This is a genomic window from Veillonella sp. (genome assembly GCF_019414865.1).
In the GTDB taxonomy this organism is placed as follows: domain Bacteria; phylum Bacillota; class Negativicutes; order Veillonellales; family Veillonellaceae; genus Veillonella.
This window is the reverse complement of sequence record NZ_DXLG01000001.1, coordinates 1-48,456: the sequence shown is the minus strand read 5'-3', so window position 1 is coordinate 48,456 and position 48,456 is coordinate 1. Positions and strand designations below refer to the sequence as shown.

42 protein-coding genes and 1 pseudogene are annotated in these 48,456 nt (G+C 40.2%); 10 read left to right on the top strand and 33 right to left on the bottom strand.

What is annotated here, in order from left to right; all coding sequences use genetic code 11:
* Positions 1-35 precede the first annotated feature (35 nt).
* The 4 genes from QZ334_RS00215 to QZ334_RS00200 form a co-directional block, all read right to left on the bottom strand.
* Positions 36-1,547, bottom strand: coding sequence for a type I restriction-modification system subunit M (locus QZ334_RS00215; RefSeq protein WP_295230877.1), 1,512 nt, complete (start codon positions 1,545-1,547; stop codon positions 36-38).
* 324 nt (positions 1,548-1,871) lie between these two features.
* A complete protein-coding gene (guaA, locus tag QZ334_RS00210) occupies positions 1,872-3,407 on the bottom strand; it encodes a glutamine-hydrolyzing GMP synthase (RefSeq protein ID WP_295200089.1) in 1,536 nt (511 codons plus the stop codon).
* A gap of 274 nt (positions 3,408-3,681) precedes the next feature.
* Entirely contained in the window at positions 3,682-3,879 is a 198-nt protein-coding gene (locus tag QZ334_RS00205) for a 4Fe-4S dicluster domain-containing protein (protein WP_295230874.1), read from the bottom strand.
* Between the two features lie 181 nt (positions 3,880-4,060).
* Positions 4,061-5,200 (bottom strand): Cof-type HAD-IIB family hydrolase, encoded by a 1,140-nt coding sequence (locus QZ334_RS00200; protein WP_295230870.1) that lies wholly within the window; start codon positions 5,198-5,200, stop codon positions 4,061-4,063.
* Between the two features lie 205 nt (positions 5,201-5,405).
* On the opposite strand from QZ334_RS00200, the gene QZ334_RS00195 reads away from it, so the two are divergent.
* Entirely contained in the window at positions 5,406-5,732 is a 327-nt protein-coding gene (locus QZ334_RS00195; RefSeq protein ID WP_295230867.1) for a hypothetical protein, read from the top strand.
* Here QZ334_RS00195 and QZ334_RS00190 read toward each other — a convergent pair.
* Positions 5,725-6,906 carry an amidohydrolase gene (locus QZ334_RS00190; protein ID WP_295230865.1) on the bottom strand — a complete coding sequence of 394 codons (1,182 nt, stop codon included), beginning with the start codon at positions 6,904-6,906 and terminating at the stop codon, positions 5,725-5,727. The two genes, QZ334_RS00195 and QZ334_RS00190, sit on opposite strands and share 8 nt — an antisense overlap.
* Positions 6,907-7,156: 250 nt before the next feature.
* Here QZ334_RS00190 and QZ334_RS00185 point away from each other — a divergent pair, with 250 nt between their 5' ends.
* Together QZ334_RS00185 and QZ334_RS00180 are read left to right on the top strand one after the other, a co-directional pair.
* A complete protein-coding gene (locus tag QZ334_RS00185) occupies positions 7,157-7,939 on the top strand; it encodes a basic amino acid ABC transporter substrate-binding protein (protein WP_105086406.1) in 783 nt (260 codons plus the stop codon).
* Between the two features lie 138 nt (positions 7,940-8,077).
* Positions 8,078-10,447 (top strand): sel1 repeat family protein, encoded by a 2,370-nt coding sequence (locus QZ334_RS00180; RefSeq protein WP_295230862.1) that lies wholly within the window; start codon positions 8,078-8,080, stop codon positions 10,445-10,447.
* 114 nt (positions 10,448-10,561) lie between these two features.
* On the opposite strand, the gene QZ334_RS00175 is transcribed toward QZ334_RS00180, so the two are convergent.
* The 9 genes and pseudogenes from QZ334_RS00175 to QZ334_RS00135 all read right to left on the bottom strand — a co-directional run bounded on the left by QZ334_RS00175 (position 10,562) and on the right by QZ334_RS00135 (position 21,365).
* The gene (locus QZ334_RS00175; RefSeq protein WP_060925054.1) at positions 10,562-11,815 is read right to left on the bottom strand and encodes an inverse autotransporter beta domain-containing protein; all 1,254 of its coding nucleotides are present in this window, start codon (positions 11,813-11,815) and stop codon (positions 10,562-10,564) included.
* A gap of 310 nt (positions 11,816-12,125) precedes the next feature.
* A pseudogene (gene tnpA, locus QZ334_RS00170) lies at positions 12,126-12,538 on the bottom strand (IS200/IS605 family transposase).
* Between the two features lie 613 nt (positions 12,539-13,151).
* Positions 13,152-15,986: an isoleucine--tRNA ligase gene (ileS, locus tag QZ334_RS00165; RefSeq protein WP_295230858.1), complete on the bottom strand. Its 2,835-nt coding sequence runs from the start codon at positions 15,984-15,986 to the stop codon at positions 13,152-13,154.
* Positions 15,987-16,364: 378 nt separating this feature from the next.
* A complete protein-coding gene (locus tag QZ334_RS00160) occupies positions 16,365-17,291 on the bottom strand; it encodes a DUF3829 domain-containing protein (RefSeq protein WP_060925052.1) in 927 nt (308 codons plus the stop codon).
* Between the two features lie 264 nt (positions 17,292-17,555).
* Positions 17,556-18,221, bottom strand: a complete 666-nt coding sequence (locus QZ334_RS00155) for a hypothetical protein (protein WP_295230853.1) — start codon at positions 18,219-18,221, stop codon at positions 17,556-17,558.
* 168 nt (positions 18,222-18,389) lie between these two features.
* Positions 18,390-18,920: a DUF805 domain-containing protein gene (locus QZ334_RS00150; protein WP_295230850.1), complete on the bottom strand. Its 531-nt coding sequence runs from the start codon at positions 18,918-18,920 to the stop codon at positions 18,390-18,392.
* A gap of 95 nt (positions 18,921-19,015) precedes the next feature.
* Complete coding sequence (locus QZ334_RS00145) at positions 19,016-19,714, bottom strand: DUF805 domain-containing protein (RefSeq protein WP_295230847.1); 699 nt, start codon at positions 19,712-19,714, stop codon at positions 19,016-19,018.
* A 154-nt stretch (positions 19,715-19,868) separates the two neighbouring features.
* On the bottom strand, positions 19,869-20,438 hold the full coding sequence (locus QZ334_RS00140) for a DUF805 domain-containing protein (protein WP_295230844.1): 570 nt from the start codon (positions 20,436-20,438) through the stop codon (positions 19,869-19,871).
* 3 nt (positions 20,439-20,441) lie between these two features.
* Positions 20,442-21,365, bottom strand: coding sequence for a DUF805 domain-containing protein (locus QZ334_RS00135; protein WP_295230840.1), 924 nt, complete (start codon positions 21,363-21,365; stop codon positions 20,442-20,444).
* 169 nt (positions 21,366-21,534) lie between these two features.
* Here QZ334_RS00135 and QZ334_RS00130 point away from each other — a divergent pair, with 169 nt between their 5' ends.
* Positions 21,535-21,702, top strand: coding sequence for a hypothetical protein (locus QZ334_RS00130; RefSeq protein WP_295230838.1), 168 nt, complete (start codon positions 21,535-21,537; stop codon positions 21,700-21,702).
* A 121-nt stretch (positions 21,703-21,823) separates the two neighbouring features.
* Here the strand turns inward: QZ334_RS00130 and trpA are convergent, their stop codons facing one another.
* The 6 genes from trpA to QZ334_RS00100 form a co-directional block, all read right to left on the bottom strand.
* Positions 21,824-22,615, bottom strand: coding sequence for a tryptophan synthase subunit alpha (gene trpA / locus QZ334_RS00125; protein WP_295230835.1), 792 nt, complete (start codon positions 22,613-22,615; stop codon positions 21,824-21,826).
* Positions 22,608-23,801, bottom strand: coding sequence for a tryptophan synthase subunit beta (trpB, locus tag QZ334_RS00120; protein WP_295230833.1), 1,194 nt, complete (start codon positions 23,799-23,801; stop codon positions 22,608-22,610). The genes trpA and trpB overlap by 8 nt, the downstream gene beginning before the upstream one ends.
* 172 nt (positions 23,802-23,973) lie before the next feature.
* Positions 23,974-25,473, bottom strand: coding sequence for a bifunctional indole-3-glycerol-phosphate synthase TrpC/phosphoribosylanthranilate isomerase TrpF (gene trpCF, locus QZ334_RS00115; protein WP_295230830.1), 1,500 nt, complete (start codon positions 25,471-25,473; stop codon positions 23,974-23,976).
* A gap of 3 nt (positions 25,474-25,476) precedes the next feature.
* Positions 25,477-26,487 carry an anthranilate phosphoribosyltransferase gene (gene trpD, locus QZ334_RS00110; RefSeq protein ID WP_156717889.1) on the bottom strand — a complete coding sequence of 337 codons (1,011 nt, stop codon included), beginning with the start codon at positions 26,485-26,487 and terminating at the stop codon, positions 25,477-25,479.
* A gap of 518 nt (positions 26,488-27,005) precedes the next feature.
* Positions 27,006-27,572, bottom strand: coding sequence for an anthranilate synthase component II (locus QZ334_RS00105; RefSeq protein WP_156717890.1), 567 nt, complete (start codon positions 27,570-27,572; stop codon positions 27,006-27,008).
* On the bottom strand, positions 27,572-29,041 hold the full coding sequence (locus QZ334_RS00100) for an anthranilate synthase component I family protein (protein ID WP_295230826.1): 1,470 nt from the start codon (positions 29,039-29,041) through the stop codon (positions 27,572-27,574). The genes QZ334_RS00105 and QZ334_RS00100 overlap by 1 nt, the downstream gene beginning before the upstream one ends.
* A 577-nt stretch (positions 29,042-29,618) precedes the next feature.
* On the opposite strand from QZ334_RS00100, the gene QZ334_RS00095 reads away from it, so the two are divergent.
* From QZ334_RS00095 to QZ334_RS00075, 5 genes are all read left to right on the top strand, one after another.
* Positions 29,619-29,774, top strand: a complete 156-nt coding sequence (locus QZ334_RS00095; protein ID WP_295230823.1) for a hypothetical protein — start codon at positions 29,619-29,621, stop codon at positions 29,772-29,774.
* A 6-nt stretch (positions 29,775-29,780) separates the two neighbouring features.
* Positions 29,781-30,092: a hypothetical protein gene (locus QZ334_RS00090; RefSeq protein ID WP_295230821.1), complete on the top strand. Its 312-nt coding sequence runs from the start codon at positions 29,781-29,783 to the stop codon at positions 30,090-30,092.
* A complete protein-coding gene (locus QZ334_RS00085; RefSeq protein WP_295230819.1) occupies positions 30,037-30,621 on the top strand; it encodes a hypothetical protein in 585 nt (194 codons plus the stop codon). The genes QZ334_RS00090 and QZ334_RS00085 overlap by 56 nt, the downstream gene beginning before the upstream one ends.
* A gap of 336 nt (positions 30,622-30,957) precedes the next feature.
* A complete protein-coding gene (locus tag QZ334_RS00080) occupies positions 30,958-31,833 on the top strand; it encodes a hypothetical protein (RefSeq protein WP_295230816.1) in 876 nt (291 codons plus the stop codon).
* Between the two features lie 49 nt (positions 31,834-31,882).
* Positions 31,883-33,061 (top strand): MFS transporter, encoded by a 1,179-nt coding sequence (locus QZ334_RS00075; RefSeq protein WP_295230814.1) that lies wholly within the window; start codon positions 31,883-31,885, stop codon positions 33,059-33,061.
* Positions 33,062-33,225: 164 nt separating this feature from the next.
* On the opposite strand, the gene dcuC is transcribed toward QZ334_RS00075, so the two are convergent.
* The 3 genes from dcuC to QZ334_RS00060 form a co-directional block, all read right to left on the bottom strand.
* Positions 33,226-34,479: a C4-dicarboxylate transporter DcuC gene (gene dcuC / locus QZ334_RS00070; protein WP_295230811.1), complete on the bottom strand. Its 1,254-nt coding sequence runs from the start codon at positions 34,477-34,479 to the stop codon at positions 33,226-33,228.
* Between the two features lie 108 nt (positions 34,480-34,587).
* A complete protein-coding gene (locus QZ334_RS00065; RefSeq protein WP_295230807.1) occupies positions 34,588-35,832 on the bottom strand; it encodes a M20 family metallo-hydrolase in 1,245 nt (414 codons plus the stop codon).
* Between the two features lie 132 nt (positions 35,833-35,964).
* Positions 35,965-37,260 carry an amidohydrolase gene (locus tag QZ334_RS00060; RefSeq protein WP_295230804.1) on the bottom strand — a complete coding sequence of 432 codons (1,296 nt, stop codon included), beginning with the start codon at positions 37,258-37,260 and terminating at the stop codon, positions 35,965-35,967.
* Between the two features lie 135 nt (positions 37,261-37,395).
* Between QZ334_RS00060 and QZ334_RS00055 the strand changes: the two genes are divergently transcribed.
* The gene (locus QZ334_RS00055; RefSeq protein WP_005387539.1) at positions 37,396-37,584 is read left to right on the top strand and encodes a hypothetical protein; all 189 of its coding nucleotides are present in this window, start codon (positions 37,396-37,398) and stop codon (positions 37,582-37,584) included.
* Positions 37,585-37,781: 197 nt separating this feature from the next.
* Here QZ334_RS00055 and QZ334_RS00050 read toward each other — a convergent pair whose 3' ends face one another.
* The 10 genes from QZ334_RS00050 to QZ334_RS00005 all read right to left on the bottom strand — a co-directional run bounded on the left by QZ334_RS00050 (position 37,782) and on the right by QZ334_RS00005 (position 48,241).
* Positions 37,782-38,723 (bottom strand): DMT family transporter, encoded by a 942-nt coding sequence (locus QZ334_RS00050; protein WP_295230800.1) that lies wholly within the window; start codon positions 38,721-38,723, stop codon positions 37,782-37,784.
* 150 nt (positions 38,724-38,873) lie between these two features.
* On the bottom strand, positions 38,874-39,767 hold the full coding sequence (locus QZ334_RS00045) for a DMT family transporter (protein WP_295230797.1): 894 nt from the start codon (positions 39,765-39,767) through the stop codon (positions 38,874-38,876).
* Positions 39,768-39,771: 4 nt separating this feature from the next.
* The gene (locus QZ334_RS00040) at positions 39,772-40,248 is read right to left on the bottom strand and encodes a YhcH/YjgK/YiaL family protein (RefSeq protein ID WP_295230794.1); all 477 of its coding nucleotides are present in this window, start codon (positions 40,246-40,248) and stop codon (positions 39,772-39,774) included.
* Between the two features lie 306 nt (positions 40,249-40,554).
* Entirely contained in the window at positions 40,555-42,621 is a 2,067-nt protein-coding gene (fusA, locus tag QZ334_RS00035; RefSeq protein WP_295230791.1) for an elongation factor G, read from the bottom strand.
* 134 nt (positions 42,622-42,755) lie between these two features.
* Positions 42,756-43,421 (bottom strand): hypothetical protein, encoded by a 666-nt coding sequence (locus tag QZ334_RS00030; RefSeq protein WP_295230787.1) that lies wholly within the window; start codon positions 43,419-43,421, stop codon positions 42,756-42,758.
* Between the two features lie 38 nt (positions 43,422-43,459).
* Positions 43,460-44,596, bottom strand: a complete 1,137-nt coding sequence (hydE, locus tag QZ334_RS00025) for a [FeFe] hydrogenase H-cluster radical SAM maturase HydE (RefSeq protein WP_024066001.1) — start codon at positions 44,594-44,596, stop codon at positions 43,460-43,462.
* Entirely contained in the window at positions 44,583-45,329 is a 747-nt protein-coding gene (locus tag QZ334_RS00020; RefSeq protein ID WP_295230783.1) for a YaaA family protein, read from the bottom strand. The genes hydE and QZ334_RS00020 overlap by 14 nt, the downstream gene beginning before the upstream one ends.
* Positions 45,307-45,909 (bottom strand): hypothetical protein, encoded by a 603-nt coding sequence (locus QZ334_RS00015; protein WP_213467535.1) that lies wholly within the window; start codon positions 45,907-45,909, stop codon positions 45,307-45,309. Before QZ334_RS00015 ends, QZ334_RS00020 begins: the two co-directional genes overlap by 23 nt.
* Positions 45,910-46,206: 297 nt before the next feature.
* The gene (locus tag QZ334_RS00010) at positions 46,207-47,469 is read right to left on the bottom strand and encodes an Nramp family divalent metal transporter (protein WP_227720648.1); all 1,263 of its coding nucleotides are present in this window, start codon (positions 47,467-47,469) and stop codon (positions 46,207-46,209) included.
* A gap of 19 nt (positions 47,470-47,488) precedes the next feature.
* Entirely contained in the window at positions 47,489-48,241 is a 753-nt protein-coding gene (locus tag QZ334_RS00005) for a hypothetical protein (protein ID WP_227283435.1), read from the bottom strand.
* Positions 48,242-48,456 lie beyond the last annotated feature (215 nt).

Sequence of the window (48,456 nt, the reverse complement as noted above, 5' to 3'; positions counted from 1 at the left end):
CATTTGTATCAAAAATTAAATAATATTTAACGTCATCATTTAATGTCATATCCAATCGCCCCTAGTTTTTCACGAATTTCCGTTTCTAATTCACGGGATTTTATAAACATTTCTGATAATTCAGAGGTAAGCCGACTCATTTTTTCTTCAAATGGCTCCTCATCTTCCTCAACAACTTCAAGACCAACATATCGACCTGGAGTAAGAATATAATCTTGTTCTTCAATCTTCTTAGTATTAACAACAGCACAAAAGCCTTTTACATCCTCTAAAGTACCCTCTTGAAATGACGAGAATGTATCAGCTAATCGTTGAATATCATCATCAGTAAAATCTCTATGTTTACGATTAACCATATAGCCCATATTACGTGCATCAACAAATAGAGTTTTTCCTTTTTGTTTTTTATTCATTGAAATAAACCATAAGGTAACCGGTATAGTAACACTATAAAATAGCTGAGTAGGTAAAGCTACAATACCTTCCACGAGATCCGCTTCAATAATATTTTTTCTGATATCGCCCTCACCGCTAGTTTGTGACGATAGTGCACCATTTGCTAAAACAAGGCCGATTTTCCCATTTGGACCAAGATGGTGAATCATATGTTGAATCCATGCATAGTTTGCATTACCTGCAGGTGGTATTCCATACTTCCAACGAACATCATCTTTTAACTTCTCCTGCCCCCAATTAGAAAGGTTAAAAGGAGGATTAGCCATAATAAAATCAGCCTTTAAGGTTTTATGTAAATCATTAAAGAATGTATCTGCCTGATATGGACCAAAGTTTGCATCGATACCACGAATTGCCATATTCATTTTTGCCATCTTCCACGTGTCAGCATTAGATTCTTGACCATAAACAGAGATAGTTCCTCTATTACCACTATGAGCTTGTACAAATTTCTCACTTTGCACAAACATGCCACCACTACCACAACAAGGATCATATACGCGACAATTATTAAATGGTTTTAAAATAGAGACAATAGTTTTAACGATACTTGACGGTGTATAAAACTCACCACCCTTAGTGCCTTCATAAGAAGCAAATTGAGCAATACAATATTCATATGTTCTTCCCAACAAATCCTTACTTGCCTCGGTACCGTCCATTTTGACTTCATTAGTAAAAAGATCAACAACTTCTCCGAGTACCCTTTTATCTAAATCAGGACTAGCATAATTCTTAGGTAATACATTTTTAAGTGTTGTATTCTCTTTTTCAATAGCTCTCATTGCATTATCAATAACAAGTCCAATTTCAGGTGTATGTGCAGCAGATGCAATTGTACTCCACCGAGCTTCTTCTGGAACAAAGAAAATATTTTCTTCTGCATATGCATCTCTATCATTTTCAAATCCGTCGCCTTCTTTTATAAGCTCTTCATAGCGTTTCTCAAAAGCACTTGATATATAACGAAGAAATATTAACCCTACAATTACTTTCCGATATTCTGCAGCAGGAATATGTCCCCAAAGAACACAAGCCGCATCCCATATTTGTTTTTCAAACCCAATATCTGTATTATTTTTTGCTGCCATAACCTATATACCATCCTCATTAAAACTTACAAATCAAGATTATTGTCATGAAATCCGTATAATCGAGTAAATATACTATAAATCCTAATATTTTTTATTATAACATCTTAGATAATTAGAACACATCATTAATTCATTTATTTTTCATGGTAATAACAAATAAATTTATTGCTTTTACCATTTTAATCACTAATACAAAATTTCTATTACCATCTAAAACATATATTTTGAAGACCTATAAAAAAAGTCATCCAAAGACAAATTCTTTGGATGACTAAATTATATTATGTATTTTTATATGTTAGCTATATTAAGTAAACCATCTTATTCCCACTCAATTGTTGCAGGTGGTTTAGATGTAATATCGTACACAATACGGTTGATGTGTTGTACTTCGTTTACGATACGACGGGAGATTGTGTCTAATACGTCGTAAGGGATGCGTGCCCAGTCAGCAGTCATGAAGTCTGTTGTTGTTACGCCACGCAATGCCAATGTGTAGTCGTATGTACGGAAGTCGCCCATAACGCCTACAGTACGTGTAGATGTTAATACTGCAAAGTATTGGTTGATGCTGCGATCAAGGCCAGCTTTTGCAATTTCGTCACGGAAGATGTAGTCCGCATCACGCAAGATATCGAGTTTTTCTTTAGTGATTTCACCCATTACGCGAATAGCAAGACCAGGACCTGGGAATGGTTGACGCCATACGAGGTAATCAGCCAAACCTAATTCAGAACCAAGTTCACGCACTTCGTCTTTGAAGAGGTTACGCAATGGTTCAATAAGGCCTTTAAAGTCTACAACTGCAGGCAAGCCACCTACGTTGTGGTGAGATTTAATAACTTCAGCTTCGCCAGTACCGGACTCGATAACGTCAGGGTAGATTGTACCTTGTGCCAAGAAGTCAACGGAACCGATTTTACGGCCTTCGTCTTCGAATACGCGAATGAATTCTTCACCGATAGCTTTACGTTTCGCTTCTGGATCTTCAAGACCAGCCAATTTATCTAAGAAACGTTTTTCTGCATCCACACGGATGAAATGCATGCCGGAATCTTTGAAAGCTGCTTCAACTTCGTCGCCTTCGTTTTTACGCATTAAACCATGGTCAACGAAGATACAAGTCAATTGGTCACCTACAGCTTTGGAGATAAGAGCTGCTGCAACGGAGCTATCTACACCGCCAGACAACGCCAACAATACTTTACCATCGCCTACAGTGTTACGGATCTCTTCAATAGCAGTTTTTGCATAGTTTGCCATTGTCCATGTGCCTGTGAAACCACATACTTCGTACAAGAAGTTGTGAAGCATTTCTTTACCATGTTCAGTATGCAATACTTCTGCATGGTATTGCATAGCGTATAATTTACGCTCTTTGTTTTGCATGGATGCAACAGGGCAGTCTTTTGTATGAGCAACGATTTCGAAACCTTCAGGTACTTTTGCTACATAGTCAACGTGGGACATCCAAACAACTTGGTCTTCGTCCAAGCCTTTGAACAATGGAGATGTAGTATCCACTTTAGTAGGTGTTTTACCAAATTCACGGTTGTCCGCAGATTTAACTTCACCACCCAATGTATGCGCCATAAATTGCATACCATAGCACATGCCAAGGATAGGAATACCAAGTTCAAAAATCTCTTTTTCGATTTTTGGAGAGTTTTCTTCATACACGCTGTTAGGGCCGCCTGTGAAGATGATACCTTGCGGTTTTAATTCTTTAATTTTGTCCAGCGCTTTGTTGTATGGATATACTTCGCAGTATACGTGATTTTCACGAACACGGCGCGCGATCAATTGATTATATTGACCACCAAAGTCAACAACAATAACAAATTCCTTGTTTTCCATGCCTTCCTCCATATGCATCTATTTGTGAAAGTATATTCACTATTTTTTAATGCCCATACATTTCTGTACTGGGGGTGCGTTTTTTTCGAAGCAAACGCTAATTTTCATTACATTTCATTATACCATACGAAGAATATGGACTCCATATATTCCGTATGAAATTTATAGAAAAGATTTTAATGTTCGGATTTTAATATATTTCCCTGAAATGAACCTAACCTATTCCAACAACTACCAACTATACCCTACTCTGGCCAGCTCTTTATGTTAAATCCTACTCTTTATGATCCTCGCGTTTAGACATTTTAACGGCCCCTACAGGACAAATTGAATAACAATCGCCACAGCCGATACAGCCTTTGCCAATGTTAAACTGAGTCTCCCCTTTGGTGATGCATTGAACGGGACAATCTACAGCACACGCACCACACTTAACACAAGTGTCATCGATATGAAATTTTAGATTTCCCATTTACATCACCTCCGATTTTTGATTATCCATCAACTACTACCAACGCTAGGGATCATAAATTCTATTACAATGCCGCCGCTGATACTATTAAACTTTTACAATTAAATAATATATATTTTTCCGATACTACCAGTTAAAAGTATTTATTTTTAACTGGTAGTATCTCTAATTTGAGATATGATTACTGATTCTTAAGTAGTTCATTATTGTACGCAATAGCTGAATAGATAGCCTTTGCCACGCCTTGGTGGTTATTATCTGTAGTCACGTAGCGTGCTGCTTCTTTAATATTCGGTTTACCATTTCCCATAGCAACGCCAGCGCCTGCAAAGCGCAGCATAGATAGGTCGTTTTCACTGTCACCGAGTGTCATTACTTCGTCCGGACTAAAGCCCCAGTGATTTGCTAAAGCTTCTACGGCTGTACCTTTTGTGGTATGTGGTAATACGAATTCTAAGTTACCTTCACTAGAAAGTAGTACATCATAAAAACGTTCACGGCCTGTACCATCGTGAGACATACCTTGGTATTCATCGCGTAAGTCTTGTAAGATGCGTTGACGCATAGGCTCGTCACCATAGAAGATTTGCATCTTTTCAGGGCCTTCGTCTAAGGCTTCCATATGAGCTAATAAATCAGGAACCATCGTACGTGTTGCCAAGATAAATGGGCGAATATTAGGTCTAAAGAAGAAATTAGACTGTTCCACTTCACACTCAGACATATTTATATTCGCTGCTTCATCACCTTCGGCTAAGGCATAGTGATCATGCGTTTCACCTGGCAGATGACCTTCTGTATCAGCAGAAATATGATTATTCATTACGCTATGAGAACTCTTTGTATTACTGTCATCGCCCTCATTACGTTCATCTGCACAAGCACATAAACGTTCCGGTGTAATGCATCGAGACGGCGGATACATGCCAAAGATTTTGTCTTTCACATAGGCCTCTACATAAACGCCATAGGTTAAAAGTTTACGCAATAAATAAATGGCTTGTTCTTTATCAAATGTTACATGGAACAGCGAACGTTTTTCTTCCTTATCCATTACATAAGCACCATTGGTACACATGAAATAGCGTAAGCATGGCAGTTTCTCGATGACATCGTTCATCTCATTCCAAGCACGACCAGAAGCGATGGCTACACGAATGCCGCTTTCACGAGCAGCACGAATCGCCTCGATAGCCTCATTAGGAATTGCTTTCGCATCATTAACCAAGGTGCCATCTACATCGGATGCAATGAATAGAATGGGTTTATCACCGGTGAGACCTATATAATTTTTAATTTGTAATGTTTCAGTTGAGAACATGAAGTCTCCTTTAATATGGTATATAAATGGATAGATATTATTTTCAATCAGTAGTACAGTAATACTTAGATGTATATATAAGCAAAAATATAACGATTGAAATTTAGGGATTGAAATATAGCATTAAAATGTAAAGTAATCCCGACCTAAATATCTCTATAAAAATACGTAAACAATAATCGACATAGATAGGAAGTGAAATCATATGCGTATCATAATTGATCGAGATGCAGTTTGTGCCGGTGATGATATGAATCATCATCGTGAAGAATTTACCGTACCAGATGATATTACCATAGCCGGTTTATTTGAATTTCTTGAGTTTAAGTATATCCCAGTCATCGCTGGAAATAACGTGGTCTGGGCGCTCTATTATCATGAACATGAATTAGGAGCCTATTTCACCAAGATTCAGAGTTTCATAAACGGAAACATCTCATTATCATCCATTATTAATAGATCTGAAAAAGACCACGAATTCTACCTACACTATTACAGCCATCCTGATAGATATAGAAAACGCTTTATTTAGATGCATTAAATTCAGCAACGATTTCTTCTAATACAGCTGGATTTTCTACCAATCTTAACAAGGTGCGGCCTATGATATTGGCTCCGTCCACAATTGTTTGTTCAATGGTGGATTCTAACATAGCCGCAGCGAATTCTTTAGAGTGGCACACTTTATCTTCCCCAGCGAGTCGCAATTTAGGATGGAATGCTGCACATTGGTAGCTAACATTACCGATGTCTGAGCTGCCCCCAATATCTGCTGGGCCGGGCTTGAAATCAATGCCCATATCAGACATTACGTCTTCGATTAGAACGGTGCCTCTATGGTTTTGGTTCATATCATCATAAGGATTACCGTAGAACTCTACATCTACAGTAGTGCCTGTACAGAGGGCGGCACCTTCAAAGATGTTCTTAATCTGTTCAGATAAGCCATTCAAATATTCACGTTCAGTATGACGCACCGTCACTTCTAATTCACCGAATTCAGGAATAACATTGGATGCAGTACCACCAGCAATGATCCACGTACCAATACGACTTTCAGGACGTACTTGTTGACGCATCATATCCATTGCATGAATAGCAAGTTGTACGCCGTTTACCGCATTGATACCATTCCAAGGCTCACCAGCCGCATGGGCTGGTTTACCGTGATAACGAGCGCGGAAGCAGTCCAGCGCCAAAAACTGTGAATTAGGTCGAGTTTCTTCCCCATCAAGATGAACCATGATAGCAAAATCATAGTCTTTAAACACCCCTGCGTTACACATATCCACCTTACAACCTGTGGCTTCTTCATCAGGTGTACCGATGATATCGATGTCCATATTGAAAGCAACGCCGTCTTGTTGCATTTTATGTAGTGTTAATGCTGCCAGAACACTCATAGAGCCACTAGCAGAGTGACCACATGCATGGCCTACTTCAGGGAGTGCATCATATTCACATAAAATTGCCAAACGACCTTTTGGATTATCTACTTTCACAGCAGAAGCCTTGAACGCTGTTGGCAAATTACAGAATTCATAGGTTACATCCATGCCATGTTTTTCAAGAACAGCGCCAATCGTTTTGACGGATTCAAATTCATGACTGGACAGTTCAGGGTTCTTAGCTAATGTATAATTGATGGCAAACGCATCAGGTGCGAAGCTTTTACAAAGATCAGAAAAGGTATTCGTAAGGGACATAGTGCCTCCATGTATATACGCCAATGATTGTAAAGAATGAAGATGCTCTACAACCTAAAATAGAAAATCTTATATTACTGTAAAGTATGGCCTAAGAGTGAGCCAGCTTGAATAAAAATTTTAAATATAATGATAAATATAAAACTCTTTTACTCTTAATTATACAATGTTATTGCCTATTATTGTAAAATTCCGTACAATATAAACAGAATTTGATAAACCATGTATATGGATGTTTGAGGAGGTTTCTATGTTTAAGTTCAAAAAATTGACAGCCATCGCCCTCGTAGCGGTAGCAGCAATGGGTTTATTGGCTGGTTGTGGCAATGACAAACCAAAAATGACACAACAAGAAGGTGTATTGCGTGTAGGTTCTGAAACTACATTCCCACCATTCGAATTCACTGAAGGCGACAAATACGTTGGTTTCGACGTTGATTTGTCCGAAGCAATTGCGAAAAAATTAGGTTTAAAAATGGAATTCAAGTCCATGGGCTTCGATGCTTTGATTCCAGCAGTTCAATCTGGCGATATCGACATGATCGCAGCAGGTATCAACGCTACACCTGAACGTGAAAAAGTATTGGACTTCTCCGATGTATACTTCGACCAAGGTGGTTTCATCACAGTTGTTCGTAAAGACAACACAACAATCCATAACATGGATGAATTAGCAGGTCATACTGTAGGTGCTCAAATCGGTACTATCCCTGTTGAAATGGCTCAAAAAATCCCTAATACAACAGTAAAACAAATTGATTCCAATGCTAATATCTTCATGGAATTGAAAGCTGGTACAATCGACGGTGCTATCATCGATAACGCAGTGGCTATGTACTACCTTAAACAAGGTGCTGACAAAGACCTTAAACTCGTAGGCGAACCTACTAAAGCTGAAGGTACAGTTCTTGGCATGAAAAAAGGCAACAAAGCTTTACAAGAAGCTGTTAACAAAGCTCTTAAAGAACTTAAAGAAGACGGCACTTACCAAAAAATCTACGACAAATGGTTCGGCGATTACAACAAAAAATAATATCTATCCCTATGAACTAGGATAAATATAACCCCTCTGAAAGACTACAGAGGGGTTTTTCCTCTTTTACGGTCCCTCGCGTTCGTTATATAATAAATACGTATTCTATAGTAAATGTAACTAATTAAAGGAGGCCTTATGGCACAGTACTTTACGGAACGCCTACAAAAGGTCTTCCACATGATTTTTAAATCATACAATCAAGGAATGGCCCAAGAAGGTTTACGCCAATTAGAGCTGATTGTAAATAATCAACATAGTCCTGAACAGCCGAATCATCGAGCCTTAAGAAACGATATGACTACCTCGCTGGAAAACGAAATCGACACCAAAGAGGACGCGTTAAAAATAGCCAATGATCCAGAGGCTCGCGAGATAGCTGATGCGTATGCTTTGTTGGCTCGTATCTATGCAGGGCCACGCTTTACATGGGAGGAGTCAAACTTTCCAGAAAATAACATGCGTACCTATCAATGCTTGCACGATAGCATTCGCCGTTGTAGTCCTATCGGTACCTTACAAGCATTACGTATCAATGGAACGATTACACCTACGGTTGAAAAGGATATGTTAATATCTTTTGACGATGCGTTTCGTATTGTTTACGACTACGCGGAGCAAGGTGATGCCTTCTGCCAATACATTATAGGCAATGTCTTTTTCTGGCGCGATGACGACCGTATTAGCCTTGCGAAGGATATGATTACACCACCTCGCCTAAGTTTGGCGAAACGTATCCAACAGAGCTTCCAAAAAGGTTCTATACAGGAACGCCTTATAGCCTTACAAGGTACGATTTCCAACGAAACATTACAGGAAAATGCCACTAAACTCGCCAAGGAAGGGTTTAACAAAGCCCTCGATAACGGGCTCGCTATGTTCCAAGGCAATTTACGCAACATTTATATCGACGAAGGCGATTTTAATAATGCACGCCGCGTAGCTTTAACCGCTGCTGAGCTTGGTAACCCTACCATGATGCTCTACACCGGTCTAGACTGTCACGAACATGGAAAATTCGAGGATGCTTTCACATGGTTTACGAAAGGTGCCGCCTTAGGTCAAGCTGAAAGTACCGCTGAATTAGCAGATTACTACTATCATTTCTATGATACTAAAGAGCTACGCAGAGTCATTCCTTATGATCCTGTAAAAGCAATTGGACTCTACCGCCGTGCAGCTACTAAGTATTTTAGTGATGCCGGCTATGCTGCATTACAAGCTGCCTTTGGCTATATCTTCCACATTGGTCACCTACCGCTAGACTGGGGCCTCATTGCAGACTTAACCCACATGGCAGCCACAAAAGAGCGCTTTATGTTCTCCTTGCCATATATTGGTTATATGCGCATTCACGGTTTCGGTGTAACCAAGAATATACGCTTTGGTGTTCAATCCTTAACACGTGTACTAGAGGAAGAAAAGCGCGCATTAGAAGAGGAAGATCGCGTTCTCTTCTATGATATTACACGAGCTTTAACGCGCGTTGCCTTAGGCTATGCCTATGAAAAAGGCTATGTTTCAGGCAAACCTGATTTAGATACTGCTGTAGCCTATTACGAAGAATCCCATCAATACATTCTGTCTCACAAAGCTAATCTAGATGAAGAGTTAAAGGGTATTCCTATCGATGATGAAGCAGAAGAACGATTAGCGGCCTTCGAAGAGGTCGATGGTCATTGGCGTTACAAGGAAGGTATTACAGAGTCTACTACAACAGTACGTCCTGGTCATTCGGAATGGCCTCAAAATGCAGCACGTTTATCTGTAAACATGGATGACTTCTTATGGGACACTACCTTATATGATTGGCAAACCATCGAGCACGCCTTAGCATCACAAGACGAAATGAAACTTAGCTTTTACAATCATTTCCTATCCGTTCCAGACAAGCTACGCAACATTTTTAAGCTAGATGTAAAGCGTATGCTACGTGATACGTACCAAGTCAGAATACATGGTTATGACCCTACAGAAGGTCAAGAGACCATTTACCGAGCACTGATCAAAAAAGAGAATACCATTCAGCTATTAAAAGACCTCTACGATACGCACCAATTACCTGCATTAGGAGATAACTGGTCCATCGAAACGAACGAGGAAAAACCAACTTGGCATTATGTACTCGATGTAGATCAACAAGCATTTCTACTTGAAGAATACGATGATGCTAATGCGATGATACAAACTGCATTACAAGGCTTAAAAGATAAAAAGTACGAACAAATTAATGTCCGTACCCATGACTTTATTGGCCCATCCTATTTCATTTTCAGAGGCAATCACGCAAATCCATTTAGAGTGCAACTCTATTTGAAAGAATCCATGCGCCACTCTATCGATAAGGATGGAAAACCTCAAGATACTCCAGGTAATACCTATTTATTTGAACAACATTTAGGTAACGAAGTATCATTAAACTACTGGATTCAAAAAACTATTAATACCTTGGAAATCCCTGAACTAGACAACTGGAAAAAACTCAGTGTACCTAAGGCATTACAATAAAAATAACCGATAACATAAAAAGAGCTAGTACCTAATGTACTAGCTCCTTTTTTATAACCTATGAACAAGCTAAACTATTATAAATGATCATGACGGTAATGTACGCAAAAGCCCCTATAAACCAACATCGACAACACCATGATCATAAGTTTCTTCTACAGTTTCTTGTACAACCATATCACTGCGATGTACCTTATCAAGCATCTTAGAGCGAGCTGTTGTAATCGCACTTTCACTATGTTTACCACCACGCCAAGCAAACTTAGATGTACCGATTGTATATTTCAAAGTTGCATAAGGACCACTCAAATGATGAGACGCTGTTTTATAACCCGCATCAAGAGTAAGATGTGGTGTAATATGGAATTCTGCCCCCACTTTAAAGCCTTTAATAGCATCGCGTTTAGGTAATTTATAATACCCTACTTTTACAGCCTCTCTACCACGCCAGTTATAATAGTCTGCATAGACACGAGCCCATCTAGCATTTTTAAATGTTCGTGCATAGCCAATATCATAACCTCTAGCTACAGTATTTTCACTTAGAGCCCAGTGATTTTCATAAGAAACCACACCATAGTTATAAAGACTTTTATCGGGATCCATACCATATGGATACAATCCTGCAGGATCACCCAATACAGTACTTCGCCCATGGAGTCCTATATATTTTCTTTCATCAGTCCCCAGATTTCGGTACAGATTAGCATGGATTTCATTAAGACCTGCCACATATTCTACACCACCACTAACACGCTTATAACCACCTTTAAACACATGGTCATAGAACGCATTAACACCAACATAAGCATGTTCACCCTTGCTAAGACGACGATAGCCAATACCAATATTAGCATTCATCCCTAAGGATTCCTTCTTATCTGTTTGTTTATCGTGTCTTATAAACGTCCCTGCAGGTCTGGCTGGCTCCCAATAACTATCTAATTTATAAGATGAAATCTTTTCTCCACTGCGCCCAATACGACCTTGTACAAAGACAACGCTTTTAGCATTTTCATCATAATGGGTTATAGGTTGCAAGGTCTCAATATACAATTTATTGATTTCAGTAGATTTTAAACTTTTCGAAGTTACAGTATGTAGTTCATGTCTACTCGATGATGCACCAATAGCATGGTTCTGTGTATGCGTCTCTTTCGAATCTTTCATACCAACGCCGACTACCACATCTGTACGGTCCATCCAGCTAGAACGAACTGCTTCATGCTTAGCCCCATTCACTTCTGTAGTAGAGTCTGCAATACCTTGGCCATGTCCATTTTGTACATCTGCTGCAAAACCTGTAGCACTAAATGCACATGCTATGGCCCCCAAGACCATAGATTTTAATATTAAATAATCTTTCATTCTATCTTCTCCCTCTTATATCTCCACACAGAGAATGTTTCATTCTTATTTCACTTTAATTATATGAATGATTTTCGATAAGGTCAACACGAATACTTGTATATAAACGAGATTTAAAAAACATCTAAATCATCATAACTCACTTTAAATTACCAATAAAATACAATCATAACCATCCGTAGAACAGGTAGTTTACTCTGACCCTATAAGGGGCTTTCTCTAGTGGTATCCCTCTAAAGAACGCATTGAATAATCTGATTTCCCCCCTATTACCACTGGTCGCCTCCCTACTCGAGGGCTTTTCTTTTGCCTATTTTACTGGCTCACTCGTAAACGGATTGGTATATTCTTTAAAGTTTAATGTATCTTGTGCTATATCTTCTTGTAGTTGATTCCGAATATACTCTTTTATCGCTCCTTCGTATCGTCCTACCGCATCCACATAATATCCTCTACACCAGAAATGTCTATTTCTATACTAATATTTTATATTTACATATTTATCGAATATCATGAGGCTACTTTTGCTTTTTAAATATCCCATAAAATTCGATACACTTAAATGCGCTAGAATAGTTACTAGCATATCAATATAATCCAGACAGCATTCCGTCTCGATAATCTCTATATTTTTTCTCTTACATAAATCTCTTAGAATCTAATCTACATCAGCTTTTATCCAACCATAAATTATTTGTCTTCTATACTTTGGAGCAAAACAATATGATATTTACATCTTCATTCACTATGTGATAAGCTTTTTACGTAATTCATTGACAGGGAACCTCCTATGTTGAAATATTATGGTTGCCAGACCAACTTCATTTTATCACTAGGAAGTTCTTTCATTCTCTCTAAGAGATTTTACTAACCCCCAATTTAACTGGGGTTAGTCATGCCTATTCGGCGTACAATATAAGAAAAAGACCACCCGCAAGCTGGGTGGTCTTTTTTCTGGGGAATGAAATTGTTATTTGAATAAAGGCAATAAAGCGTTAGCTAAACCAGTAAGCGCTGCCAAGATTGCTTTAACGATTGCTGCAACCATTTCTCTTCCTCCTTCTCATATAAGAACAAGAACTAAACTAACTATAAATATCTTAAACTAGGAAATTAGTTTTTACATGAAATGCGTAAAAATTTACACATAAAATTTTCATGAACAAAATAACAAGGTCTTAATTGATATGAACAGTTAGGTGAGAAAGATAGCATACAATGATTTCATAAATTTCTATAAATTTTTAATATTATCTAAAGAAAAACCCTTCTCTAGTGCACATTAGTTTAAAACAAACTAAGTCTATTAGAGAAGGGTTTTCTATTGCATCTATAATTATAAAGTTTTTACAACGTCTGCGCAGCGATCGCAAAGTGTAGGGTGTTCGCTATCTTGACCTACTGTATCGCGGTGGATCCAGCAGCGTTCACATTTTTCAAGTTCAGATGGAGCAACTACTGTCGCAACGCCTGTTTCTTCGTCTTTTACAGCTTCTGCTGGTGCAGCGCCATTTACAATATGAGCTTCGGATACGATAACGAGTTTAGCCAAGCCTTCTTCACCAAGAGCGTTCAATGCGTCGAATACAGCGCCTTCAGCGTATACTGTAACGGATGCATCCAATGGGTGACCGATTGTTTTGTTTTGACGCGCAAGTTCCAATGCTTTTTGTACGGATGTACGCAAGTCTAACAATTGGTTCCATTTATCAGCCAATTCTTGGTTGAAGTGTTCAGGATGACCTTGTGGCCAATCTTGAAGCATAACGGATTCAGGCATGCCTTCTTCTTTAGGCATGTACTTCCAAACTTCTTCTGCTGTGAAGGAAAGTACAGGAGATACCATGGCTACCAATGTTTTCAAGATTTCATACATTGCTGTTTGAGCAGAACGACGAGCTACGTTGTTTTTGCTTTCAGCATACATAGTATCTTTCATTACATCAAGATAGATGGAGCTCAAGTCTACTGTACAGAAGTTATGAATTGCATGGTACAACATGTGGAATTCATAGTTTTCGTACGCTTCAGTAACCTTTTGACGTACTTCTTCTAAGCGCAACAATGCCCATTTATCGAATTCGGACATATCTGCGTAAGCCACTTTGTCAGTGTTTGGATTGAAGTCATCCAAGTTACCAAGCAAGAAGCGGAATGTATTACGGATCTTACGGTATACTTCGGACAATTGTTTTACGATGTCTTTGGACAAACGTACGTCTGCTTGGTAATCCGCGGAGGATACCCACAAACGCATAACGTCAGCGCCGTATACGTCGATGATATCGCTAGGAGCTACTGTATTACCTACAGATTTAGACATTTTGCGACCTTCGCCGTCCACAACGAAACCGTGAGTTAATACGGAGTTGTATGGTGCTTTACCTGTTGTTGCTACTGCAGTTAACAAGGAAGAATTGAACCAACCGCGATGTTGGTCGGAACCTTCAAGGTACATAGCACATGGTACATCTAAGCCGTTAACTTCAAGTACGCCAGACCAAGAGGAGCCAGAGTCGAACCATACGTCCATGATATCTGTTTCTTTTTTGAACTCATCATGACCGCAATGAGGACATTTGAAGCCTTCTGGTAACAATTCTTTTGCACTGTGAGCCCACCAAGCATCAGAGCCTTCTACAGCTACTTTTTCTTGTAATGCTTTGATAGTATCATCGTTGATGATGTGCTCGCCGCAGCTTTCACAATAGTAAATAGGAATTGGCACGCCCCAAATACGTTGACGGGAAATTACCCAGTCACCACGGTCGCGAACCATGTTGAAGATACGGTCATGGCCCCATTTAGGAATCCATTGTACTTGGTTGTCGATCGCATCAAGCGCTTGTTGACGGTAACCATCTACAGAGGAGAACCATTGTTCTGTAGCACGGTAGATGACAGGGTTTTTACAACGCCAGCAGTGAGCGTATTGGTGACGCAAGCTAGATTTGTGAAGTAATGCATTGTTGTGCGCCAAGATTTTGATTACAGGCACTTCTGCATCGTGGATTTCTACGCCAGCCAATGGGAATTCAGTATCGCCATAACGGTTGTCGTCTACTTGTTTAGTGTAGTTACCAGTTTCGTTAACAAGGGATACGATAGGAAGTTCAGTTTTGCCTTCCTTGTTATAACGCATAACGATGTTAAAGTCGTCTTCACCGTGTGCAGGAGCTGTATGTACGCAACCAGTACCTGCTTCAAGTGTTACATGGTCGCCACACAATACTGTGGAATTACGTTCTACGAATGGATGTTTGAATTCAGCCAATTCTAAGTCTGCGCCGGAGAAACGATTTACGATTTCGTAGTCTTCGATACCGATATCTTTCATAGCCGCATCAACAAGTTCAGTAGCCATCAAGTAGTATTCATCGCCTACTTTTACCCAGCCATATTCAAGCTCAGGGTTAACGGAAATAGCTACGTTGGCAGGCATTGTCCAAGGAGTAGTTGTCCAAATAACAGCATATGCTTGTTTTGGATCTACGCCAGCTGGCAATGTAACCTTTTTCTCGGATACGTAAGGGAATTTTACGTAGATGGAGAAGGATTTTTTCTCAGCATATTCGATTTCTGCTTCTGCCAATGCAGTTTCGCAGTGAGTACACCAGTATACAGTTTTAAGACCTTTATAGATATGGCCACGTTCTGCCATTTCGCCGAAGATGCCAAGTTGTTTTACTTCGAACTCAGGGCGCAATGTCAAATAAGGGCGTTCCCACTCGCCTAATACACCAAAGCGAATGAAATCTTGTTTTTGGTTTTCTACGCATTCTAATGCATATTCCTTACATTTGTTGCGCAAGTCCAATGGAGCCATTTCATGACGGTTAAGACCAGTATTTTTAATAACCGCATGCTCGATTGGCAAACCGTGTGTATCCCAACCAGGGATATAACGTGTATAATGACCAGTCATAGTTTTGTATTTCATGATGATGTCCTTCAACGTTTTGTTGAGGGCATGACCGATGTGCAATTTACCGTTCGCATATGGAGGGCCATCATGCAAAATGAAAGGTTTTGCGTCTTTACGCAATTCCAAACGTTTTTGATAAATTTTGTTGTCTTCCCAGAACTTTAAGATTTCTGGTTCGCGCTTAGGCAAATTGCCGCGCATTGGGAATTCTGTTTCAGGCAAATGTAACGTCTTACCGTAATCCATGATGTGCTCCTTTTACATAAAAAAATCGCCCGCCCCCGAAGGGACGGACGTAATATCCGTGGTACCACCCTACTGACCTTCTGTGAAAGCTAGCATATTCCGAGCATACGAAATAACTAGGCTTCATTTTGTGAAAGCCACTTAGACATATAACGGTGTTCACCGGCAGGGTTCCTGCTTGCTCCAAAGTGATCCGCAAATCTCTAGATTTCCAAACCTTTCAGCCCATGAGTTTGGTCTCTACTAAATCCGTCTGAGACGTGCCGTCTTTTTCAACGCAATCTTCATATAATAGATAATTATAGGTCGCATTAGGGTAGCTTGTCAAATATATTCTACCCTAAATGTTATATCGTATTTAACATATAATATTTCACATTATAATTCTTGTGGCACATACGGCTTCTGTACAGAATCTAATAATTTAAAATTCATCGGACTTCGTACCATTTCATTATACTGCTCAACAACGGCCTCCTCCGTTTCACTAGAAGGATTAGCCATAAAATCCTCAATAGCGTTATCAAGATGTCTCTTTTGCTCTAACCGATTCTGAGCCTCGGCGGCAGTAATCTTAGCACCAATTCCATCGGCTGCTTCCTTCTGTGCTTTCACCCATTGGAAATCACTATCGGATTTATGCTCCACAATATGATCTACTATACCGCTATAAATAAGCATCATTTCCGCCATATTAGCGCCATTCGTCTGCCCATTGTTGCGCATCAACTTAACAAGACGTTCTCCCTCCTGCTTGTGATAGGTTTTAACAATGGTATCTAACGCATTATATTTTGGTCCAAATGCTTCAATTAATGATGAAAGCTTCTCCAACTGCGTATGAGCAAATGCATAATTATCTGATTCATAGCGTTTTTCTTTATAATACGTATCTAGCTCTTTCACGACTACCACAACGTCGTGTAATACCGGTAATAAAGCATCTGTAGCTGCTTCCAAGTCACTATGTGTGTGCCCCGCTTCTCGCGCCGCAATGAGTTCTTGCTCAAGACGTTCATAATCCCGCACCTTAAACTCAGCTAGCGGTACATTTTGTTGTGCTTGCTGCACCGTTTCCATATGTTGATGACTATATTTTACACTAGTGAAATTAAACTCATTTGTGGCAGCCAAATAAAATCTAAAAACGCGCCAGATTTCCTTCTCACTATCGCTTTGCGTAGCTTTCACCTGACTGTTTGTCTTTAAATTATCCATATTAAACTCACAACCACTTACAACGCCTACACTCGCCACGATACACACAACTAAACCTATCCGGTGCCACCAATTCTGACCACTCATCTATCTCTCCTAAATGCTCTACATTCCCATAAATTAATATTACAGATATTGTATAAAATTAATACATCCAATTCAAGATGAGGAAATAACAAGACATAAGAAAACCCCATACAAAGTATGGGGTATAAAATATTATATTTGGGATAATAACTGTGGGGCGAACATTTCGCTCTATCAAGGCCCCCCTTAGTGTTATTCTATACGATTAGTATAACAATTAAATTTTACTGATGTCAATCAAGCAACTTAAGAAATGGCTGCTAATTAAATTCTATCAAATCCATCATATGGTAAGTCATACGTCTTATAGTCATAGCCAGTAATACGCCACATCTTATTATCCATTTGAGTCATTTCTATAGGTAATACTTTGATTTCATTAGTCTTCGTATCCAATGCGCGAATTTCTATATTAACAACTCCATCTTTCTTACTTTTTTCCTCTATGGAAATTAATTCATATCGTCCTACTTCTTTTAACGTCTGCAAATTATCTTTAAATGGATCTTTAGGGTCAGGTCTATGTGGTATATGACTTCTTAAATCTTGGTTAAGTAATACCTCTTTTACATCTAAATAATAATTATCTATTGCTGTAAATAGCAATGCTTCTCCAAGATTCAAAATCTTAGTTTCTCCTTTTGAATTAGTTTGAGATATATTCCGCCCATCAGATTCTTTAAGTAGTTTTTCGATATATGGATCATAAATACGGTGTAAAATACCTTCGCCATCTACGTATTTAAAAAATGTATCTGGATCACCATTTTGAATTGATTCATATATAATCTTTAAAGAGTATTCAGGTGACTGCTGATACTGCTTATTCAGATGATCTATATATATTTTGTAGCCTATACCAGCCACTGCCATGATACCTATCAATGCAAAAACTAAAAACTTAGTTATACTTACCTTTATAAATTTCATTACTATTATCCCTCTCTCATCAGATAATTTATTGCGACACATAATTAACTTACAATATATCATAGCCATAAGTTTATAGATAGTTTAAATTTATAGATATAACACATAAAAATGCCACCTTTATCATGTTCCAATAAAGGTGGCATATTCATATAAATAGACTTTACATTATAGTGCTAAAAAGGACATCCAAATATTAAAAACTGTAAGGCAAATACATGCTAGCATTGCTTCTTGGTCCATGCTTTCAGATGGTGTTTCTTTTAGACCTGTACGAGCAGCTTCTTCAGCAGTAATTACTTCATAGCTTGTTGGAGAACCATATTGGTTATCACCTACATCACCTGGTTTAGCCAATAAATAAATGACATATACAAGACCGATGATTGGAACAAATATAATTAGCCAAAACCATCCAGATTTATTTATATCATGTAAACGACGAACTGCAATACCAAGAGACGGTAAAAACATAACACAAGTATAGGCAAAAGATAATAAATTAATAAGTGATCCCAAGAATGAATGGCCAAAAATAAATCTTAATAGAGTAAATACAAAACCTATGACAACTGTAACCGCTGTAAAGCGCCAATATTCACTGCGACTAGCTCTAGTACGGAAGTTTACAAAATTACCAACTACAGAATGCTTGAAATTATCAATATACGAAAGGTTTTTAATGTTTAAATCAGTCATAATTCTCTCCTATTAAATGACAAATTGAAATTAATTTATTATACAACAAAACAGCCTCCTGCACCATGCGAGAGGCTGTTATTTGTATATATAGTTTACATCGCACTAGTCATTAGTAATCGATCTACTAGGAACCATAGCACAAAGATGGCACATAGTAATCCTGCTGTAAGGCCTGTGGTAGGTGTAGCATCAATCAAACCAATTTCATGAGCCATTTGTTTTGTAAGAATAACATGCCCTGTTGGTAATCCAAAACGGTTTGTATGGCTTTCACCAGGAAGAGCCATTAACACTAACAATATAATTGTACCAATAACAGGAACGAGGCCCACAAAGACAAGTCCGCCAGAACGGCCTTGATCGTGCAATCGTCGTACTGCAACAGCTACGCTAGGGATGACCATAACAACGGACATAAGTACAAGAATAACTAGCCCGAAGCCTACACCAACGGCACTAGAGAGCGGACTAATATAGCTCAAGAACGCACAGGTAAATAGAATGGCTACAAAGAGCAATTGGTACATCAAAAAGAAATTCCAATATTCGCTACGGCTAGCACGGCCTTCAAAGTCAGCGTATTTATAAACAAAGCATTGTTTAAAGTTTTCAATCATTCCTAGACTATATTTATCTAGCGAAATGGGTGCTTTGCGGATACGTCCACAGTTTGGACAGTATCGTTCACTTTTTAACACCTCATGTCCACAATATGGACAAGGTCTCATAATAAACTCCTTCCATCCACAGCAGGAAACAGTGAAGCTCATAAAGTCCTGTTGCTTTAACACATATAGTAACTTAGATATGTTTTGAAGTAATCATATCTATATTTTTGAATTCATCTTGATTTCATTTTACTACAAAGTGTTATATTGTCTATAAAGGAGTTGTTAAACTTTTATAAAATAAAATAATAATTATGCTATTAAACGTAGATTAATACTATATATAGCCATTAGCGTTAATACCATACCATAATATATCACCGATGGTATCTCCAAATACGATGGATTGAAGAATAAATATGGTAATGCCCATAATCCAGTCTTGTTTTCGGGACGGCGTTTCTTCGAGCCCCGTAGATTGGCTTATAGTAGCCGTAATAGGAGTATAGGCAGTTCTTTCACCGTAGCTATTCTCACAGGTATCGCCCCGTTTCAATTCGTAGGTTAAGAATATAAAGAACCCAATAATTGGAATAAAGGATATCAGCTGAGTCCAGCCGCTGCGGCCAATATCATGCATGCGTCGCGTTGTAATGGCAATATTAGGAAGCACGAAAAATAGCGTTACTAATAACGTGATCGTATCAATAATGGACTCAAAATTATAGAGTCCAACACCTTTACAAAGAATAGCTACGACTTCCAAGGTACCTTGAATCATCATCATTCCAGCCATAAATCGCCAATACTCACTACGGCTCGCACGACCTTTAAAATTAGCGTAGTTTTTGATGCCTAGCACAAAGGCATCGGTATAGTTCAAATCATATACATTTACAGATGCCATAGCCTAGTCCTCCTCAAACTCTTCAAAACCAATGATTTTCCAACCATTGCCAGTGTTGTATAAACGAACTAACATGGATGGTCTTTTATCTACAAAGTCCACCCTATATCCTATATAGTCCACAACAGCATCATCATCAACATCTTGGGTGACATAGTCTAAGTGTATAGACTCAACTTCAGCACGCGATTCTTTTGTCTTAGCTTGTTGCCAAAGATCAAAGGTACCGTATCGTTCCATTTCACGACCGCTCAAATTGCGATACGCACTATGATAGTCTCCATTCGCCAGTTCTTTGTAATACTCTTTCACCACAAGATAGCCTTCTGTTGTGGCAGAATCACTATGTAATAAACGATTTGCTTTTTTGGTGAAAGCCCCCTGCCCCAAGTTCCCAAAGGCAGTTTCTTCTACCATATAGTTATGCCCCATCATAGAGGAACCTATACTATTTGCAACCCAGCCTAAAACAAGAAGAACCACGATGAAGGCACCCGAAACAGATTGCTTTTCATGTATACTAGGTTCTACAGATATCTGTTCATTAGTTATGCTTACTTCTTGTGTGGGAGCCGATCTTTTACATAACAAATAGAGCAACGCAATCCATCCTAAAATAGGAATAAAGCTGAGAAGCATCAAGGTTGGGTCATTATTAGAGTCGCGTAACCGTCTCGCTACCATCATAATGGTGGGCAACACTAACACTACTGTTAATGCCATCAATACGCCGCCCCCTAAGGATATGGCATATAAAAATCCATAGGGTATGAATGTGGCAAGACCTGTTATAAAAGTAACTAGACCATATACAAAGGTCATAGCGCTTATGGTAAGCCAAAAGTCGGCTGTCGTTGTTCGTCCCTTATGATTCGCATAGTTTTCAACTAGCTCACGATAGAGGATTTCAAATACTCTCTGCTTCATAAATCTCCTACTATATTTAGATATGATACAAACTTAGATAATCCTATTATACTATGCTTTACCAACGCTATCACTTCATTTTTTCTTCATCAAATTTATCTATACTAATAATATATTTTTCACAACTAAAATTCGTGCAATTAAATTTAAAATCTGTGAAAACCATCGCATGGTAAAGAACGATGATGGTACAGTAGACAGCAGTGCTCATCCATGGTTCAAATCAGATCAAAAGAAATATAGAAAACACAGAATTTCTGAACGTGAAAAACATGATAAAAATGCCACTGCCAAACGCAGTGAACAACATCAACGTTCCGAATCTACAAACGGCTAATCATTCCCCTTTCATAACTGGTTATCCAGTCATATAACACATAACTAAACTAACTAACCTAAAAAGGACGTTATACACATGTATAACGTCCTTTTTAGTATGTATTGTATTATCTATTTTATTATGCGTTAGCTTTTTGTACAGCTTGTTTCATAGATTGCACGTAGTCAAATAATGCTTGGTCTGCATGTTCACCGTGTTCTGCCACGATTTTAACGATAGCAGAGCCTACGATAGCACCGTCAGATACGCGAGCCATTGCTTCCGCTTGTTCTGGCTTAGAAATACCGAAACCAACGGCTACAGGAATATCTGTATATTTGCGAATCGTCTCAACGATGGATTTAATATCTGTCTTGATTTCGCTACGCATGCCTGTAACACCGAGGGAAGACACGCAGTACACAAAACCTTCTGCGTCTTTTGCGATCATTTCGATGCGGTTTTCGGATGTTGGCGCGATCAAGGATACCACTTCAACGCCATGTTTATTAGCTACACTCGCCAGTTCCCCTTTTTCTTCAAACGGCATATCTGGCACGATAACACCAGAGATACCAACCTCTTCGCAGAGGGTAAAGAATTTTTCACGGCCAAATACATAGATAGGGTTCAAGTAGGTCATGAACACGAGTGGTACTGTCACTGCTTCATCACCACTGCGCAAACGACGCACCATATCAAAGATATCGTGAATTTTTACGCCTGTAGATAATGCGCGTGTGCTCGCTTCCTGGATAACTGGGCCTTCCGCTGTTGGATCAGAGAAAGGAATACCAATTTCTACCATGTCGGCGCCGGCTTTCACCATAACGCGAATATAACGTTCTGTATTCTCGATGCCATGATCACCAGCGCTGATGAATGGGATGAATGCCTTACCCTTTGTGAAAGCGTCTTTAATTTTACTCATGAAGATCCACCCCTCTATATTTCGCCATAGCCGCTACGTCTTTGTCACCGCGACCAGATAAACAAATAATAATGATATCATCCTTGCTCATGGTTGGAGCAATTTTACGAGCATGTGCCACTGCATGAGCACTTTCAATAGCTGGAATAATACCTTCTAAACGAGACAAGTATTCGAATGCATCCACTGCTTCATCATCCGTTACAGGCACGTATTCAGCACGACCGCTATCGTGCAAGTACGCATGTTCAGGTCCGATGCCAGGGTAATCAAGGCCTGCAGAGATAGAGTATACTGGAGCAATTTGGCCGTCTTCGTCTTGGCAGAAGTAAGATTTCATGCCATGGAAGATACCCACGGAACCTTTTGCGATTGTTGCTGCATGTTCCTCTGTATCAACACCACGACCAGCGGCTTCACAACCGATGAGGCGAACCTCTTCATCAGGAATGAAGTGATAGAACATGCCCATCGCATTGGATCCCCCGCCTACGCAAGCCATAACAGCTGTTGGCAATTTGCCTTCTGCTTCAAGGATTTGCTCACGTGCTTCACGGCTGATGATAGATTGGAAGTCACGAACGATCATAGGGAATGGATGCGCACCCATAACAGAGCCCAATACATAGTGCGTATCGGACATGCGGTTTGTCCATTCGCGCAATGCTTCAGAAACAGCATCTTTTAACGTACTAGTACCACTTGTTACAGGATGCACTTTAGTACCTAATAACTCCATACGGTATACGTTAAGCGCTTGACGTTCACAATCTTCAGCACCCATGTATACTTCACATTCCATGCCCATCAACGCAGCAATAGTAGCTGTTGCCACGCCGTGTTGACCTGCACCAGTTTCAGCAATAACACGAGTTTTACCCATGCGTTTTGCCAATAACATTTGACCGATTACATTGTTCAATTTGTGAGACCCAGTATGGTTCAAATCTTCACGTTTCAAATAAATTTTGGCACCACCAAGGTCTTTTGTCATGCGATCTGCATAGTATAAAAGGGATGGACGACCTGTATATTTTTTGTGTAAATCCTCAAGTTCGCGCACGAAATCAGGATCATCTTTGTACTTGTTGTATGCCTCTTCCAATTCGATGACTGCATTCATCAATGTTTCTGGCATAAATTGGCCACCGAAGGAGCCAAAATAACCATGTCTTTGTTCACTCATATAACTTACCTTTCCATATACCATTCCTGCTAGCACGCCTGTATAACGTTGCTATTGGTATCTATCTCAACAATCGATGAATTCCATCGGATGTGTCTAAAATATTATTATATCTTAGATTTATGTATTTTCTATGATTACTCGCCTATAATAGGCCTTATTCTCTCAACATTTAGTGAGCTATGGTTCTCACGATGTTTGTGAAAGCTTTAATTTTCTCATCGTCTTTCACGCCATTTGTTTCAATGCCGCTACTAATATCTATGCCATAAGGGCGAACTGTGCGGATAGCACGTGCCACGTTAGTACTGTCGATACCACCTGCGAGCATAAACGGACGTTCAAACTCATCTAAGCAAGACCAGTCGAATACTTCGCCCGTACCGCCGCGCTCGTCCTTGTGGTACGCATCAAATAATAACATATCCGCACTGCTATCGATCCACGCTTCTGCATCTGCAGCGCTGCAGATTTGAACAGCCTTCCAAACCTCTACATCTGTTTTCTCTTTGAGAGATTGGATGAAAGCTTCATCTTCATCGCCGTGCAATTGCACTGCGTCAAGATTGACTTCTTTAGCGATTGTAACGAGATTATCTAATGTTTCATTGACGAAGACACCTACCGTTTTAATATTCTCAAAACTAGGATTTTCTTGGACAAATTCCTTACTATCTTGTACTGTTTCAGCATTCATTGGCACTTCAACTACACCATATGTTTTTGCGTATTGTTTATGAAGTTCTTCCACTAATGTTTTAGCTTGGTCTACCGTCACTTGCCGTTTGCTCGGTGCAAATACAAGGCCCATATAATCTGGTTTTGCCTCTACTACTGCAGGGATTGTTTCTACTTTAGAGATGCCACACATCTTAACCTTTGGCGTGTAGTATGTGGGGCCATAGAGATATGCCAACTTTTCAACCTTGTTAGGAGAACGCATAAACGTTTCACCCATCAAGGCTACACCGATATTGTTATCCCGCAGCACTTGGATATCCTCTGGCGTTTCTAGACCGCTTTCAGATACAAAGATCACATCGTCTTGAACGAGATTGCGCAAGCGTACACTATTTTGTACGTCTACGGTGAAGTCTTTTAAATTACGGTTGTTAACGCCAATAATGCGGGCACCGCAATCAATAGCCATTTGTACTTCTTTTTCGTCGTGAGCCTCAACCAAGGAAGACAAACCAAGAGAGTCAGCTAACTCACGGAACTTAGTCAATGTTGGCACATCGAGGCATGCACAGATTAATAGGATTGCACTAGCGCCCCATACCTTTGCTTGGTAGATTTGGTATTCATCAATGATGAAGTCCTTACGAAGGACTGGAATTTTTACGGTACTAGCGATTTCTTGTAAGTATTTTTTATCACCTTTAAAGAAGTCTGGCTCCGTCAGTACAGAAATGGCTGCTGCACCAGCAATCTCATATTCTTTGGCGATATCTAAATACGGGAAGTGCTCTGCTATGATGCCTTTTGATGGAGATGCCTTCTTTACTTCACAAATGAAGTTAAAGTCTTGCTGGCGAAGGGCTGCTTCAAAAGGAAATCCTGTATCAGATGGTAACGCCAAAGCCGCTGCTTTTACAGTCTCAGGCGTTTCCACCTCTTTTTCTTTGGCCACTCGAATTTTAGTAGCCTCTACAATCTTATCTAAAATCAATGGTTATACCTCTTGGGTTGCTTTCACAAACTGTTCCATTGTAGCAAGAGCCTTACCAGAGTCGATCATGTTTTTCGCCTCTTCAATGCCCTCTGCCAATGTAAGCCCCTCTTTAGCGAGGTAAATCGCCATGCCAGCATTGAGGAGAACCGCCGTGCGTTTACCGCCTTGTTCACCACCGAGAACGTGACGAGTAATCTCAGCATTTACCGTAGCATCGCCACCTTCTAGCTCAGTTTTATCGGCGTATTCGAAACCATAGTCCTTAGGATCGAATTCGTAGCTTGTGAAAGTACCATTATTAATTTCGCATACGTACGTTTTGTTAGTAGCTGTAATTTCATCAAGACCGTCGAATCCGTGTACCACAGCACCGCGTTTAACCCCAAGGTTAGCCAATACGCGAGCCAATGGCTCTACCAAAGATTTATCGTAAACGCCCATCAACTCCACAGTAGCACCTGCTGGATTCGCCAATGGTCCAAGGATGTTGAACACAGTACGAACGCCTAACGCCTTACGTACAGGGCCAGCATACTTCATAGCTTGGTGGTATACAGGAGCAAACATGAAGCACATATTGGCTTTGTTGAGGACTGCCTCATTTTGTTCACCGTTAAGCTCTAGTTTAGCGCCCAATGCTTCGATCAAATCAGCTGCGCCACATTTACTAGATACACTGCGGTTACCATGTTTCGCTACAGGAATACCTGCTGCAGAAATGATAAAACCAGATGTAGTAGAAATGTTAAATGTATTAGCTTCATCGCCGCCAGTACCTACGATTTCCACAACAGTACCTTCATGAGGCACAGAACCAGCCTTCTCGCGCATAACCTCAGCAAAAGCCGTAACCTCATCTACAGTAGGCCCTTTCGCTGCAAGAGCGCACAAGAAACCAGCCATAGGAACCTCGTCTACCTCGCCGCTCATAATTTTATTCATTGTATCTTTAGCAAGGTCGTAGGATAAATCTTGACCATGCGTTACTGCATATAATGCGTCTTTAATCATTTTAAATCTCCTTTTTAGGATATCTATTAAATTAATACCATTCTACCTAGGCTGTACCGATTGGGTCATGCCCTCAGCCTCCAAGAGGCCACCCCCCGCTATGCGGGGCGCCAAGTCGGCTTCACACATAACCCAATCGCACCTATCAGCAAAATCATACCAATTTAATAGATATCCCTCAAACAAACTATTATCAAATGATCCTGCGCATTATATAGAGTAATGCACAGGTCATTCCTTTATAGGGGGTGGGAATGGTGGTGCTGCGCACCACCACTTCTTAGATAAGGGGTTCTGATTCGCATATTTCTTTAGAAAATATGGCTACAGTTTACGATATGTATTGTAGAGGGGCTATTATTAGGTAATGCCAAGGTAGAGTTGGCAGGAAATAAGGTCTTAAGGAACGACTTGGCGGCCTCACGTAGTGAGGTGGTGGCCACTTGGAGTTCCGAGAGACCTTATTTCTGCTCTATCATTCTAAGACTTATAAATAGCCCCTCGAATACAAACAGAGGTTATTTTTCTAAGAAATTGCGAATCATTTGTTCCCCGTTTGGCGTCATGATGGATTCCGGATGGAATTGCACGCCGTAGATTGGGTAGTCTTTGTGTTCTACGCTCATTACTTCGCCGTCGTCTGTAATGGATGTGACGATGAGTTCGCTTGGGATTGTTTCGTCTACAATCGCCAAGGAGTGGTAGCGAGCGACTTCGAATTGTTCTGGTACACCTTTAAGGATTTTGGATGGGTGTACTTGTTTTGCTACGCTTTGTTTGCCGTGCATTACTTGTTTTGCGTAGGAAACGGTGCCGCCGAACACTTCGCCAATGGCTTGGTGTCCAAGGCATACGCCAAGAATTGGGAATTCACCTTTGCATTCGCGCAATAGGTCTTCATATACGCCCGCATCAGCTGGTCTGCCAGGTCCTGGTGAAAGTATCACACAGTCTGGTTTCAAAGCGCGGATTTCTTCAACTGTTAATTCATCACTGCGGATGACTTTAATATCTGGATCGATAGAGCCTACTAATTGGTATAAATTGAAGGAGAAGCTATCGTAATTATCTATAAGGAGTACCATTATTCTACCTCCTGTGCATCTGTAATTGCGGAAATCATGGATTGGCCTTTAATCAAAGTTTCATTGTATTCACTAGCAGGTACGCTATCGCGAACGATACCTGCGCCAGCGCGAACATAGACCTTACCGCCTTTATTCATAGCCATGCGGATACCGATACATACGTCCATGTTACCGGAGAAATCAATGTAACCTACAGCGCCGCCGTATACACCGCGTGGGCTTTTTTCTAGTTCGTGTAAAATCTCGATAGCACGAATTTTAGGAGCCCCAGACAATGTTCCGGCTGGCAATGTAGCACCGATAGCATCCAATGCATCTTTGCCGTCTTGAATGTCACCGCTTACAGTAGATGTAATGTGAATTACATGGGAGAAACGTTGCAACATATGTAACGCCTCTACTTTCACGGAACCAAATTTAGAGATTTTACCTAAGTCGTTACGGCCAAGGTCAACGAGCATATTATGCTCAGCCAACTCTTTTTCGTCGTTAATGAGTTTTTCTTCAATCGCAAGGTCCTCTGCTTCGTTTTTGCCACGGCGCATTGTGCCCGCAATTGGGAAGGTGTACATCTTACCATCTGTCAATTTTACCAATGTTTCTGGAGAGGCACCTGTAAGCTCTACATCGCCACCAGATAGGTAGAACATGTATGGCGATGGGTTCAATGTACGCAATACACGGTATGCATTTAACAAGCTGCCTTCAAACTCGGCTTCGCGGCGGTTAGATACAACACATTGGAAGATATCCCCTTCTTTGATGTAGTGCTGTGTCTTTTTAACAACGGCTTCGAACTCGTCCTTTGTGAACTCAGAGGTAAACTCTGTTTTAAGAACGCCTTTTGGCACATCTGCCTCTTTGCCATTTACAACGAGATCAGCTAATGCTTTCAACTCAAGCTCAGCCTTGTTGTAGTTACGTTCCAAATCGCTTGTGCTAATGTTAGCGATCAAATAGATTTTATTTTTATAATGGTCGAATGCGATAACCTTATCAAAGAGCATAAGGTCTACATCGTTTACCATGGCAGAATCATCATCTGGTGTTGGGAAGTCCAATGTTGGCTCGATGTAGCGAATGTATTCGCAAGCAAAGTACCCTACAAAGCCACCTGTGAAGGTTGGTAACTCTTCTAGGCGAGGGCTTTTATATTGGCTCAAAATATTGCGAATTTCCGCAGCAGGATCAGAGCACTCGAAGGTGCGAGTAGTACCATCTTTAATAGTCATTTTATGGTTTTTGCAGAATAGCTCGATTTTAGGATCATAGCCCAAGAAGGAGTAACGACCCCAATGATTACTATTATCCGCACTTTCAAGCAAGTACGTATGACTACTCACTTGTTTTAACGCTTTCAACACGCTAATCGGTGTGCGTACGTCGGATAAAATTTCCATATATACAGGCACGATATCGTAGCCCGGTGCGATAGCTTTCACACGGTCTAAACTAGGAAAAATCATGAGAACCTCCATCTGGCATTTGCCAATAAAAAAACTCGCCCATGACAATATAACGTCAAGGACGAGTTTATAGTTCTATTATTACAATTTGATTGTATGTGCTATAAATCGCGGTACCACCTTGTTTGAATGCTGTGCATTCCCCTTTCGCAGGATACTAACATATCCCTCACGACTAACGCTCGTGTGACGTCGCACCATACTAGGAATGAAATCATTCTGTTCCATGCGCCCTCGGTGGTCCATTTAATAAGCTGCGTACTACGGGTTCTCAGCTAATCCCGCTCTCTGTGAGTGCATTTCCTATTTTTATCTCCACCTCATCGGTTTCTTTTAGGCGAGTATAAAATTATAATCTGATTATAATGTTTCTATAGAATGAAAGTCAAGAAAAATCTCAACTTTCACCTTATCCTTACATTCGTTCATCATCTAATATCCATATATAATCCAATTATTGATTTCCCCTAGTCCCCTCCAAATTCAGAATATTTATATTGTATTCCTCTAAACACTAATAGTATACTGAAACTACATATGTTATCAGCTTATACTGATATTATGCCAAGGAGAGAGCATGAGTTTTTATTTTACTGATCAAATACAGCAGTCTTTCAATAAAATATTCCATCAATGTAATAAAGATATCGCTTGGGAGGGTAAGGCCGAGCTTGACGCCCTTGTGAAACTTGACGAGGAAGGTCAAAAGATTCCTGGTATTGGCGATGTGTAAGCTATTTTGGCGCGCGTCTATTCTGGCCCTCAGTTCACCTGGATTGAAGCAGGCTTTCCTGAAGATGACACAAAGGCGTATAGTTATTTACATACAGCTATTCGCAAAGGCAGTGCCATCGCTATTTTACAGGCTATGCGTACCTCAGGTGCCCTTACACCAACTATTGAAAAAGAGTTGCCTATGACAAAGGACCAAGCCTTCCAGCGCGTCTATGAAGGCGCCCAAAAGGGTTGTTCTTACTGCACCTACGCCATTGCCAATGTATTCCAATGGGGGGGATTACCACATCTTACCATCGGCTCAAAAGGTGGCTAATGAAGGTGAACCATCTACCTTTGTCCGTTTCTTAAAAGGCTTGTTTGCCCAAGCAGATCAACGTAGGTTCGCAAATAAAATAACTACCATTGCTCAGAAATGGTTGCGTAAATCCGCCGAAGCAGGCCTTATTATTGCATACCGCAACTTACGCATTACCTATATAGAGCAAGATAATAGTGCAATGGAAGAACAAGTCATTTTTGAAGGGGCTGCAGCAGGTTTGCCACTCATGATGTATTTAGCTGGCGATATTTGTAAGTCTCGCGAGGAGCATGAACGAGCTCTCGAATATTTTGAACGCGGTGCCGCCATGAATAATGGCATGTGTTTGCGTGAAGCTGCCGAGTACTATGCAAAACCATGTGAGTCTAACAAAAGAATCCCTCAGGATATTCAAAAGGCTCTCAGATACTACGAGCGTGCTGCTATAAGCCCAGATTATTTAGACTTTAATGACCACGCTTATGTTACAATGCAAGCCATCATTCTTCGCACATTGAATATCGATGGTCAGTCTCAAGACTGATCTCGCATCGCCCACTTATTACAACAACCAGCTATTTACACTCTCGACGCCATTTGGCCATATCTCGCTTATGTATTTACTTTTAAAAAAGGTAATACCCCTGCTATAAGAACCGCCATAGAGTGCGTCAATCAGGCTAGCAAATGTTACGATAGATACGGTAGTTATGACTATGCGGACCATCTATGGCAACTGGCCGCCGGCTATTGCTACGAAATTGGTGCCATTACAAAAGAACCTGATTTAGACCAAGCCGTTACGTTTTACGAGCATGCTCGTGAAAGCATCAGACGTCTCAACACAAGAAACGATAATTGGTTAGGTACTGGTGAGCCGTTGGTAATTCCTGACGAAGCCTCTGAGCGATTAGAGGCCTTTGAATTCGTTGATGGACATTATCAGTACAAAGAAGGGATAACGCAATCTTCTACAACATGTAATCCTATGCCCCCTGCTTGGCCTCAAAACTCCGTAGATGTATTAGAAATCTTTGAGGACTCTACTACTGGTTGGCGCACCAATAAATACGACTGGAATTTCATTCAACGGGAATGGGATACACAAAAATATCTCAGCTTTATCATCTACGATAATCGCCAATCCATAGAAAACGTAATTTACGATGTGTACAGTATCGTTATGTTCCACAATGAAGACAAAAACTCTTGTACTATCTATCTATACGGTTACATTGAGGATACTAGCAGACAGGATGAAAACGTAGAGCCTACAGTATATGAAATAAGATACTTTAAAGAAATGTCCATTTCTGAAGGTCTCGGTTTAATTAAAGACTTCTATGATAATGCTACATTGCCTGTGATTGATGAAAGTTGGGAGAAACAGTACAAAAATACTACGCCACCTCGAGAATATGTATTAACTTGTGACAACGATATCTTCTACCTCAATCAATATGAATTTTCAAATCAAATGATTAAGGATGCCTTAGAAGGCGTAGCGAATGGTAAGTATGATATGATTTCGGTTCGCCCTTCTAGCATTGATGATCAATGCATTAGCTATTATATCGAGCGCAAAAAAGGTAAAAACTTACGCATTCAACTCTATGCCACTGTAGACGAGGACAACGAATATGTCTTCGAACGAGAATCTTGCAACTTAACCTCCATCAACTACTGGATTCAGGAATCTATAACAAGTAACAAACTTCCAGATTTAAGTGATTGGGATGAAATAAAAAACAAATAAGAGTATTATTTTATTAAGAACATACTACGATTAAGAAAGGAGGAATACGTTGGAAACGTGGAAACGAACGGTTTACATCAGTTTAATATGTGTATTCTGCACCTCTTTTGGAGTGAGCCAATTAGGCCCTATTCTCCCCCTATATTTTCATGATTTAGGTGTGCAAACTCCAGAGGCTATGTCACTCTGGTCAGGTTTAGCAACCGGCGCAACCTATTTAATTGTCTGTTTAGTTGCACCATTTTGGGGTCGTATAGCAGATAAAAAAGGGCGCAAAATCACATTAATACGTTCTAGCTTTGGTATGGCTTTATGTAATCTTTTACTCGGCTTTCAAACAACACCTGAAGGGGTTGTAATAATTCGCCTCATACAAGGTTTAGTAAATGGTTTTTATTCTGCAACTATTACATTGATTGCTTCAGAATCTCCCATTGAACGAACTGGTTGGGCACTTAGCCTATTAGCTTCCGCCAATCTTGCTGGTTCACTGATTGGTCCTTTATTAGGTGGCTACATTGCAGATACGGTGGGCATTCGCAATGACTTTATCATCGTCGGTGCGCTCATGGGGTTAGCCGGTGTACTAGCTACTATATTCATCCATGAAAATTATGTACCACAACCGAATCCTGAAAAACTTTCCATCCGTAATTTAAAAGAGCAAATACCGGAATTTAATAGTATTGTCGCATTATGTGTAGCGTCCTTTATCTATGCCATATGCATCATGTCCTTACAACCTGTTATCTCTGTATATATTAAGGGAATCGTTCCTAGTGATACAGAAAATCTGGCATTTATTGCAGGCGCTGTATTCTCCGCTATGGGTATTGCTCAACTTATGAGTAGCTCTCCACTAGGTAAATTGGTCGATAAAATTGGCCCCCGTAAAGTGTTAGTAGTATCTCTTATCTATGTAGGGATTCTAAATATCCCTCAAGCCTATGTTTCCGATGTATATCAACTTGCCATCATCAGATTCCTACAAGGCTTTGGGTTAGGTGGTATGCTTCCTGCTTTAAACACCTACCTATCTTCCAAAACACCTCGAGAATTTACAGGCCAAGTATTCTCCTATAATCAATCCTGTCTATTCTTTGGCTATTTCTTAGGATCTGTCGGCGGTGCTAGCCTTATGGCATGGCTAGGCTTTACTACACTATTCTGGGTTAGTGGTGGCTTATTTATTATTTCCGCTCTATGGATTGGTTTTAAACTAAAATAATAGAAATTTACAATATAAATAGAACCCCATAACTCTACAATATAAGGAGAACCCCATCATGATATTAATCATAATGGGGTTCTTTTATTGTAAGTTTTAAATTTAAAGTCGTGGAACAACTATGTTTTATTGAATTATAATTGACCAACTACATTAGTATTCAATTATAGTAACAATACCATAATAACCACTGTAGCAATAATACATGGTACAGCATTACGTTTCGCCATTTCCATAGGGTTAATACCAGCAAGGCCGGCAATGATGATACCTGCACCTGCTACTGGACTCATACTACGACCGATACCAGCACCCAATTGAGCCATGGAGCCTAATTGCATAATACCATACCCAAAGTCTGCTGCATGCGGTGTTACGGCACCATTAAATGCAAGGGCTGCCGCATTACCAGAACCAGAGATAACTGCCAATAAGAATGGACCAAAGGCAGCACCGATTTGAGCAATTTGTTGAGAGTTCTTCATGCCATCAATGAGTGCACTTGTAAGGCCGATGTACTGCATACCTGCTGTAAAGCACGCTGCCGCAGCCATAAGACCTACTACATCACACATGCCGTCACCAGTACCGCGGAAGAATTTCTTAACTGCATCTGTTACATTAGGTCGTACCGCAATAATACCGATAGCCGTACCAATTAACATGGACACAGGAACGGAAATCTCTGGAATCACTGCTACTTGTTTACTACCAAGTACGAGTAATACAAGAGGAATGATTGGGATGATGGCATATAAGTAATTTACCTTGAATTCTTTGCCTTCTTCTTCGTTAGCATCTTTCAATACATACCCTGTATGTTCCTTCTTAACGATAGCTACGATATTGAGCAAGATTGCCGCTACTACAATGCCGATTATAGCTTGCATAGAGAAGCTAGCAATAACGGTCATAACGTCTTCACCTGCAAGTTGTGCTACTTGAGGGTTAAACATAAGGCCTGGGCTCAATGCACTACCCCAAGTACCTAAGAAAATAGCAGAGCCTGCCATTGCAGGATGCACACCAGAACGAATCAATGCAGGAATTAATAATGCACCTACTGCAGCCGCACAGCCTGCCGCTGTAGGCAACGCAATGTTGATCAAAAATGTAATAATAACAGCACCAGGAATGATGATTTTAGTCATCTTTTTAAGGCCTGCAGAGATGAAATATACCATGTGCTCTGTACATTTTGTATATTCCATAACATAACTAAAACCAAGTACTGTACAAATGGTTGGTACAAGCCCTGGATTTGTAAGTTCTTTTACAAAGGCTGTCGTACCAGCACCAAGCTGCCCACCAATAAAGCACATTAATAAGCCCGATAGCAATAAAACGAGCCGTGTTTCAAACTGTTTAATAATGGCAATAAACGTCGCCACTACGATAACAATACCAGTAATAACCATAATCTCTCCAATCCGTGTACTTTCAACTTAAAACGACTAACAACACTCTATTGCATCTTAAATTTGAAATACACTTTTACACAATCTGATATCAACGGATATCTCTACTTACACAAGTTTTGTAGTTTCTAAACTAAGTTTTCTAAGCACTGTATCCAATACCTTAGCTCCCGTAACGATGTCATCTAGGTCCGCAAATTCAGCCGGATTATGACTAATACCTTCACGACATGGGATAAAAATCATTCCCGTTGGAACATCATCGGCCCAGTGCATAGCATCATGACCAGCACCGCTTGGCATGGTCATATAGTCTACACCTACAGACTTAACAGCCTCTTCGATTTCTCGAATCATAGCTGGATGCATCGCTACAGGATGATCCTGTGCAATAGGCTCAATCGTATAGGATAAGCCTCGTTTTTCCGCAATAACATCAATAAATTCCTTAATGAGGGTAACTACAGAATCACGGGCCACCTTAGAAATACTGCGAATATCTACACCAAGTTTAACCGCCCCAGGGATAACGTTCATCGCGCCCGGTGTTACCTCCACAACACCAACTGTGCCCACCACTGGAGGCTCCTCTTGCATGGATGCAATCTCCTCAATACCGAGGATTATTTTTGAAGCCCCACATAAGGCATCATGACGCAAATTCATTGGCGTAGCACCACTATGGTCCGCATTGCCACGAATGGTTACATAGAACCGCTCTGGTGCGGCAATACCAGTTACAACGCCGATCGGTTTTGCTTCATGCTCTAGCACCTTACCTTGTTCGATATGTATTTCAGTGAAAGACTTTACAGGTCGTTTATATTCCATATGCTCAATAGCATCGGGATTTAAATTACGACCTTTCAACGCATCATACAAGGACACACCTTGTTTATCTACTAAGCGTTGTAAATCTTGCAATGTCAATTCACCGCGCATAGCCTTACTACCTAATGTAGCAGCTCCAAAGCGACTAGACTCTTCACACATAAAGTCCACCACTGCAATGGTATGGTCATGTTCAAAATCATCATCTGTCATACTGCGAATCGCTTCAATAGCAGACAATACACCCACAACACCATCATAATTGCCCCCATTCGGTACACTGTCCGTATGAGAACCAACCATAACAATCGGTAACTCAGGATTCTTGCCAACTTTATAGCCTATAACATTCCCGAAACCATCAGTTTCCACTGTGAGTCCCGCCTCAGTCATACGGTCAATAATATATTGGCGTCCCTTCCAGTCTGCGTCGGTGAAAGCTAGACGATTAATACCCTCACCAGGTGCAGTAAACTGTGCCATAACTTCAAAATCTTTAGCTAAACGCTCTCGTTGAATCATATAACACCTCACAATCTAATACTCATATTACATCTAATATATAGCACACTATACATATTTCGATGCATACATCTATATAGTTATGTACCTATAGTTTAGATGTATGCATCACAATATCTGAATCAATATATCCTATTTTAAATAGTGAGTAGCAATTGTACCTAACGCAACAATGCCATTTAACATATCTTCTTCATCAATATCGAATAATGGATTATGATGAGGTGCTTTAATAGCAGAGCCTAATACCATATATGTTGCTCGACCACCACGATCAATTACACGGTTCAAGAAGTATGCACAATCTTCACTACCGCCACCGCTATAATCAAAAGGTACCTCTTTAAAGATCCCCAATGGTTCAATGATAGATTGTACTTCACGAGCTAAATCATCGCTAATACGACCAGCTGGTGTTTCGCCTTGTTTTGTAATTTCAAATGTACAGTCATGCATTTCTGCAGCGCCTTTAATAATAGTTTTAGTGCGTTCAATCATGTAGTCATTGATTTCGGTAGTAGCACCGCGCGTTTCTAATTTAAGAACTGCTACATCAGGTGTAACATTGCGACCTGTACCACTTTCAAAAACGCCTACATTCATACGAGATGCACCTTGGCTATGACGGGCAATAGCTTGTAAGTTAAGAACTGCTGTACAGCCTGCAAGCATAGCATTTTGAGCCTTTTCTGGAGAACCACCAGCATGAGCAGAATAGCCATGGAACACAGCATCGAGTTTCGTAGTCGCCAAGAAACCATGATCACTACAAGCAAAGCAATTGGATAGATTTTCATTAAAGCCAATATGCATGCCAAACATCAAGTCTACGTCATCAACTACGCCAGCCTCTACCATCGCTTTAGCACCACGTACGCCTTCCTCAGCAGGTTGGAAGATAAGTTTGATAGTACCTTTTAATCCATCCTTATGTGTCGCTATATATTCTGCAAGGCCAAGGCCCATTGTCATATGTGTATCATGACCACAAGCATGCATAGCCTTATCGTGGCGAGAACGGAAACCAATCTTAGCAGGAATATGGTTAGATGCTTTAGATTCGATAACATCATTAGAATCCATATCTGCACGGAATGCCACAACAGGACCATCATCACTGAACTTCATTGTTGCTACGATGGCTGTTTTACCATAGCCCATTTTTTCTACGAGCTCAGGATCAGCACCTTCATCCATAGCACGAGCCATAGCTGCTTTCATAGCCTCTTCGCTAGGCAAGCCCATACGAGAGTCTAAATCGAGTACCTCTGCACCAAGTGCCACATCATAACCTAAAGCAATTAACTTTTCAGCTACTTTAGAAGCAGAACGATATTCGAGCCAAGCTGGCTCTGGATACATATGAAAATCACGACGCATAGCGATAAAATCATCACGTCGTTGTTGTACGAAATCTTTTACAGACATAGGAACCTCCTAAAAATTAATTAGTACTTATATATTAACTATATGAATAGATAAGTAAATAGTCAATAAAATAGGTCATGTATACAAAATAAAGAGACGAGCTATGCTATAATAATAGTAATAAAGGAGGTGCCTATGACATTAAATGTAAATAAAGAAAAACTCACCATTTTAGATGTACAATTTGATAATTATGAGGACTTTGATGCAGTTTGGTATGCCATAGGTTCATCTATGATTGAAGACTTCACTCCTACAACTGAATCAGTTCTAGAATTAAAAAATTATGTTACAAACAGAAGGAAGGAACTACAAATTGGCTAAAAACCAATACGAAGGTTACCAGTACATAGATTTAGATAATTTCTATACCTATGAAAATTCATTTGTATTAATAAATAAACAAAATATTCTAGATCCTAACTTAGCAAAAAATATAATATTTGATTACAAAAAACACATATACCTCATGGTATATGTGTTTTCGTTTGTCTAATTAATTTCTATTTAATTAAGTTTCTTTAGTTTATCTCTACTTTGTTCAGTTTTTCTAGCACTTCTCGTTTGATTTGTCGTTGTCGATCCCAGGCGATAATGAATACGGTAGCAATGATACAAATCATACCTATAATTCCGATAAGGGTAAATTCATTCCCCAATAGTGCCCAGCCAAATAGAGCGGCTGAAATCGGTTCCAACGAAGAAAGAATAGAGCCTTGTACGGCACCAATCCGTCGCACCCCTTCGATATAAGCATTAAAGGATACAACCGTCCCCAATATAATAATGGCGAATAATCCAAGCCATGTCATACCATCCCAAATTGCTTCAGAATCGATTTGCTGGAACATGGCTAACGAAATAACCCCACAGATAAACATGGCAAAACCAACAATCGATGTAGTGCCATATTTCTTTAATAGTTCAATAGGTTGCAATGTATAGACACAGATGCTAGCTGCAGAAATGAGTCCCCACAGTAAAGCTTCACCATTAATATTGGCCATATCTAAACCATCTTGTGAAACGATACAAATGGTACCAATCATGGCCAATACAACACAACCAGACTCCGCAAAAGACGGCTTTTTAAAGTATCGTAGGAAGAGATAAATAATAATCAACGTTGGCGCTACATATTGAAGGACCGTAGCAACACCCACGCCAGATATAGCGATGGCTCTAAAGTATGTATACTGCGCTAAAGCGATGCCAAGAACACCGAAGATGAGCAATTTACCAAAGTCTTTTTTATTTTTAAAAATATCAAAGATGCGCATCCCATCTTGCATATAGGCCAATATAATCGTCAAGAACCCTGCCACCAGCAGCCGAACCTCTAGTAGCCACTCTACATTCAAGTGTTTTGCCCCTTCCAGATATTGTACAGATGTACCTGAAAGGCCCCAAAACAAGGCTCCTAGAATGGCTAGCGCCATGCCGATCCACTGTTTCTCCCCCATCTAATTCCTCCATCTAATGCGACATTAAAATACTATAACATAATAACAAAGAGGCCTCAACCTCTGCAATACACCGAGATGAAACCTCTAACATTAAATTATAGATATGTTTAAATCAATATAAGCTAACGCAAATCAATCACCTATAGATTAATTACGTTTTTCTAGAGCAATAATAATAACAGTAGCAATGATCATAGCCATGCCAATTAGTCCTAATGCACTAAATTGGTTGTCTAAAAATGCCCATCCAAAGAAAGCCGCTGAAATCGGTTCAATAGATGACAAGATGGATCCCGGTACAGCGCCTATGCGCTTAACCCCTTCTAAATAGGCATTAAAGGATACAATGGTCCCAAGAAAGACAACATTAAAACAGCCAATAACAGTCCATACATCCCACAGAGCATACGAATTTGGTTGGTGGAACAAGATAGCCGCTACAATACCACTGAAGAGCATACCAAAGCCTACAATCGGCAGTGTCCCATATTTATATAGTAAATCTACAGGAGAAACACTATATACAGCGACCCCCACGGCAGACAAGAGGCCCCACACGAGCACGGCCAGAGGGAAGCTTTCAAAAGAAAAGCCATCATTTCCCATCAGACATATTGTACCTACTAAGGCCAATATAACGGAAATAATCTCCCCTTTAGAGGGTCGTTTACCATAACGTGCTAGCATGTAAATAATAATCATGGATGGCGCCAAGTATTGGAGTACCGTCGCAATGCCAGCTCCAGCCAAAGCAATGGATTTAAAGTATGTATATTGGCACAAGGCCATACCGAATACGCCAAAAACGATAAGGCCTACTGTATCTTTCAACTTACGAAAGACATCAAAGATAGAATTACCATACTTGAACCACGCATAAACAACGGTTAATAATCCCGCTGTAATTAAGCGCATGGTGACTAGCCATTCTAAGTTCATATCCCTAAAGTTGCTTAGGAACTGTACTGAAGCACCTGATACGCCCCATAAAATGGCACCTAATAGGGTTAGTAGAACACCTATAACTTCGTATCGCTTCATAGGATTACTCGCCTAAGAGATCCACGTGCACTTTTACAACAACCTTGCGGATTTTAATAGGCTTATCATTAACCGCTAACAAAGGTCTATGAATATCAGATGGGAAGAATACCGTATAATACCCTTCTGGACAGTGGATGTGCCCTTCATCAACCGATTCATTTGGATAGAAATAGCAATCTCGTTCTGGATAGGATTCAACAGGTTTAACGAGGCCTTTATCTACAAAAAAGCCCATATTTTCTTCGCCGCTCACCATAAATTGAATATCTACATAGTTGCGATGAGATTCAGGTTTTGTAGTTTCAAATAGTTTTGTTTCCACATCGTCCACATTGGCATACATCATGTCACCTTCAATGGCATGACGACCGCCTGGCAATGCTTTCAAATCTGTATTCTTTAAGAAATCTAAAGCTCGTACGATGGCTTTAGGATAGCCCATTTTTGTATAATCTGCAGTAATGCTAGAGAAAAACATATACGATCCTTTCCCGATATATGGAAATAACACCCGATATATAAGCAATTATATTATCTTTAATGTTAGCACATATATACATAAAGGACTAGCCATTATACGCTTTATATGAGGCGCAAATATGGTAAGGCATATATAGTAAAAGCCCTCCATACGCTACATATATGGAGGGCTCCTGTAAAATACTATTCAAATTTATGACTTACGTCAATTGTTATGCTATTAAGTTGTTACTATATGCAATTATCTATTCAGTTGTTGTGATTCTAACTGTATTTGATACAGTACGTGGACATGGTCTTAACTTTATTCTTGAGTCTTATGAGCAGCGATAATTTCTTCCGCTTGCTTATGTGGAACCTCTTCATAAGTATAGAACTGACGGTTAAATACGCCTTGTCCTTGAGTGATGGAGCGCAATGCTGTCACATAGTCGGCCATTTCAGCCAATGGTACTTGTGCTTTAACAACAGAAATACCTGTTCTTTCACTTTGTTCCATGCCTAATACACGACCTCGACGGCTATTTAAATCACCCATGATGTCGCCCATGAAAGCATCTGGTGCATACACGTTAACTTCATAGATTGGTTCTAATAGGACTGGTTTCGCCTTAGGAATTACATCCTTGATAGCTTGTGACGTAGCTACTTTGAATGCTAACTCTGAGGAGTCTACGCTATGGTAAGATCCATCCAAGAGTGTCACTTGCACGCCAATCATAGGATATCCCGCAATTAAGCCTTTATCTAGGGTTTCTTTGGCACCCTTTTCCACTGCTGGTATGTATTGTTTAGGTACAGCACCACCAAAGATTTTGTCTACGAACGCAAATTCGGTACCATCATATAATGGGTCCACTTGAATCTTAACGTGACCATATTGACCATGACCGCCACTTTGTTTCTTATATTTAGACTCGGTTTCAGCGGAGCCTTTAATGGTTTCGCGGTATGGAATATATGGAGCCACAAGTTTAGCTTGTACGCCATATTTACGATCCATTTTGTTGAGGATATGCTCGAGATGAACCTCGCCCATACAATCGATTTGTAGTTGACGGGCCTCAGCATTTTTCACTACTACGCAAGTAGGATCTTCTTCTGCTACTTTTAGAACAGCACCAGCTAATTTTTCCTCCTCACCTTTTTTCACAGGTTCTAATGCCACTGTGTATAGAGGTTGAGGGAATCGGATAGCATCGTATGTTACTTTAAAGTCAGGAGCAGTTAATGTATCGCCAGTCTTAGCATTAGCCAATTTCGGTATCACTACGATATCGCCAGCTTTAGCGGCAGATACAGGGATTTGTTGCTTCCCGATAAGGGTAACCATCTTGCCCCATTTTTCTTCTACACCTTGGTTTACATCATAAAGGCGATCGCCTTCTTTTAGTTCACCAGAGAAGATACGTACAAAGCTTTGTTTGCCTGCGAATGGGTCTAACAATGTTTTAAATACGAATGCAGTTAAAGGTTTATCTACATGTACTACACATTGTTCGCCGGTTTCCGCATCAGTTGCGGTCATCACTTTTTTAGTTGCATCCGGCATGTAACGGATCATACGATCCAATACTTGATCTAGGCCAATACGAGATGTGGCACTGCCACACATGATTGGGCACACACGGCCACTAATCATCCCTTCACGCAAGCCTTGGCGAATTTCCTCTAAGGATAATTCTTCGCCTTCTAAATATTTTTCCAACAATTCATCGCTACCTTCAGCCGCGGCTTCTACGGTCATTTCCCGAATTTCTTGAGCCTTTTCGATAAGGTGAGCTGGTACAGCAATCTCTGTTGGTTGGCCGTCCTTGTAAGTAAACGCAGTCATTTTTGCTACGTCTACGACGCCTTCAAAGTTGGCGCCTTCACCGATAGGAATCTGCAATGGCATAATGCCTTTGCCAAATAATTCCCGCATTCTTTCAATAGTACCGAAGAAATCGGCACCATCAACATCCATTTTATTGATAAATGCCATGCGTGGCATTTGTAATTCCACTGCATAATCCCAAGCGCGAACTGTGTCAGTTTCTACACCAGATGTGGCGGATAGTACCATTAACATACCATCGCACGCACGCAAAGCGGCACGAACTTCGCCATGGAATTCATTATAGCCTGGAGTATCTACGAAGTTAACCTTGTGGTCATGCCATTCACATGGAGCCATGCCCAATTGGATTGTTACGTTACGTTTAATTTCTTCAGGTTCAAAGTCCATAATATGTTTATTGTCTTGGCCTTTACCTACGAAATCAACCGCACCAGAGGTTAACAACAAAGATTCGACAAGAGCTGTTTTACCCGCACCATCGTGGGAAACAACAGCAACATTTCTAATTTTATCACTACTGTACTCTTTCATCGGAATCGCCTCCTTAATGGCAAATTACGGCTTTTGCTAATACATTTCGACACCCAAATAGAAAAGTCCTCTTTTTCCGAAAAAATTTATCAAAAAAAGAGGACTCTTTATTAATATTAATTTATAAATCAGTATTATCTACTCACTAAAGAGGCACAGCCACTAAGAAGTGCCATGAAAAGTGCCCAAATTATAGCGATGATTATGGATGTTAAGATGCAAGCAATGAATACTTTCATCTTCGTAAGCATTACTTGTCTTGCCATAAGTTCTAAGGATACCCAAATGGATATCACAAATAATACTATTGTTCCTATAACATAGATGACACTAGCAAGAGCACTACTATCGGATGCTAGACCTAATATGCCCATTAAAACCAAGACTATCGTATAACCAATACTAAATAATAGTACGCCATACCCTTGTAGATACCAACTAACTTTCATAATGGCTTGTACATTGTCGGTACCACCCATTTTAGTAATAACCCAGTTATATACATAAGAAGCGATAGCAACCATCACAAAGGACCAGCCGATACTGATAAGCCATGCAAAGATGAATATAAAGCTGGCACCGATACCAATTAAATAGGTTAAACCAGTAAATTCATTATGAGGGAGAAAGGGAATTAGCATAGTCCCGAATAAAGCCAATATAATATATGGAATAGCCCACAAGAATACAGTGCCCCAGAAACCTTTTTTCAATGTACCGGACTGTACAACTTGATCAATACCGCCTTTAAAAGGACTCGCAAATAACCGCCAAAAATCAGAATACCATTTTGTCTCCATAATACAACCTCATATACAAACTAAAAGTCTCTAAAATACTAAAACTCTCCCGTCCGTTTACCGTAATGTTTGGAGTCCCCATTTTGCTTCCAGCCTACGGTATCGCCGATGGACATTACGCGACGCGTTAAGCAGTCTTTACATTTGTCTGCATTATCATCTACGCAAGGTTTATTATCGTACAGCAAATATTTTGCACGGTGTTCCGGAATAGTAATGATAGGCATCAAAATATTGGCACCCGCAGCAAGTCCCTTTTCACGGCCTAGTTTATCCAACGCTTGTAATGCTGTTGTGGCCGCAATATTTACGTCTTTTAAGAATAAACGTGTTAACGCAATCATCTTGAGACCCAATTGAATGCGGCGCAATTTACCAGCTTCGTCATCGATTCCCATCGCTAATGCCTCTTGACCTAATGGCGTATCGTGATGTACCACATACGGTCCCATGCCGATCATATCGATATCCATATCGCGATAAAACAAGATATCATTTACCAAGTCTTCTTCTGTTTGACCAGGCAAACCAATCATGACACCTGTACCTACTTGGAAACCTACGCGGCGCAAGCTACGTAAGCATTCAACGCGCGTTTCAAAAGAGTGTAGTTCATCTTGAGGATGAATTTTATGATATAGCTCTTTATTTGTTGTTTCAATGCGCAATAAATAACGACTAGCGCCGGCTTCACGCATGCGGCGGTACGCCTCTTCGCTTTGTTCCCCTACGCACATCGTAATGCCCAGGGAACCATCGCCAATGGCTTTAATATCGCGAATTAAATCCACCACATAATCCACAAAGGCATCATCACAACGTTCGCCAGATTGGAGCGTAATAGAACCATATTCATGGTCATAGGCCCACTGTGCCATTTTAATGATATCTTCACGGTTCATATCAAAGCGTTCCGTCTTGTCATTTTCACGACGAATACCGCAATAATTACAATTTTTGATGCATCGGTTCGAGAACTCGATGAGGCCACGATAATACGCTACAGGCTTTACATATTTCGCCTTCACTTCATAAGCCTTTTTATATATTAACTGCAACTGTTCTTCATCAGTTACAGACATGAGAAATCTTAGCTCATCCTCTGTTAGCCATTCATCGCCAACGAGGTCTTTCCCGAGAATGTCTTGCACTTGCAAACAATCACTTCCTTTCATAACGAACCGTCATCGATTCGCTTGGTATGGTAATGGATTCAATATCTGTAACACAGATAAATCCATTAATTTCACGCGGCAAATCTCGTACATGTTTCACTTGCTCCATCAAACATGCATGCGCCATCATGCCACGACTCATTTTGGAGGACGTACTCATCTGTTTAAATGTGTCGCCTCGCAATTCCCAAAATTCAATGGTTACCACCTTTGGATGGTTCACCATTTTCGCATATTCTTTAGACGCTAGATTTAGGATCCAATCTTCCTTGTGAAAGTATGCATCCACCGTTTCGCGCCACGTATCGTATAAATTAATACCTACCTTATCGACCATATCTAGTCGATAATCGCGTACGCCCATCGTAGGCTCTACAACGCCGTACAAGGCAGACATCACAACAAGATGGCTTTCACCGAAGGCCTTAGCCTCATCGGACAAGTTCTGCCAGTCTAAATATTTGAAAGCAATGCCATCGTAGCTTTCACAAGCATATCCAGCGGGATGAGACGCAAAATCTTGATAGAAATCAAAGAGTGCCTGCGCCTTATCATCCTTTAATTTTAAAGCCTTGCCAAGGGCCGCCACATCAAGGGATTGCACATGTTTTACAATGTCTTGTGTAATGTGCGGTTGAAATTGACCGTCCTGGACTGCAGTATGTACTGCCCCATCGTTGCTAGTAGCATTGGTAATCGTTTTTGTCTTACTAGGAGAGAGGACGATTTTCATGGGATAACTCCGCCTTGATAGTTTCCTCTGTCAAATTGTCAATCAACTCAGGATTCCACAACATGAGAGGCACAGCCACTACGTGGCTAGCTTTCATTTCTTTACATAAATTAATACATTCTTTGAGGTAATCAGAGTCTTCATCTACAAGGTCGCATACGATAACAACGTGACGGCCTTTTAGATTAACGCCTTCGTAGTCGATGCTTCCAGCAGATACTGTAAGCATACCTGTTTCCAAACGACCTTCACTCATGTCGTTCAAACGAGACATCAACACATGCTCGAGCATAGTGGATACAGGTGTCACTACACGGCCAATGCCGATAAGGGCCTCGGGTTGGGCATGAACGATAACTGTTTTCTTCCGTTTATCTGTTCTAAAATCAACGAGAGCTTTTTCTAATGCACCAAAGAATACAAATAATTGCCAAGGATCAAAAGAACCTGTTTGGAACATGTCGATAACAGAACCATCCTCATCCATATTTAGGCGCGTTAATAATTCCTCTGCAATGTCGTTTACAACAACACTAAAATCAGATTGCATTGCATCTTGTACTTTTACTTCGTCTGCCATTAGGTCCTCCTAATTTCTATCTATTACACTGGTGAGGGAATTCTCCCTACAGATTTATACTATCTTTAATTGTAACATATTTTATAGCCCACATGGGTATTCTTGGATACGCTTTTTACATAAAAAATATACATGACCGAATATGAAAAAAAGACCGCCACCGCGGTCTTTTTCTCTATCATTATTAGCTTTACATTATGAGCTAACGATTCGATTGTTTTCTAAGCCTTGCTACTAGTCTACTAGCATCATGCAAATATGAGATTGTGTATTATACATCTACTATAAGCTTATATGTTATGCGCCTACATAGAGTAGGTAGATATTCATAACGGTTACTACAATGCCAATGCCCCATAATAGTACATTTGTATATGTATGGTTCGCATATTGCCCCATCACCTTGCGGCTACTTGTCATATAGAGCTGCAAGAAAATCGTAATAGGCAGTTGCAAGCTCAAGAACATTTGAGAGATCAACAAGGCTTGGAATGAATCAGTAACGAATACAATCAAAAGCAATGCTGGAATATAAGTTAATGCCAAGCCTAATCTTGTATGGAAGTCTTTCATATCGTAAGACTCACCAAACATACCGGCAAAGATACTCGCCCCTGCCATACCTGCCGTAGCAGACGATGCAAAGCCCGCAAAGAGCAATGCGATAGCAAAGATTGTACCTGCTGCAGGTCCAATGAGAGGTCGTAACAACTCCTCAGCCTGTTCAAGCTCCGTTACTTCAATGCCATGAGCAAAGAACACTGCCGCCGCCAATAAGATCATGGCAGAGTTAATCATCCAGCCAATACCCATAGATAATAGGGTGTCTAGAAATTCATAACGCAATTGGCGCTTCATTACAGAAGGATCTTGTGTGTTGAACTGGCGACTTTGAATGATTTCTGAGTGCAAGAACAAATTGTGAGGCATAATAACAGCCCCTAAGATACTCAAAATAACGAGCATCGATTCATTAGGAACCTTAGGATCTACCCAACCAATACCAGCTGCTGCCCAATCTACATTGACCATATTGACCTCTACGAGGTACGCCAACGCAATAAGGGATACGAATCCTGCAATGATACGCTCTAGCTTCCGATAGGAATTGGTAATGAGCATAATGGTACAGATTACAGCCGTCAAGATACTGCCTATCAAAAGAGGAATGCCAAAAAGCATTTTCAATGCGATGGCTGCACCGATAAACTCGGCCAATGCGGTCGCTGCCGCTGCAATGCCCGCCGTACTCAATACGAACCTAGACACGTAACGCGGCAAGAATTCATAAGCACATTCGGATAAACATTGGCCTCGTACAATGCCTAAGTGGGCCACGTTATGTTGCAATAAAATAAGCATAATCGTAGATAGCGTAACTACCCACAATAGTTCATAACCATAACTAGCACCAGCAGCGAGATTGGCCGCCCAATTGCCAGGGTCGATGAACCCAACCGTTACGATGATGCCAGGTCCTATATATTTAAAGACCTCGCTCACCTGCTGCTTACCGTTTTGGTGGACGGTAAACAGCTGTTTCTTTAAAAAATCAATCATTATAACTCCTTAAATAGGGTTATAGAGTGAAAGTCATCTCCGTTTGCATACGAGCATCGGTTTTAGATTTTGTATCCTTACCACCGGTATAACGGATGCGCACATTATTATTTACTTTAACGCGAGAGTCATCAATTTTGAACTTCTTCATTTTTTCTTTGATTTGTTCATCAGTTAACGCGCGCTCTTCTGGTTTTGCCACTTCGTCATTAGCTGCATCTAAAGCCTCTTGTTGAGATTTAGATACTTGGTATGTTTTACCAGATTTCTTAGCTTTTTCAGCACGTTTTTCGTCTAATTTTTGACGGCGCTCTCGGGTAACCTTCTTATCGCGAGCAATACGATAATCCATTACATCACGCATATTTTCTTGATAAATACGCAACGCATATTGGCGGTCGTTTTCGTTCATTTGCTCCCGTTTAGTTACAACTTCGTCGATAAGCGGCATGAGTTCATCCTTTGTATAGCTTGTATTACCATCAAAGGCAAAACCATGTGTATCGGTAATAGCACCGTGCTTAACTAGTGTTTGTAATGCTGTATACGTCCAATCATTTGGTGTAATCACACCTGCACTCACATGATGTTGAGCTTTGCTAGAACTACTAACAGTTTCTACATCAGCACTCACGCCATCTACCATAGGACGTGCGCTTGGAATAGCAATACTTTCAGCATGTGCGAAACCAACAGAGGCAACGAGACATAATGCACCGATGCCAACAGCGCGACGAAGTAAATTCATGTGACGTGTATATTTTATATTCATAAGAGTCTCCTTAAAATTACATTTTATACAATCTATTATATGAAACCCCTTATCATACGTCAACTCTATAACCTTACACACCTGTATAAATCAATATTTATAAGACCTCAGGCTCACTTGAGCCCTTACACCTTTAGGTCTATACCCAGTAAATTCCACAATAAATCAGAACCACCCGTAAAACGGGTGGTTTGCTCACGGGCTATAAGCCCGTA

What these genes read in the sequence shown, in the direction of transcription:
- QZ334_RS00215 (WP_295230877.1), bottom strand. Translation starts at nt 1,547, where the DNA reads ATGGCAGCAAAAAATAATACAGATATTGGGTTTGAAAAACAAATATGG.
- trpB (WP_295230833.1), bottom strand. Translation starts at nt 23,801, where the DNA reads ATGAGTGAACAAAGACATGGTTATTTTGGCTCCTTCGGTGGCCAATTT.
- QZ334_RS00200 (WP_295230870.1), bottom strand. Translation starts at nt 5,200, where the DNA reads ATGTTCTCAACTGAAACATTACAAATTAAAAATTATATAGGTCTCACC.
- dcuC (WP_295230811.1), bottom strand. Translation starts at nt 34,479, where the DNA reads ATGGTTATTACTGGTATTGTTATCGTAGTGGCGACGTTTATTGCCATT.
- QZ334_RS00185 (WP_105086406.1), top strand. Translation starts at nt 7,157, where the DNA reads ATGTTTAAGTTCAAAAAATTGACAGCCATCGCCCTCGTAGCGGTAGCA.
- trpA (WP_295230835.1), bottom strand. Translation starts at nt 22,615, where the DNA reads ATGAGTAAAATTAAAGACGCTTTCACAAAGGGTAAGGCATTCATCCCA.
- QZ334_RS00180 (WP_295230862.1), top strand. Translation starts at nt 8,078, where the DNA reads ATGGCACAGTACTTTACGGAACGCCTACAAAAGGTCTTCCACATGATT.
- QZ334_RS00155 (WP_295230853.1), bottom strand. Translation starts at nt 18,221, where the DNA reads ATGAAATTTATAAAGGTAAGTATAACTAAGTTTTTAGTTTTTGCATTG.
- QZ334_RS00005 (WP_227283435.1), bottom strand. Translation starts at nt 48,241, where the DNA reads ATGAATATAAAATATACACGTCACATGAATTTACTTCGTCGCGCTGTT.
- QZ334_RS00100 (WP_295230826.1), bottom strand. Translation starts at nt 29,041, where the DNA reads ATGATTTTTCCTAGTTTAGACCGTGTGAAAGCTATCGCACCGGGCTAC.
- QZ334_RS00195 (WP_295230867.1), top strand. Translation starts at nt 5,406, where the DNA reads ATGCGTATCATAATTGATCGAGATGCAGTTTGTGCCGGTGATGATATG.
- QZ334_RS00065 (WP_295230807.1), bottom strand. Translation starts at nt 35,832, where the DNA reads ATGATTCAACGAGAGCGTTTAGCTAAAGATTTTGAAGTTATGGCACAG.
- QZ334_RS00160 (WP_060925052.1), bottom strand. Translation starts at nt 17,291, where the DNA reads ATGAGTGGTCAGAATTGGTGGCACCGGATAGGTTTAGTTGTGTGTATC.
- fusA (WP_295230791.1), bottom strand. Translation starts at nt 42,621, where the DNA reads ATGAAAGAGTACAGTAGTGATAAAATTAGAAATGTTGCTGTTGTTTCC.
- QZ334_RS00020 (WP_295230783.1), bottom strand. Translation starts at nt 45,329, where the DNA reads ATGAAAATCGTCCTCTCTCCTAGTAAGACAAAAACGATTACCAATGCT.
- QZ334_RS00130 (WP_295230838.1), top strand. Translation starts at nt 21,535, where the DNA reads ATGGTAAAGAACGATGATGGTACAGTAGACAGCAGTGCTCATCCATGG.
- QZ334_RS00085 (WP_295230819.1), top strand. Translation starts at nt 30,037, where the DNA reads ATGTATTCCAATGGGGGGGATTACCACATCTTACCATCGGCTCAAAAG.
- QZ334_RS00045 (WP_295230797.1), bottom strand. Translation starts at nt 39,767, where the DNA reads ATGAAGCGATACGAAGTTATAGGTGTTCTACTAACCCTATTAGGTGCC.
- QZ334_RS00150 (WP_295230850.1), bottom strand. Translation starts at nt 18,920, where the DNA reads ATGACTGATTTAAACATTAAAAACCTTTCGTATATTGATAATTTCAAG.
- trpD (WP_156717889.1), bottom strand. Translation starts at nt 26,487, where the DNA reads ATGATTAAAGACGCATTATATGCAGTAACGCATGGTCAAGATTTATCC.
- QZ334_RS00015 (WP_213467535.1), bottom strand. Translation starts at nt 45,909, where the DNA reads ATGGCAGACGAAGTAAAAGTACAAGATGCAATGCAATCTGATTTTAGT.
- QZ334_RS00040 (WP_295230794.1), bottom strand. Translation starts at nt 40,248, where the DNA reads ATGTTTTTCTCTAGCATTACTGCAGATTATACAAAAATGGGCTATCCT.
- QZ334_RS00050 (WP_295230800.1), bottom strand. Translation starts at nt 38,723, where the DNA reads ATGGGGGAGAAACAGTGGATCGGCATGGCGCTAGCCATTCTAGGAGCC.
- QZ334_RS00095 (WP_295230823.1), top strand. Translation starts at nt 29,619, where the DNA reads ATGAGTTTTTATTTTACTGATCAAATACAGCAGTCTTTCAATAAAATA.
- QZ334_RS00105 (WP_156717890.1), bottom strand. Translation starts at nt 27,572, where the DNA reads ATGGTACTCCTTATAGATAATTACGATAGCTTCTCCTTCAATTTATAC.
- QZ334_RS00190 (WP_295230865.1), bottom strand. Translation starts at nt 6,906, where the DNA reads ATGTCCCTTACGAATACCTTTTCTGATCTTTGTAAAAGCTTCGCACCT.
- QZ334_RS00030 (WP_295230787.1), bottom strand. Translation starts at nt 43,421, where the DNA reads ATGGAGACAAAATGGTATTCTGATTTTTGGCGGTTATTTGCGAGTCCT.
- QZ334_RS00010 (WP_227720648.1), bottom strand. Translation starts at nt 47,469, where the DNA reads ATGATTGATTTTTTAAAGAAACAGCTGTTTACCGTCCACCAAAACGGT.
- QZ334_RS00060 (WP_295230804.1), bottom strand. Translation starts at nt 37,260, where the DNA reads ATGTCTGTAAAAGATTTCGTACAACAACGACGTGATGATTTTATCGCT.
- QZ334_RS00135 (WP_295230840.1), bottom strand. Translation starts at nt 21,365, where the DNA reads ATGAAGCAGAGAGTATTTGAAATCCTCTATCGTGAGCTAGTTGAAAAC.
- ileS (WP_295230858.1), bottom strand. Translation starts at nt 15,986, where the DNA reads ATGGATTACGGTAAGACGTTACATTTGCCTGAAACAGAATTCCCAATG.
- QZ334_RS00055 (WP_005387539.1), top strand. Translation starts at nt 37,396, where the DNA reads ATGACATTAAATGTAAATAAAGAAAAACTCACCATTTTAGATGTACAA.
- QZ334_RS00140 (WP_295230844.1), bottom strand. Translation starts at nt 20,438, where the DNA reads ATGGCATCTGTAAATGTATATGATTTGAACTATACCGATGCCTTTGTG.
- hydE (WP_024066001.1), bottom strand. Translation starts at nt 44,596, where the DNA reads ATGAAAGGAAGTGATTGTTTGCAAGTGCAAGACATTCTCGGGAAAGAC.
- QZ334_RS00175 (WP_060925054.1), bottom strand. Translation starts at nt 11,815, where the DNA reads ATGAAAGATTATTTAATATTAAAATCTATGGTCTTGGGGGCCATAGCA.
- guaA (WP_295200089.1), bottom strand. Translation starts at nt 3,407, where the DNA reads ATGGAAAACAAGGAATTTGTTATTGTTGTTGACTTTGGTGGTCAATAT.
- QZ334_RS00205 (WP_295230874.1), bottom strand. Translation starts at nt 3,879, where the DNA reads ATGGGAAATCTAAAATTTCATATCGATGACACTTGTGTTAAGTGTGGT.